The sequence below is a fragment of the Corynebacterium humireducens NBRC 106098 = DSM 45392 genome (assembly GCF_000819445.1).
Classification (GTDB): Bacteria; Actinomycetota; Actinomycetes; order Mycobacteriales; family Mycobacteriaceae; genus Corynebacterium; species Corynebacterium humireducens.
Map to the genome: position 1 here is coordinate 225,170 of NZ_CP005286.1, position 55,595 is coordinate 280,764.

General features: G+C 69.5%; 54 protein-coding genes and 1 tRNA gene (2 of these 55 running past the window's edge). 30 read left to right on the forward strand and 25 right to left on the reverse strand.

Annotation, left to right across the window (positions count from 1 at the left end):
• Window positions 1-6: the 3' portion of a hypothetical protein gene (locus tag B842_RS01100; protein WP_040084700.1), read on the forward strand. It extends 690 nt beyond the left edge of the window; the window shows 6 of its 696 coding nt (coding positions 691-696); the start codon falls outside the window, past its left edge; it ends in the stop codon at window positions 4-6.
• A gap of 19 nt (window positions 7-25) precedes the next feature.
• Here B842_RS01100 and B842_RS01105 read toward each other — a convergent pair whose 3' ends face one another.
• The gene (locus tag B842_RS01105; RefSeq protein WP_052437657.1) at window positions 26-859 is read right to left on the reverse strand and encodes an HAD family hydrolase; all 834 of its coding nucleotides are present in this window, start codon (window positions 857-859) and stop codon (window positions 26-28) included.
• Window positions 860-1,304: 445 nt separating this feature from the next.
• Between B842_RS01105 and ssd the strand changes: the two genes are divergently transcribed.
• The 7 genes from ssd to B842_RS01140 are packed head-to-tail and all read left to right on the forward strand — an operon-like array spanning window position 1,305 to window position 5,620.
• The gene (ssd, locus tag B842_RS01110; RefSeq protein WP_040087187.1) at window positions 1,305-2,369 is read left to right on the forward strand and encodes a septum site-determining protein Ssd; all 1,065 of its coding nucleotides are present in this window, start codon (window positions 1,305-1,307) and stop codon (window positions 2,367-2,369) included.
• Complete coding sequence (locus B842_RS01115) at window positions 2,366-3,499, forward strand: TadA family conjugal transfer-associated ATPase (protein ID WP_040084703.1); 1,134 nt, start codon at window positions 2,366-2,368, stop codon at window positions 3,497-3,499. The genes ssd and B842_RS01115 overlap by 4 nt, the downstream gene beginning before the upstream one ends.
• Window positions 3,496-4,254, forward strand: coding sequence for a type II secretion system F family protein (locus B842_RS01120; RefSeq protein WP_040084704.1), 759 nt, complete (start codon window positions 3,496-3,498; stop codon window positions 4,252-4,254). Before B842_RS01115 ends, B842_RS01120 begins: the two co-directional genes overlap by 4 nt.
• The gene (locus B842_RS01125) at window positions 4,251-4,817 is read left to right on the forward strand and encodes a type II secretion system F family protein (RefSeq protein ID WP_040084706.1); all 567 of its coding nucleotides are present in this window, start codon (window positions 4,251-4,253) and stop codon (window positions 4,815-4,817) included. Before B842_RS01120 ends, B842_RS01125 begins: the two co-directional genes overlap by 4 nt.
• Before the next feature lie 32 nt (window positions 4,818-4,849).
• Window positions 4,850-5,056 carry a DUF4244 domain-containing protein gene (locus B842_RS01130; RefSeq protein WP_040084707.1) on the forward strand — a complete coding sequence of 69 codons (207 nt, stop codon included), beginning with the start codon at window positions 4,850-4,852 and terminating at the stop codon, window positions 5,054-5,056.
• On the forward strand, window positions 5,053-5,325 hold the full coding sequence (locus tag B842_RS01135; protein ID WP_040084709.1) for a hypothetical protein: 273 nt from the start codon (window positions 5,053-5,055) through the stop codon (window positions 5,323-5,325). The genes B842_RS01130 and B842_RS01135 overlap by 4 nt, the downstream gene beginning before the upstream one ends.
• A gap of 1 nt (window position 5,326) precedes the next feature.
• On the forward strand, window positions 5,327-5,620 hold the full coding sequence (locus B842_RS01140) for an Rv3654c family TadE-like protein (RefSeq protein ID WP_040084710.1): 294 nt from the start codon (window positions 5,327-5,329) through the stop codon (window positions 5,618-5,620).
• Here the strand turns inward: B842_RS01140 and B842_RS01145 are convergent.
• Window positions 5,595-7,964, reverse strand: coding sequence for a DEAD/DEAH box helicase (locus B842_RS01145; protein WP_040087189.1), 2,370 nt, complete (start codon window positions 7,962-7,964; stop codon window positions 5,595-5,597). The two genes, B842_RS01140 and B842_RS01145, sit on opposite strands and share 26 nt — an antisense overlap.
• Before the next feature lie 281 nt (window positions 7,965-8,245).
• Here B842_RS01145 and B842_RS01150 point away from each other — a divergent pair, with 281 nt between their 5' ends.
• Window positions 8,246-8,449, forward strand: coding sequence for a cold-shock protein (locus tag B842_RS01150; protein ID WP_040084711.1), 204 nt, complete (start codon window positions 8,246-8,248; stop codon window positions 8,447-8,449).
• 27 nt (window positions 8,450-8,476) lie between these two features.
• Here the strand turns inward: B842_RS01150 and B842_RS01155 are convergent, their stop codons facing one another.
• Complete coding sequence (locus B842_RS01155; protein WP_082028328.1) at window positions 8,477-9,178, reverse strand: DedA family protein; 702 nt, start codon at window positions 9,176-9,178, stop codon at window positions 8,477-8,479.
• Between the two features lie 244 nt (window positions 9,179-9,422).
• Here B842_RS01155 and topA point away from each other — a divergent pair, with 244 nt between their 5' ends.
• From topA to B842_RS01170, 3 genes are read left to right on the forward strand one after another with little or no spacing between them, the layout of a single operon-like run.
• The gene (gene topA / locus B842_RS01160) at window positions 9,423-12,392 is read left to right on the forward strand and encodes a type I DNA topoisomerase (RefSeq protein WP_040084713.1); all 2,970 of its coding nucleotides are present in this window, start codon (window positions 9,423-9,425) and stop codon (window positions 12,390-12,392) included.
• A 6-nt stretch (window positions 12,393-12,398) separates the two neighbouring features.
• On the forward strand, window positions 12,399-13,004 hold the full coding sequence (locus tag B842_RS01165; protein ID WP_052437659.1) for a lysoplasmalogenase family protein: 606 nt from the start codon (window positions 12,399-12,401) through the stop codon (window positions 13,002-13,004).
• 13 nt (window positions 13,005-13,017) lie between these two features.
• Entirely contained in the window at window positions 13,018-13,743 is a 726-nt protein-coding gene (locus B842_RS01170; RefSeq protein WP_082028329.1) for a lysoplasmalogenase family protein, read from the forward strand.
• 2 nt (window positions 13,744-13,745) lie between these two features.
• Here the strand turns inward: B842_RS01170 and B842_RS01175 are convergent, their stop codons facing one another.
• The 3 genes from B842_RS01175 to B842_RS01185 form a co-directional block, all read right to left on the reverse strand.
• Complete coding sequence (locus B842_RS01175) at window positions 13,746-14,291, reverse strand: hypothetical protein (RefSeq protein ID WP_040084714.1); 546 nt, start codon at window positions 14,289-14,291, stop codon at window positions 13,746-13,748.
• Window positions 14,292-14,465: 174 nt separating this feature from the next.
• The gene (locus B842_RS01180) at window positions 14,466-15,128 is read right to left on the reverse strand and encodes a YczE/YyaS/YitT family protein (protein WP_040084716.1); all 663 of its coding nucleotides are present in this window, start codon (window positions 15,126-15,128) and stop codon (window positions 14,466-14,468) included.
• A gap of 1 nt (window position 15,129) precedes the next feature.
• A complete protein-coding gene (locus B842_RS01185; protein ID WP_040084718.1) occupies window positions 15,130-16,656 on the reverse strand; it encodes an adenylate/guanylate cyclase domain-containing protein in 1,527 nt (508 codons plus the stop codon).
• 71 nt (window positions 16,657-16,727) lie between these two features.
• Here B842_RS01185 and B842_RS01190 point away from each other — a divergent pair, with 71 nt between their 5' ends.
• From B842_RS01190 to B842_RS01200, 3 genes are all read left to right on the forward strand, one after another.
• Complete coding sequence (locus B842_RS01190) at window positions 16,728-17,936, forward strand: DNA polymerase III subunit delta' (RefSeq protein ID WP_052437661.1); 1,209 nt, start codon at window positions 16,728-16,730, stop codon at window positions 17,934-17,936.
• 67 nt (window positions 17,937-18,003) lie between these two features.
• Window positions 18,004-18,079 (forward strand) — tRNA-Thr (locus tag B842_RS01195).
• Window positions 18,080-18,191: 112 nt separating this feature from the next.
• Complete coding sequence (locus B842_RS01200; protein WP_052437662.1) at window positions 18,192-18,611, forward strand: rhodanese-like domain-containing protein; 420 nt, start codon at window positions 18,192-18,194, stop codon at window positions 18,609-18,611.
• A gap of 3 nt (window positions 18,612-18,614) precedes the next feature.
• Here B842_RS01200 and B842_RS01205 read toward each other — a convergent pair whose 3' ends face one another.
• Window positions 18,615-20,264 carry an AMP-binding protein gene (locus tag B842_RS01205; RefSeq protein WP_245631356.1) on the reverse strand — a complete coding sequence of 550 codons (1,650 nt, stop codon included), beginning with the start codon at window positions 20,262-20,264 and terminating at the stop codon, window positions 18,615-18,617.
• Between the two features lie 117 nt (window positions 20,265-20,381).
• On the opposite strand from B842_RS01205, the gene B842_RS01210 reads away from it, so the two are divergent.
• Window positions 20,382-21,293 (forward strand): GDSL-type esterase/lipase family protein, encoded by a 912-nt coding sequence (locus tag B842_RS01210; RefSeq protein ID WP_040084721.1) that lies wholly within the window; start codon window positions 20,382-20,384, stop codon window positions 21,291-21,293.
• Window positions 21,294-21,309: 16 nt separating this feature from the next.
• A complete protein-coding gene (locus B842_RS01215; protein WP_040084722.1) occupies window positions 21,310-22,254 on the forward strand; it encodes an NAD-dependent epimerase/dehydratase family protein in 945 nt (314 codons plus the stop codon).
• On the opposite strand, the gene B842_RS01220 is transcribed toward B842_RS01215, so the two are convergent.
• From B842_RS01220 to rfbB, 8 genes are all read right to left on the reverse strand, one after another.
• Window positions 22,199-23,029, reverse strand: a complete 831-nt coding sequence (locus tag B842_RS01220; RefSeq protein ID WP_040084723.1) for a cytochrome c biogenesis CcdA family protein — start codon at window positions 23,027-23,029, stop codon at window positions 22,199-22,201. The two genes, B842_RS01215 and B842_RS01220, sit on opposite strands and share 56 nt — an antisense overlap.
• Before the next feature lie 98 nt (window positions 23,030-23,127).
• Window positions 23,128-23,958, reverse strand: coding sequence for a DsbA family protein (locus tag B842_RS01225; protein ID WP_052437964.1), 831 nt, complete (start codon window positions 23,956-23,958; stop codon window positions 23,128-23,130).
• Window positions 23,959-24,036: 78 nt separating this feature from the next.
• The gene (locus B842_RS01230; protein ID WP_245631355.1) at window positions 24,037-24,408 is read right to left on the reverse strand and encodes a DUF2304 domain-containing protein; all 372 of its coding nucleotides are present in this window, start codon (window positions 24,406-24,408) and stop codon (window positions 24,037-24,039) included.
• Entirely contained in the window at window positions 24,409-25,122 is a 714-nt protein-coding gene (locus B842_RS01235; RefSeq protein WP_040084724.1) for a glycosyltransferase family 2 protein, read from the reverse strand.
• Window positions 25,123-25,152: 30 nt separating this feature from the next.
• Window positions 25,153-25,968, reverse strand: a complete 816-nt coding sequence (locus B842_RS01240) for a glycosyltransferase (RefSeq protein ID WP_040084725.1) — start codon at window positions 25,966-25,968, stop codon at window positions 25,153-25,155.
• 34 nt (window positions 25,969-26,002) lie between these two features.
• Window positions 26,003-26,869 (reverse strand): glucose-1-phosphate thymidylyltransferase RfbA, encoded by an 867-nt coding sequence (rfbA, locus tag B842_RS01245; RefSeq protein WP_040084727.1) that lies wholly within the window; start codon window positions 26,867-26,869, stop codon window positions 26,003-26,005.
• Window positions 26,866-28,182, reverse strand: coding sequence for a dTDP-4-dehydrorhamnose reductase (gene rfbD / locus B842_RS01250; RefSeq protein WP_040084729.1), 1,317 nt, complete (start codon window positions 28,180-28,182; stop codon window positions 26,866-26,868). The genes rfbA and rfbD overlap by 4 nt, the downstream gene beginning before the upstream one ends.
• Window positions 28,183-29,184 carry a dTDP-glucose 4,6-dehydratase gene (gene rfbB / locus B842_RS01255; RefSeq protein WP_040084731.1) on the reverse strand — a complete coding sequence of 334 codons (1,002 nt, stop codon included), beginning with the start codon at window positions 29,182-29,184 and terminating at the stop codon, window positions 28,183-28,185.
• 166 nt (window positions 29,185-29,350) lie between these two features.
• Between rfbB and B842_RS01260 the strand changes: the two genes are divergently transcribed.
• A complete protein-coding gene (locus B842_RS01260) occupies window positions 29,351-31,564 on the forward strand; it encodes a 3-hydroxyacyl-CoA dehydrogenase/enoyl-CoA hydratase family protein (protein ID WP_040084732.1) in 2,214 nt (737 codons plus the stop codon).
• 60 nt (window positions 31,565-31,624) lie between these two features.
• Here the strand turns inward: B842_RS01260 and B842_RS01265 are convergent, their stop codons facing one another.
• Window positions 31,625-32,851 (reverse strand): acyl-CoA dehydrogenase family protein, encoded by a 1,227-nt coding sequence (locus B842_RS01265; RefSeq protein WP_052437664.1) that lies wholly within the window; start codon window positions 32,849-32,851, stop codon window positions 31,625-31,627.
• Between the two features lie 173 nt (window positions 32,852-33,024).
• On the opposite strand from B842_RS01265, the gene B842_RS01270 reads away from it, so the two are divergent.
• Window positions 33,025-33,627, forward strand: coding sequence for a TetR/AcrR family transcriptional regulator (locus B842_RS01270; RefSeq protein ID WP_040084733.1), 603 nt, complete (start codon window positions 33,025-33,027; stop codon window positions 33,625-33,627).
• A gap of 7 nt (window positions 33,628-33,634) precedes the next feature.
• Here B842_RS01270 and B842_RS01275 read toward each other — a convergent pair whose 3' ends face one another.
• The 5 genes from B842_RS01275 to B842_RS01295 all read right to left on the reverse strand — a co-directional run bounded on the left by B842_RS01275 (window position 33,635) and on the right by B842_RS01295 (window position 40,462).
• On the reverse strand, window positions 33,635-34,846 hold the full coding sequence (locus B842_RS01275) for a polysaccharide biosynthesis protein (RefSeq protein ID WP_040084734.1): 1,212 nt from the start codon (window positions 34,844-34,846) through the stop codon (window positions 33,635-33,637).
• Window positions 34,847-34,853: 7 nt separating this feature from the next.
• Window positions 34,854-36,227 carry a M1 family metallopeptidase gene (locus B842_RS01280; RefSeq protein WP_040087199.1) on the reverse strand — a complete coding sequence of 458 codons (1,374 nt, stop codon included), beginning with the start codon at window positions 36,225-36,227 and terminating at the stop codon, window positions 34,854-34,856.
• Window positions 36,228-36,251: 24 nt separating this feature from the next.
• A complete protein-coding gene (locus B842_RS01285; protein WP_040084735.1) occupies window positions 36,252-38,246 on the reverse strand; it encodes a prolyl oligopeptidase family serine peptidase in 1,995 nt (664 codons plus the stop codon).
• 110 nt (window positions 38,247-38,356) lie between these two features.
• Window positions 38,357-39,244 (reverse strand): IS5 family transposase, encoded by an 888-nt coding sequence (locus B842_RS01290; protein ID WP_040084736.1) that lies wholly within the window; start codon window positions 39,242-39,244, stop codon window positions 38,357-38,359.
• 111 nt (window positions 39,245-39,355) lie between these two features.
• Window positions 39,356-40,462 (reverse strand): alpha/beta hydrolase, encoded by a 1,107-nt coding sequence (locus B842_RS01295; RefSeq protein WP_040084737.1) that lies wholly within the window; start codon window positions 40,460-40,462, stop codon window positions 39,356-39,358.
• Window positions 40,463-41,063: 601 nt separating this feature from the next.
• Between B842_RS01295 and lpdA the strand changes: the two genes are divergently transcribed.
• Window positions 41,064-42,473 carry a dihydrolipoyl dehydrogenase gene (gene lpdA / locus B842_RS01300; RefSeq protein ID WP_040084738.1) on the forward strand — a complete coding sequence of 470 codons (1,410 nt, stop codon included), beginning with the start codon at window positions 41,064-41,066 and terminating at the stop codon, window positions 42,471-42,473.
• A gap of 79 nt (window positions 42,474-42,552) precedes the next feature.
• On the opposite strand, the gene ramB is transcribed toward lpdA, so the two are convergent.
• Complete coding sequence (gene ramB, locus B842_RS01305; protein ID WP_040087201.1) at window positions 42,553-43,980, reverse strand: acetate metabolism transcriptional regulator RamB; 1,428 nt, start codon at window positions 43,978-43,980, stop codon at window positions 42,553-42,555.
• 410 nt (window positions 43,981-44,390) lie between these two features.
• On the opposite strand from ramB, the gene B842_RS01310 reads away from it, so the two are divergent.
• From B842_RS01310 to B842_RS13045, 8 genes are all read left to right on the forward strand, one after another.
• Window positions 44,391-45,146, forward strand: a complete 756-nt coding sequence (locus B842_RS01310; protein ID WP_040084739.1) for a succinate dehydrogenase cytochrome b subunit — start codon at window positions 44,391-44,393, stop codon at window positions 45,144-45,146.
• 26 nt (window positions 45,147-45,172) lie between these two features.
• Window positions 45,173-47,182, forward strand: coding sequence for a fumarate reductase/succinate dehydrogenase flavoprotein subunit (locus B842_RS01315; RefSeq protein WP_040084741.1), 2,010 nt, complete (start codon window positions 45,173-45,175; stop codon window positions 47,180-47,182).
• Entirely contained in the window at window positions 47,182-47,931 is a 750-nt protein-coding gene (locus B842_RS01320; protein ID WP_040084743.1) for a succinate dehydrogenase/fumarate reductase iron-sulfur subunit, read from the forward strand. Before B842_RS01315 ends, B842_RS01320 begins: the two co-directional genes overlap by 1 nt.
• Before the next feature lie 47 nt (window positions 47,932-47,978).
• Complete coding sequence (locus B842_RS01325) at window positions 47,979-48,356, forward strand: hypothetical protein (protein ID WP_040084744.1); 378 nt, start codon at window positions 47,979-47,981, stop codon at window positions 48,354-48,356.
• Window positions 48,357-48,547: 191 nt separating this feature from the next.
• A complete protein-coding gene (locus B842_RS01330; protein WP_040084746.1) occupies window positions 48,548-49,864 on the forward strand; it encodes a DUF445 domain-containing protein in 1,317 nt (438 codons plus the stop codon).
• A gap of 24 nt (window positions 49,865-49,888) precedes the next feature.
• Window positions 49,889-50,602, forward strand: a complete 714-nt coding sequence (locus tag B842_RS01335) for a CGLAU_01105 family protein (protein ID WP_052437665.1) — start codon at window positions 49,889-49,891, stop codon at window positions 50,600-50,602.
• A 9-nt stretch (window positions 50,603-50,611) separates the two neighbouring features.
• Complete coding sequence (locus tag B842_RS01340; RefSeq protein ID WP_040084747.1) at window positions 50,612-50,899, forward strand: DUF2516 family protein; 288 nt, start codon at window positions 50,612-50,614, stop codon at window positions 50,897-50,899.
• 17 nt (window positions 50,900-50,916) lie between these two features.
• Complete coding sequence (locus tag B842_RS13045) at window positions 50,917-51,474, forward strand: 2-deoxyribose-5-phosphate aldolase (RefSeq protein ID WP_156119395.1); 558 nt, start codon at window positions 50,917-50,919, stop codon at window positions 51,472-51,474.
• On the opposite strand, the gene B842_RS01350 is transcribed toward B842_RS13045, so the two are convergent.
• From B842_RS01350 to B842_RS01360, 3 genes are read right to left on the reverse strand one after another with little or no spacing between them, the layout of a single operon-like run.
• Window positions 51,437-52,210, reverse strand: a complete 774-nt coding sequence (locus B842_RS01350) for an LmeA family phospholipid-binding protein (RefSeq protein ID WP_052437667.1) — start codon at window positions 52,208-52,210, stop codon at window positions 51,437-51,439. The genes B842_RS13045 and B842_RS01350 overlap by 38 nt on opposite strands.
• Window positions 52,211-52,221: 11 nt before the next feature.
• A complete protein-coding gene (locus B842_RS01355) occupies window positions 52,222-53,058 on the reverse strand; it encodes a class I SAM-dependent methyltransferase (protein ID WP_040084748.1) in 837 nt (278 codons plus the stop codon).
• A 30-nt stretch (window positions 53,059-53,088) separates the two neighbouring features.
• Window positions 53,089-53,592 (reverse strand): DUF2505 domain-containing protein, encoded by a 504-nt coding sequence (locus B842_RS01360; RefSeq protein WP_040084750.1) that lies wholly within the window; start codon window positions 53,590-53,592, stop codon window positions 53,089-53,091.
• Window positions 53,593-53,616: 24 nt separating this feature from the next.
• Here B842_RS01360 and B842_RS01365 point away from each other — a divergent pair, with 24 nt between their 5' ends.
• Both B842_RS01365 and B842_RS01370 read left to right on the forward strand, forming a co-directional pair.
• Window positions 53,617-54,741, forward strand: coding sequence for a UDP-N-acetylmuramate dehydrogenase (locus B842_RS01365; RefSeq protein WP_040084751.1), 1,125 nt, complete (start codon window positions 53,617-53,619; stop codon window positions 54,739-54,741).
• A 115-nt stretch (window positions 54,742-54,856) separates the two neighbouring features.
• A protein-coding gene (locus tag B842_RS01370; protein WP_052437668.1) for an HNH endonuclease signature motif containing protein crosses the window boundary here: on the forward strand, window positions 54,857-55,595 show its 5' portion. The gene runs 395 nt beyond the window's last position; 739 of the gene's 1,134 nt are visible here — the first part of the coding sequence; the start codon lies at window positions 54,857-54,859; its stop codon lies beyond the right edge, outside the window.

Sequence of the window (55,595 nt, forward strand, 5' to 3'; positions counted from 1 at the left end):
TTGTAGCTGGCGGTTCTGACGGGAGCTAGGCGGAGCCGCGGCGGCCGCGCTGGGCCCACCAGATGCCGCCGGCCGCGGCGGCGGAGATGACCGCCACGATGGACGCGCCGATGCTGATCTCCCGCGGGGAGGGCATCTGGAACAGCGGCACCGGATCGCGGAACGTGCGGATCTCCCAGCCGTTCTCCAGGGCGGCCTTCTTCATGGCGCGGTCCGGGTTGACGGCGACGGGGTTGCCCACGGCCTCCAGCATCGGGATGTCCGTGGCGGAGTCCGAGTAGGCGTAGCTGGCGGCCAGGTCGTAGCTGTTCTTCTCGGCGAGGTCGGCGATGGCCTGCGCCTTCGCGTCGCCCTTGCAGTAGAAGAGGATCTCGCCGGTGAAACGGCCGTCCCTGACCTCGAGCTCCGTGGCGACGACCTGGTGGATGTCCAGCTCCTCCGCGATGAGGTCCACGAGGTGTGAGGCGGAGGCGGAGATGATGATGACGTCGTGCCCGGCGTTGCGGTGGAAGGCGATGAGTTCGCGGGCCTCGGCGTAGATGGCCGGGGTGACCACGTTGTGCATGGTCTCGGAGGCGATTTCCCGGACCTTCTCCACGGACCAGCCGGCGACGAGCGCGGCGAGCTGGTCGCGGGTGGTGTCCATCTGCTCGCTCGACTGGCCGGCGATCATGTACGTCGCCTTCGCCAGGGACATCTGCAGCGCCTCCGAGGTGGTGATGAGTCCGTTGTGCATGAACTCGCGACCGAAGGCGAAGGCGGAGGAGGTGGCGATGATGGTCTTGTCCAGGTCGAAGAAGGCCGCCACGCGTGATTTCTGCGTGGTGGCCTGCCTGTTTGCGGCTGCACCGGGACTCATGAGCACACAGTGTAGACCCCGAACCTGTGAAACGTAAGAGACGGAAGTGGAGGAAGAAACTTCTGTGCACACGGGTGGCACCTTTCCGGGTCTTTCCGGACGATTCTGTGACCTACGGAACCTCTAGAAGATATTTTCGAGAAAACTATTCTCCCGGTATTGTCTTGGCCCCGGGGATGTGTCATAATTCCACTTGCAAGGCCCCGATATACAGTGCGGCCTGCCCCGGTAATCCCCCCCGATACCGGGTTACAGACGGCCCGCGCACACCCCCCCCCGAGGCGCGGGCCGTCCCTTATTTTCTGGCACACCGGGCGCGTGCTCCGCCACTGCGGCGCGAGATCTGTCCACAGGTGGGCGTTGATGTGTCATCGTTTCCGGGGGTTGTCCACAGGCTGGCCGCGGGGCCGTTGTGACGGTGGCGTCGATGAGCGACGGTGTGGCCATGAGCAGCATATTCATCCTCGTCGCGGTCAGTGATCCGGTCATCCACCCGGAGGCGACGCACGTCGCGGCGGCCACCGGCCACGGTGTCATCGACACCATCGACCCCCGCGAGATCACCCGCCTCCTGCCCCGCGCACACTCCGTGCTTGTCGACGCCGACACCGCCCGTCACATCGCCACCCTCGACCGGCGGCCCGGCATCCACCTCCTCGCCGCGGACCCCGGCCCGGTGGACTGGCGGGCCGCCGTACTCGCACACGCGGAGAACGGCTACGTCCTCCCCGCGCAGGCCCCGGAGCTGCTCGAGGCGCTGGGGCACGCAGCCGTCCCCGACAGGGGAGAGACGGGGACGCGGGGCACCCTCCTCGCCGTCTGCGGCGCCGCCGGCGGGGCCGGGACGTCCGTGCTGGCTGCCGCGGTGGCGCGGGTGGCGGCCCGCTCCCACCCGGTGACGCTTGTCGACGCCGCCGAGTTCTCCGGCGGCCTCGACCTGCTCCTCGGCCTCGAGGAGGTGCCCGGGGTCCGCTGGCCGGAGCTGCAGCTCGGGGAGGGGGCCGTGTCCGCGGCGGACCTGCGGGCGGCGCTGCCGGTCACCGGCGACGGCGTCGCCTGCCTCTCCGCCGCCCGCACCACGATCGCCGACCCCTTCCGCCTCACCCCGGAGGTGCTGTCCCCGGTGCTGGAGTCACTGCGCGGGGCGTCGGGGGTGACGGTCGTCGACGTCCCGCTCGAGGGTGCCTGCACGGACGTCATCATGGACGCCTGCGACCACGCCGTCCTGCTCATCCCCGCGGAGCTGCGCCCGGCGGCCGCTGCGGCGCGACTGGTCGCCCGCCTCACGAGCTCCCGCACCACCGTCACCGGGGTGGTCCGCCACCGGAACTGGTCGGGGCTGAGCACCGCGGACATCGGGGACATCACCCGCTGCACCATCCTCACCGAGCTGGGGAACGTGCCTCGGCTGTCCCGCACGGTGGAGCTCGGTGGCCTGCCGGAACGCCTGCCCGGCCAGCTGGCCACGACCGCCCGCCTCATCCTGGAGAACGCGGGGGTACGGGGATGACCGCCCTCATCGACCGGGTGCAGCGCCGGCTCGCCGACACCCCGCAGGCGGCCACCGACGCCGCGGAACTCGCCCGCCTCATCCGGGAGGAGGCCGGCGTCATCTCCGACGGCGACGTCCTCGACCTGCTGCGCCGCCTGCGACACGACTCCACCGGTGTCGGCCTGCTCGAGGCGGTGCTGGCCACCGAGGGGGTCACGGACATCGTGGTCAACGGACCCGACCAGGTGTGGTTCGACCGGGGGCGCGGCCTGGAACGCTCCGAGGTGTGCTTCACCGACGACGCCGCGGTCCGGCAGCTGGCGGCCCGCCTGGCCACCGCCTGCGGTCGACGTCTCGATGACGCCCAGCCCTTCGCCGACGGGCGGCTCCTGCGGGACGACGGGACCGTCGTCCGCTTCCACGCCCTGCTCGCACCCCCGTCCGCCGGGCACACCTGCCTCAGCCTGCGGGTCCTGCGGCAGGCCACCACCACCCTCGATGAGCTGGTCGCCGGCGGGACGGTCACCGCCGGGATCGCGGAACTGCTGCGCGCCGTCGTGCGTCGCCGCCGGGCGTTCCTGGTGGTCGGCGGCACCGGCACCGGCAAGACGACACTGCTGGCGGCCCTGCTCGCCGAGGTCGACCACGGGGAAAGGATCCTGTGCATCGAGGACACCGCCGAACTCCAGCCCCGCCACCCGCACGTGCTCAACCTCGTCTCGCGGGGCCGGAACACCGAGGGCAGCGGCCGGATCACCATGTCCGACCTGCTCACCCAGGCGCTGCGCATGCGTCCGGACCGCATCATCGTCGGGGAGATCCGGGGTGCGGAGGTCGTCGACCTGCTCGCCGCCCTCAACACCGGCCACGAGGGAGGGGCCGGCACGATCCACGCCAACGCGCTCGACGAGGTGCCCGCCCGACTGGAGGCCCTCGCGGCCCTCGGCGGACTCGACCGCACCGCCCTCCACTCGCAGCTGGCGGCGGCGCTGGACGTGGTCATCGTCATGCGTAGGGGCCCTGACGGCCGCCGCGTCCTCCACCAGCTCGGCCTGCTCCGCGGCAACCCCGTGACCACGCAGGTCGTCTGGGACTCCCACGACGGGGAACGCGAGGGCTACGCCGCGTTCCGGGAGGCGCTGACGTGACCGCGCTTCTGCTCCTGGCGGCCCACCTCGCCCTGCCCGCCCCACGCCCGGTCCACCGTCTGCGGCCGGCCACCCCCGACACCCGGCTGCTCGTTCCGGTGGGTACCGGCCTCGGGGCGGTCCTGCTGCTCGGGAATCCCGGCGTCGCCCTGGCGGCGCTGCTCGTCCTCGGCACCACCGGGTGGGTCGTACGGGAGGTGCGCGCGGGGGCGGCACGGCGGCGTCGGGAAGCGCACGCCGCCACCTTCCTCGGGCATCTCGCCGGAGAACTGCAGGCCGGCAGCGGCATCGCGGCGGCCTTCGGGCACGCCGCCGGGCACCTGCCCGCCGGTGCCCCACAGGAACTGGCCGACCTGCTCCGGCAGGTCGGGGGACTCACCCGGCAGGGACGTTCCGCCGCCTCACTCCTCCGGGAGGGGCCGCCGGAACTGCGGACCCTCGGGACCCTGTGGGAGCTCTCCGAACGGCACGGCCTGCCGCTGGTGCCCCTCGTGGAGCAGGCACAGCTGCGTATCGACGCCCGCCTCCGCCACCACGCCATCACCCACGCCACGCTGCAGGGACCGCAGGCCACCGCCGTGATCCTCACCCTGCTGCCGCTGGCGGGCATCGCGATGGGCACGGCGATGGGGGCACACCCCCTCGGCCTGCTCTTCGGCGGTGGCATCGGGGACCTCCTGCTGGTCACCGGCGTCGCGCTCGCCGCCGGGGGCCTTGTCTGGTCGCGGCACATCATCGGGCGGGCGGCGGCATGACCTCCGTGACCCTCATCCTCCTCGCCGCGGCCCTGCTGCTGCCACCGCCCCGGCCCGGGGCCCGCGCGGGGCACCCCGGCCCCAAGACACCCCGCGACGGACCGCGGGGGCGCCCCGACCCGGACCGGCTGGCGCTCGCCGCCGACATCGACCTCTACGCCGCGTGCCTGCGCGCCGGGCTCAGCCCGGGCACAGCCGCCGCGGCCCTGGTCGACGCCGGTGCCGACCCCGCCACCCGCCCCACGTGGCGGACGGTCGCGGCCCTGCTCGCCATCGGGGTGCCGGCGGAACGTGCCTGGTCCGAGGCCGCCGGGACCCCCGGCCTGGCGGACCTGGCCGGACTGGCCACCCTGTCGGGCCGCTCCGGGGCCGCCGTGTCGGAGGCCTGCGGCCGCCTCGCCGCCGCACTGCGCGACGAGGCCGCCGCGCAGGCCACCGCCCGGGCCGAACGGGCCGGGGTGCTCATCGCCCTGCCCCTGACGCTCTGCTTCCTGCCCGCCTTCCTGGTGCTCGGCCTGGCCCCCGTGGTCATCAGCCTCGGCACCTCTCTACTCACACACTGATCATCCAGCCACCCAATCACAAGGAGAACATCATGAGGATCAAGTCCGCCTGCACCACCCTGACCAGCCGTTTCCGTGACAGGCTCACCGACGAATCGGGAATGAGCACCATCGAGTACGCCCTCGGCAGCGTCGCCGCCGCGGCCCTGGCGGCCGTGCTCTACGGCGTCATCAACGCCTCCGCCGTCGTCGACGCCATCGAGGGCATCATCACCGGCGCCCTCACGAACACGCCGTGACCAGCATCGAGACGGCCGTCGGGCTCGGCAGCCTCATCACGGTCTGCGGGCTCATCGTCGCGGGACTGGCGACCATGTCGGCGCACCTGGCCGCCGTGGACACCGCCGGGGCCGCCGCCCGTTCCCACGCCATCGGGCAGGAGTTCGTGCCCGCCAGAGGAGCGGTCCACGTGACCGAGGACGACGGGTGGGTGACCGCCACGGCCACCGTGCCGGCCCCGCTGGGGGAGCGCCGTCACGCGGCGGTCTTCCCGGTGGAGAGGCCCTGACGTGCCCACGCTCGTCACGGCCGGGACGGCGGCCGCACTGTTCAGCCTCGGGGCGCTCCTCCTCGGCGCGGCCGGCCAGGTCAGTGCCCAGCACGAGGCGCAGGTGGCGGCGGATCTCGCGGCGGTCGCCGGGGCGTCGGCCGTCTACCGCGGGGAGGACGGCTGCACCGTCGCGGCGGCGGTGGCGGGGGACAACGGGGCGTCGCTACGCGACTGTCGCGGAGCGGGGGCGGACCTGACCGTCACCGCGCGGATCCGCGGAAGGGAGGTCACGTCGACGGCGGGCCCGGTGTAGCGCCCGTCATGGTCACCAGCGCGCCGAGGAGCTTCAGGGCACCGGCCTTGTCCAGCGGATTGTTGCCGTTGCCGCACTTCGGGGACTGCACGCACGAGGGGCAGCCGGACTCGCAGCCGCACGACCGGACGGCCTCGAAGGTGGCCTCGATCCACTCGGGGAAACGGGCGAAACCCTCGTCGGCGAAACCCGCGCCACCCGGGTGGCCGTCGTAGACGAACACGGTCGGCAGCATCGTGTCCGGGTGCAGGGCCGTCGAGACGCCGCCGATGTCCCAGCGGTCGCACGTGGCGATGAGCGGCAGCAGCCCGATCGCCGCGTGCTCCGCCGCGTGGAGCGTGCCCGGGGTGTCCCCGGCGGTCACACCCATGGCGTCGAGGGCGAGGGGGTCGATCGTGTACGCCACCGCCCGGGTGGTCAGGCGCTGCTCCGGCATGTCCAGCGGCACGACGTCCGCGGTGCTGCCGTCGGCGAGTTTCACGATGTACCCCGTCACCCGGTCGGTGACCTCCACCGTGACGTTCGCCACCCACAGGCCGGGGGAGTAGTTGACCAGCTCGTGCTCCGCGGGACCGTCGACGATGCGGATGTCCGTCTCCGAACGGGCGATGGTCGAGTAGTCGGGCGCGTCCGGACGTGCCAGGGCGATGTGGTCGTCGAAGTCGAGTTCCTCGATGACGAAGGTCTCCCCCTGGTGCAGGTACACCGCGCCGGGATGCACCTGCGCAGCGGCGCGGGCCGCGTCCACCGTGCCGAGGAGTCGCCCGTCGGACACGTCGACGATGAGCACCTCCTCGCCGGAACCACCCCGCAGGTTCACCGCGGCGTGGGCGGTCTCGGGGGTGAGGGGGGCGTCGAGAAGCGGCGTGGGGAACCATCCGCGTGGGCGCCGCCGCAGGAGACCGTCGGCGGTGAGCTCCGCGACGACCTCCGTCGCGCCGAAGGCCGCGACGTCCTCCTCCGACAGAGGCTTCTCGACGGCCGCGCAGTACACGTGTCCCCGCAGCACAGAGGGGTTGCGGGGGTTGAACACCGCGCGCTCCACGGGTCGGCCCAGGAGGGCCTCCGGGTGGTGGACGAGGTAGGTGTCCATGGGTTCGTCGCGCGCGACGAACACCACGACCGAACCCTGCCCGCGTCGGCCCGCGCGGCCGGCCTGCTGCCAGAAGCTGGCCACCGTGCCCGGGAACCCGGCGGTGACGACGGCGTCGAGGCCGCCGACGTCGATGCCCAGTTCCAGGGCGTTGGTGGTGGCGACCCCGAGGAGGGTGCCGTCGTCGAGCTGCCGTTCCAGGCGGCGGCGGTCCTCCGCCAGGTAGCCCGCCCGGTAGGCGGCGATCCGGCGGGCGAAGTCCGGCCGCCCCATCAGGGCGAGGTCCTCGGCGGTGCGCAGGGCGACGAGCTCCGCGGAGCGGCGGGACCGGACGAACGTGAGCGTGCGGGCCCCCTCCGCGACGAGGGAGGCCATGATCCCCGCGGCCTCCGAGGTGGCGGCCCGGCGGACGGGGGCGCCGTTCTCCCCCTCGACGCCCTCCAGGAACCCGGGTTCCCACAGCAGGACGGAGCGGGCTCCGGTGGGGGCCCCGTCCCGGGTGACCGCCGTGACCGGACGGCCGATGAGGTTGGTGGCGTGCGCGGCCGGGTCGTTCGCGGTGGCCGAGGCGAGGATCACCGTGGGGGACGAGCCGTAGTGCGCCGCCAGCCGCAGGAGCCGGCGCATCACCAGGGCGACGTGCGCGCCGAAGACCCCGCGGTAGGTGTGGCACTCGTCGACGACGATGAACCGCAGCCGCCGCAGCACGCGGGCCCAACGGGTGTGGTGGGCGAGCAGTGACACGTGCAGCATGTCCGGGTTGGTGAACACGAACCGCGTGGTGTCCCGGATCCCGGAGCGGGCCTCGGTCGGGGTGTCACCGTCGTAGGGGGCCGGGTGGACCGACTCCAGGCCATCCACCGTGCGGGTGAGCGCCGAGACCGCCTGCAGCTGGTCGGAACCCAGGGCCTTCGTCGGGGTGAGGTACAGGGCGCAGGCGGTGGGGTCGGCGGCGAGCGCACTGAGGACGGGCAGGAGATAGCCGAGCGACTTGCCTGAGGAGGTGCCGGTGGCGACGACGACGTCCGTCCCGCCGTGCGCGAGGTCCGCGGTGGCCGCCTGGTGGCTGTAGAGCTCCGGGATCCCCTCCGCGACGAGGTGGGCGCGCAACGGGGGGTGGATCCACGAGGGCCAGGGGGCGAAATCCGCGGGGCGGGCCGGCTGCACCGTGGAGTAGGTGCAGGTGGAGGCGGGGAAACGGCGGGTGATCGCGGCGGCGAGCTCGTCTCCGAGGGCGTGTGGACCCGTCATGTTGATCACCCCTGTATGTGGGAGAGTCGCCGATCTTTTCGGGTCATTTTGACCCGGAATTCCCGTAAGACTATCGCGGTGGGCTAATCCGTGACACACTAGGTCCCGGTCGCTGTTTCTGTGCGTTACGTTTACGTGCTCGCAAGGGATTTATACGCGAGCACCCGAATCACCGCTCCAAATCTGGGGATGGTGGTCCCTCGGGGGTTCGATACGACCCGGTTGTCCGGCATGTGCCGGCACCGTACCACCTCCACATCATCAAGAAATAGGTTTTTAACATGGCACAGGGAACTGTGAAGTGGTTCAACGCTGAGAAGGGCTTCGGCTTCATCGCTCCGGCCGATGGCTCCGCTGACGTCTTCGTCCACTACTCCGAGATCCAGGGTTCGGGCTTCCGCACCCTCGAGGAGAACCAGCAGGTCGAGTTCGAGATCGGTGAGGGCGCCAAGGGCCCGCAGGCTCAGGCTGTCCGTCCGCTCTAAGCCGCATCAGCTCTTCAATGAGCAACTTCAAGGAAACTCTCGGCCATTAGGTTCGGCATAGTTTTCTCGCAGCGACCGTCCACCCGTCAGGGGAGGACGGTCTTTGTTGTTTCCGGGGTTGTCTCCGGGGCAGGCGCGGCGGGACCACCGGGCCTGCACCCGCTGGATGAGCAGCCCCGTACCGGCCCCCAGGGAGATGCCCACCACGACGCCGAGCAGCGGATAGTCGGAGAACACCCAGCCGCCGACGTAGCCCACCAGCGTGGCCTGCAGCGCCCAGATGAGCACGCCGATCGTGTCGTACAGGAGGAACCAGCGCCACGGGTAGCGCACGGACCCGAGCATGATCGTCATGAACCACCGGGCCCAGGGGATGAACCGGGCGATGATGATCGTCGTGCCCGCGTTGCGGCGGATGTTGCGGCGCACCCACAGCACCGCCCGGCCCCGGGGCGTGTCGTCGCGGGCCCGCTCGACGAAACCGATGAGCCGGGTCCCCAGCAGGAAGCAGATGTTGTCGCCGATCATGGCGCCGACGACGGCGATGACGAGCACCGTCGGCAGGTGGGGCACCCCGCGGGCCCCGGACCAGGAACCGGCGAGGGTGAGCACCGCCTCGCTGGGGATCAGCGGGAAGAGCGAGTCGACGACGACCAGCAGCCCGAGTACCGGGTAGAAGGCGGGCAGGGTGAGGAGCGTCTCCACCCAGGTCACGATCTGCTCCGTCATTCTGGACAGCGTAGAAGCCGGCCCACCTGTGGGTCGGGGGAGCGGCTGTGAAGTTCTTGTGAATGACGGCTGCCCTGGTGCGGGGGTGCCGGGGCCGTCACGGGCAGGCCGAGTGGACCGGCCACAGGAGGGCCATTAAATACTGTGTAACGTGTTGACCTGAACCGGGTCTGGGCTAAAGTCACCCGGAAGGACGGTGTGCCCGTCAAACAGTGATGTGCTAGATGAGAGGGAAGTTCTCCCAGTGGCAGAAGCGAAGGGACCGGGGAAGACCCTGGTCATTGTGGAGTCGTCGACCAAGGCGAAGAAGATCCAGCCCTACCTGGGCGACGGCTATATCGTCGAGGCCTCGGTCGGCCACATCCGTGACCTGCCACGCGGCGCCGCCGATGTGCCCGCGAAGTACAAGAAGGAACCGTGGGCCCGCCTCGGCGTCGACACGGAGAACGGTTTCGCCCCTCTCTACGTGGTCAGCCCCGACAAGAAGAAGAAGGTCGCGGACCTCCGGGCGAAGCTGAAGCTCTGCGACGAGCTCCTGCTGGCCACTGACCCCGACCGTGAGGGCGAGGCCATCGCCTGGCACCTGCTCGAGGTGCTCAAGCCGACGGTGCCGGTGCGCCGCATGGTGTTCAACGAGATCACCAAGCCCGCCATCCTGGCGGCCGCCGAGAACACCCGTGACCTGGACGAGAACCTCGTCGACGCGCAGGAGACCCGCCGCATCCTCGACCGTCTCTACGGTTACGAGGTCTCCCCGGTGCTGTGGAAGAAGGTCATGCCGCGTCTGTCGGCCGGCCGTGTCCAGTCGGTGGCCACCCGCGTCATCGTCGAGCGGGAGCGTGAGCGCATGGCGTTCATCTCCGCCGAGTACTGGGATCTCAGCGTCGACCTGGACACGGGTGCCACCCGGGCCGCGGCCGACCCGGACAACCCGACCTCCTTCCAGGCGAAGCTGGCGACCCTCGACGGCCGTCGCGTCGCCCAGGGCCGTGACTTCGACGACCGTGGCCGGCTCAAGGGTGAGGCGGTGGTCGTCGGCAGGCAGCAGGCGGAGGCGCTGGCGGAGGCGCTGCGGGGCGTCGACATGCAGGTGTCCGGCGTGGAGGAGAAGCCCTACACGCGCCGCCCCTACGCCCCGTTCATGACGTCGACCCTCCAGCAGGAGGCCGGTCGGAAGCTGCACTACACCTCGGACCGCACGATGCGTATCGCGCAGCGTCTGTACGAGAACGGCCACATCACCTACATGCGTACCGACTCGACCTCGCTCTCCGAGCAGGGTCTCACCGCAGCCCGCGAGCAGGCCCGTGAGCTCTACGGCGACGCCTTCGTGGCGGACTCCCCGCGCCGCTACGACCGCAAGTCCAAGAACTCGCAGGAGGCCCACGAGGCGATCCGCCCCGCGGGTGAGCGTTTCGCCACCCCGGGTGAGCTGCACGGACAGCTCGATGCCGAGGAGTTCAAGCTCTACGAGCTGATCTGGCAGCGCACCGTCGCCTCGCAGATGTCGGACGCGAAGGGCACCTCGCTGAAGGTGACCATCGCGGGCACCGCCCGCACCGGTGAGCAGACCGAGTTCTCCGCCACCGGCCGCACCATCACGTTCCCGGGTTTCCTCCGCGCCTACGTGGAGACCTCCCGTCTGGAGGACGGCCGCGACGTCGCCGACAACGCCGAGAAGCGTCTGCCGAACCTCTCCGAGGGTGATCCGCTGAAGGCCACCGACGTCTCCGCGGACGGCCACGCGACGAACCCGCCGGCCCGCTACACCGAGGCCAGCCTGGTCAAGAAGATGGAGGAGCTGGGTATCGGCCGTCCGTCGACCTACGCCTCGATCATCAAGACCATCCAGGACCGCGGCTACGTCGTGCCCCGCGGCAACGCGCTCGTGCCCAGTTGGGTGGCGTTCGCGGTGGTCGGGCTGCTGGAGGAGAACTTCACCCCGCTCGTCGACTACGACTTCACCTCCTCGATGGAGGACGAGCTCGACAACATCGCCGCCGGCGAGGAGGACCGCACCGAGTGGCTCACCGGCTTCTACTTCGGCGACGCCGAGGCGGACGACAACACCGCCGAGTCCATCGCCCGCCACGGTGGCCTGAAGGCGCTCGTCGGTGAGAACCTCGAGCACATCGACGCCCGCGCGGTGAACTCCCTGCACCTTTTCGACGACGAGGAGGGACGCCCCGTCTTCGTCCGTGTCGGCCGTTACGGTCCGTACATCGAGCGCCGGGTCGGCGAGACCGCCGAGGGGGAGCCGGAGTACCAGCGTGCGAACCTGCCGGAGTCGACGACCCCGGACGAGCTCAACCTCGAGCTGGCGGAGAAGCTCTTCGCCACCCCGCAGGGTGGCCGCGAGCTGGGTCTCAACCCGGCCAACGGCCGCATGGTCGTGGCGAAGGAGGGCCGTTACGGCCCGTACGTTACCGAGATCGTGCGTGACGACGAGCGCGCCACCGCCGAGGCCGCCGCCGAGGAGATCGTCGCGCAGGAGCGTGCCGAGGAGGACGCGCAGCGTGCCGCCGACGGCATGCGCCCCAAGAACTGGGGAACCAAGACCGCGGCCGCGCAGAAGGAGAAGCGCATCAACGCCCTGGTCGAGGAGAACCTCAAGCCGGGCACCGCCTCCCTCTTCGCCTCCATGGAGCCGGCGACCGTCACGCTCGAGGACGCCCTCAAGCTGCTCAGCCTGCCGCGTGAGGTGGGCGTCGACCCCGCCGACAACGAGATCATCACCGCGCAGAACGGCCGCTACGGCCCGTACCTGAAGAAGGGCACAGACTCGCGTTCCCTGTCCACCGAGGACCAGATCTTCACCATCACCCTGGACGAGGCGCGTCGCATCTACGCGGAGCCGAAGCGTCGCGGCCGCGCCGCCGCACAGCCGCCGCTGAAGATGCTCGGCGACAACGACGTCTCCGGCAAGCCGATGTCCGTCAAGGACGGCCGCTTCGGTCCCTACGTCACCGACGGTACGACCAACGCGTCGCTGCGCAAGGGTGACAGCCCGGAGACGATCACCGACGCCCGTGCCAACGAGCTGCTCTCTGAGCGGCGCGCGAAGGAGGCCGCCGACGGCGGTACCTCCGCACGCAAGGCCACGAAGAAGACGACCAAGAAGACCACCAAGAAGACGACCGCCAAGAAGACCACCCGCAAGGCCCCCTCCCCGGGGACCAAGCGCGTGATCAAGGCCGGCACCCGCAAGAAGTAGGCGCGGGTGTCCCGGCTGCGGCGTGCCTTCTGGCTGGCCGGCGGGGCGTACGCAGCCTCCCGGGTCCTCGGTTCGCGACGTCTGCAGTGGGCGTCGAAGCCGCTGGTCGTCCCCCTGCTTCTCGACGCCCCCCTCGCCGCCTCCCGCCCCGCCCGCGAGGTCGGGGTGGTCGGGCTGCTCGGGGGTTGGGTGGGTGACCTGCTGCTCATGCAGGAGGGGCGGCTGCACCAGGGGGCGGCGGCGTTCGCGGTGAATCAGGCCGCCTACCAGTGGCTGCTGTGGCGTGCGGGGGCCCGTGCCCGTCCCGTCCCGGTGGCGGTGCACGCGGTGCCCCTGGCGGCGGCAGCGTGGTTCGGTCGTGCGCACCTGGGGTTGGTGGGCACGTACGGTGGGATGGTCACCGCCACCTCGGTGCTGGCGGCGGACCCGGCCCTGCGGGGGAGGGGAGTGGCGGCGGGTGGGCATCTGTTCCTCCTGTCCGATTCGTTGATCCTGGTGCGGATGCTGGTTCCCGCGGAGCGCCGCGCCCTGGGGCGGGGTCTGGATGTGGCGGTGGCGGTGACCTACGTGGCTGCGCAGCGGCTGCTCGTGGACGGTCTGTTCCGGCGCTGACTACCCTGGTGGCATGACTTCCCCCACCACCTCTCCCGTGAATGAACTGGTCTCCCGCACCCGCGAGGGCGTCGATGCGTTGCAGGCCTCCCTCACCGCCTCCTTCCAGGAGCCGGAACGCGTCGCCTACCTGGTGGCGGGTGAGCTGAGCGCCTGGTCGCGGCTGTTCGGGTGGGGGAAGGCCAACGCCCTCTCCTCCACGGTGACCATGCCGCCGCTGGCCGGCACCGTCCTGCGCCATGACCCCTCGCCGGTGTTGCTCGCCGGTCTGGCGGGTGGGCTGGTAGGGGATGTCGCCAAGCTGCGTGCCCCGGACACCACCCCGGTCATGGGCATGTTCGGCATCGCCGCGCAGCACGCCGCGTACTCGGCGAAGCTCTACGACCGGGGAGCCCGCCCTTCGTCGGCGCGGGCCGGACTCCGGGCCGCCGCCTGGGTCGCCGGAGTCGGCCTGGCCGCCTGGAAGAAGTCGTCGCTGATCGCGCCGGCCGCCTTCGCCGGGCTCTTCGTCTGCGCGACGTCGACCCTGGCGGACGACCGCGGGATCCAGGACGGCCGGACCGTCCGCAAGGGACTCGGCCACGGGGGCAACCTGCTCCTCGCCGCCGAGGGGGTGGCCCTGCTGCGGGAGACCCTGATCACCGGGGACTCGCTCGGTCACCGTGCGCTGGACGCCGGGGCCCGGGCGGCGCAGGTGATCGGCAACATGCTCATCGTGGACGGCCTCACGCGCGACTGACCTCAGGCCGACCGCACCGGCTGCGGCGGGCCGAACGAGACCTTCGTGCAGACGATGTCGGGCCGGTACTCGTCGGGCGTGATCGAGTTCGGCAGCCCGTACGCGGCAGCGGCCCGGGCCACGGCGTGCGCCACCTCCTCCTGCGGGACCTCGGCGGGCCAGAAGGACCAGACGGTCCCTCCCCGTTCGTGGACGGAGGCCGCACCGTGGTGGCGGAGCTCGTCCTTCGTCTGGTCGATGAACTCGGCCCGGTGGTGGGAGCAGAACGTCGCGTCGGCCACCAGGATCCGGGCCAGGGTGCCCGGGCGGGGGTCCTCGATGCTCGCGAAGTAGCGGACGCCGTCGATCCCGCTCACGCAGCGCACCTCGTCGCCGGGGGCGAGTCCGAGGTCCAGGGCGCCGTCGATAAGCAGGAACGTGCCGTCGGCGGCGCGTGCCCGCAGGCGGCGGTAGCGGGGCGGCTCGGCGACGCCGGGCGGGGTCTGGGGGCGGACGGTGACGGTGGTGGTGGACAGCTTCTTCCGGTGGGTGGTCTTCTTCTTCGCCATGGCCTCACGATCGCACGCACCCACGGCGCCGGGAAGAGGGCGATCGTCGGCCTGTGGACAACCCCCGAATCGTATGACGTGTCACCGATAATCTGTGGACAACTCTCCGTCGAGGCGCGCCGGAGAACAGCATCGTCCCAGCTCAGAGGGTGGAAAAAGTGCGCAGTTGCGCACTCAGCGGAAGCGCGCCAACCGGGCCCCGAGGACCGGCTGCAGGCGTTTGACCACGACACCGATGAACAGGGCGGCGGCGACGGTGCCCTCGCCGACGCCGACGACCCGGCCGGCGAAGAGCAGGGCCAGCGCCAGGGCCGAGAGCACCAGCACGATGTCGAAGACCACCTTGACGTACCCGAACACGAAGATGCGCCGCTGCCCGAACACACGGGAGAGCTCACTCGCGATGGTCAGCACCACGGCCTCGCCGGAGAGCATGACCGACTGGGCGGCGATCTGGAAGACGATGCCGACGGACAGGACGACGATCGCGGAGAGCGTCAGCAGCCACTGATGCCAGTACGCGGAGTAGGTGATCCAGGAGGTGGCCCACAGGGCGGCGTCGTTGAGCAGGCCGAACACCATCACCACCGGGAGCTGCAGCAGCTGCACCAGCGGGAAACGCCGCCGCAGCAGCAGTATCTGCACGCCGAGGAAACCCGCGTTGAGCAGGATCGTCGCCGTCCCCAGCGTCACCGGGGTGATCAGGCTGGTGACGTAGGGGACCGAGGAGATGGTGGTCGTGCCGAGGTCGCTGCGCACCGACAGGGCGATGCCGAACGACATGATGACGAGTCCGACGAACAGCAGGAGGAGTCGCCGGGGAGCGAGGACGGCCATCTCAGGAACGGTCCGCCATCGTGGGGCGGATCGGACGTGCCAGCTGGGTCATCTCGCGGCGGCCGCGCAGCTCCACCGACTTCATGACGGTCCAGCGGGCCTGCTCCGCCTCGTTCGCGCTGCGCAGCGTGGCGGCGTTGGTGAGCACCCGGCCATCGGTGTCCTTGGCCAGCTCGGTGAGACGGGCGGCGGAGTTCACGGCGTCGCCGATGACGGTGTACTCGAAACGGTCGGAACCACCGATGTGGCCGGCGACGACGTGCCCGGCGGCCACGCCGATGCCCGCCTGCAGGGTCATGCCCTTGAGCTCCTGACGCAGCTCACGGGCCGCGGTGAGCGCATGGGAGGTGGAGTCCGCCAGGGAGATCGGCGCACCGAAGACGGCGAGCGCCGCGTCACCCTGGAACTTGTTGATGATCCCCTTGTTGCGGTGCACCACCGTGACCACGTGCTCGAAGAACTGGTTGAGCGCCTCGACGACCTCCTCCGGCGTGTGGTTGACCGCGAAGGTCGTCGAACCGATGACATCGACGAAGAGGACGGCGACCTTGCGGTCCTCGCCGCCCAGGGTGGGACGCTCCTCGAGGGCCCGCTTGGCCACCTCGGTGCCCACGTAGCGGCCGAAGATGTCGCGCACGCGCTGGCGCTCCTTGAGGCCGCGCATCATCTCGTTGAAACCGGCCTGCAGGACGCCCATCTCGGAGCCGTCGTAGATGTCGACCTGGACGTTGGTGTCGCCGCGGCGGACCTTGTTGATCGCCTCCTGCAGCTCCAGGACCGGATCGACGACGCTCATGATGGCGAAGGTCGTGCCGATGAAACCGGTCACCAGGGCCGTGAGTGAGAGCGCCACGATGCCCGGGATGAGCTCGCCTGCGTTGCCCATGAAGAAGTCGGCGCGCTGCCCCAGCGCGAGCAGCAGGATGCCGAGGACGGGCAGCGCGGTGGTCATGATCCACGTGAGGCGCAGACGCTGCGTGATCGGCGGCTCGAGGGTGGAGTCCTCGAAGCGACGCGCCAGCGCCTCCGCCGCCACCGGGCGCACGAGGCGCTCGGCCATGAGGTACGTGAGCAGCACGACCACCATGCCGGTGAGCGTCGTCGCGATGCCGATGACCAGCGCGAGTCTCGAGCTCGTCGTCGCCGCGACCACCACCGCGATCGCGATGCCGATCACCCACACCACCGCGCACACCACCGCCTGGTAGACAGGCAGCCGCATGACGAGGTTGCGCACCATGTTGGGGTCGTGGTCCTCGGGATGCCGTTGCCAGGCCAGGACAGGCCGGAACAGCATGAGCGTGGCGATCACGGCGACGATCACCGCGAAAGCGAGGTACGTCAGGCCGATGACCTGCAGATGCGGCACCTCACCCGTGAAGCTGCGGACCTCCGGCATCGGGATGAGGAAGCGGATGAAGGCCATGACGGCCAGCGCGCCGATGAGGTTCGCCGCGAGCACCGAGGCGGCGTACAGGGGCCACGAGGTGCCCCTCAGCCACTTCAAAGCCCGCAACAGTCGATTCATGGTTCCTTACTTTAACCTCCCGGCCCCTCCCGCGGGGGCACCGGACTGCCAGGGTGAATAGGGTGGATCAGGTGAACTCCGTTGCACAGCGCCTCGCCGACACTCCCTCCGTCCGGGACACCGTCCTCTCGGCGGCCCGTGCCGCCCGCGCTTTCGCACGCGGCGAGGCCGAACTCGGCAGCGCCATGGCGCACGCCTGGATCCTCACCGGCCCGCCAGGCTCCGGGCGCTCCGTCGCGGCCCTCGCCTTCGCCGCGGCCCTCGAGTGCTCCGACCCCACGGAGATCGGCTGCGGCCGCTGCCGCCACTGCCGCGACGTGCTTGCCGACGCCCACACCGACGTCCTCCACATCGTGCCCGGGGGCCTGTCCATCTCCATCGAGGAGATGCGTGACATGCGCAGGGAGGCCGCCAAACTGCCGACGGTGTCCGACTGGCGCATCGTCATCATCGAGGACGCCGACCGCCTCACCGGCCCCGCCGCCGACGCGATCCTCAAGGTGGTGGAGGAACCGCCGCCGCACACCGTCATCATCATGTGCGCCCCCTCCATCGACCCCGAGGACTTCTCTCCGACCCTGCGTTCCCGCTGCCGGCACCTCTACGTGCCGTACCCCTCCGTCGACCACATCGTGGACCTCCTCGTCGCCGAGACCGGTGCCTCCCCCGAGGACGCCCGCCTCGCCGCCGTGGCCTCCGGACGCCACATCGGCCGCGCCCGCCGCCTGGTCACCGACCCGGAGGCGCAGAAACGCCGGGCCACCGCCCTCAAGCTCGCCGAGATGGTGTTCCACCGCGACGAGGTGTTCAAGGCGGCGACCGGCTTCCTGAAGGGCGTCGACAAGCAGGTCAAGGAGATGAGCGACGAACAGGACGCCGAGGAACTCGCCCGCCTCGAGCGGGCCCTCGGCAAGGGTGGCCGCGGCAAGGGCACGCAGAAGGCGATGGACGGCTCCGCAGGCGCGCTCAGCGACCTGGAGAAGGCCCAGAAGACGCGCCGCAACCGCCGCCGACGGGACTTCATCGACCTCGCCCTCGTGGACCTCGCCGGCCTCTACCGCGACGCCCTCATGCTCTCCACGGGGGCCGAGGTGCCCCTCACACACCCCGACTTCGAGGGCCTCTCCCGCGAACTGGCGGCCAAGGTCAGCGAGCCCGGCCTCGTCGAATGCCTCGACGCGATCACGCTCGCCCGCGAACACATCAGCGTCAACGTCACCCCGACCATCGCCATCGACGGCATGCTCGGACGCATCCGCCTCGCCTGCGGGGCCTCCTGACCTGTGATTTCTCCGGGTGCCGCGCGTGCGCTAGAATGGCGCATCGGTACTGTTAGCGCAGCACCACGCCGCCTTAGCTCAGTCGGCAGAGCGTCTCACTCGTAATGAGAAGGTCGCGAGTTCGATTCTCGCAGGCGGCTCCACGGAAGCACCCCCTCCTACCCGGTAGGAGGGGGTGCTTCTTTTTCGGCCGCCCGAGCATCCGGCGGGCCGACCGCCTGCCGGCGCGGCCACTCCCGGCTACCCTGATGTGTCATGGAACACACCACCCGCCGTCCCGGCGAGCCCCTGCCCGTGTCCGCCAGCGAACTCGTCGCCCGGGCCAACTCCCGCGTGAGCACCTTGAGCCTCGACGAGGCCCGAGAGCTTGTCGACGACCCCGGCCACCTCTTCGTCGACATCCGTGATCCCCGCGAGTGGGAGGCCCACGGCACCATCCCTGGCGCTTTCCGGGCGCCGCGCGGCATGCTCGAGTTCTGGGTGGACCCGGAGAGCCCGTACTACAAGTCCGCGCTTGACGACGGCCGCACCCTCATCCTCTACTGCGGCTCCGCGTGGCGTTCGGCGCTGTCCACCGCCTCGTTGCACGAGATGGGACGCACAGATGTCGTCCACCTGGAGGGCGGTTTCAGTGCCTGGCAGAAGGCGGGCCTGCCGACGGAGGACTACTCCTAGGCTCTAGTTCCCCAGCCCCGGCAGCAGCCGCGGCACGACCTTGCCCGTGGGGTTGCGGGGCAGTTCGTCGATGAAGTGCACGTCGCGGGGGATGGAGTGGTCGGCGAGGTTGTCGCGGACGAAGTCGCGCACGTCCCCGGCGGTCAGTGCCTCGCCCGCGGGGGAGTCCTCGCGGACGATCCAGGTGGCGACGCGGCGGAAGGTGTCCGGGTCCTCCACGCCGTGGGAGTAGACCTCGCTGACGCCGGGCAGGGCGTCGAGTACCTCGTCGACGGAGGCGGGGTGGACGTTCTCGCCGCCGACGATGATCATGTCGTCGGTGCGGCCGAGGACGCGGAGGTGCCCGGCGGCGTCGATGAAGCCGAGGTCGCCGATGCGCACCAGTCCGCCGACCTCCTCGACGGGGATGTCGGGGTTGGTGTAGCCGGTGAGGGTGGTGGAGTTGCGCAGGTGGATCTGGCCGACCTCGCCGTCGGGGAGTTCGCGGCCCTCGTCGTCGAGAATCTTGAGGTGGGTGCCCAGTGCGACCGGCCCGGAGGTCGTCGGGTCGGCGGCGAGTTCCTCGGCGGAGGCCACGGAGGCGAGGGTGAGTTCGGTGGAGCCGTAGACGTTGCACAGGATCGGGCCGAAGCGTTCGATGGTCTGCTCGACCAGGTGCGGGGTGAGGGCGTGGCCGGAGGAGACGATGAACTCGAGCCGGGAGGTGTCGAAACGCTGCGGGTCGGGCACCTCGAGGATCTGCTTGAGGAAGATCGGGGAGGTGACCATCGCCTCGAGGCGGTGCTCGTCGATGTCGCGGAGCACCTGCTCGGGGTCGAAGATGCGGTGGCAGACGATGGTCGCGCGGGCGGCGAGCGCGATGTTCACGGCGCTCCAGCCCCACGTGTGGAACATGGAGGCGTGCGACTGGACGCGGATGTCCGCGCGCCACGGCACCTTCCGCAGCATGCCCGCCAGCACCAGCGGCAGTCGCGGCTCGGGGCGCATGACCCCCTTCGGGATGCCGGTCGTGCCGGAGGACATGAGCACGATGGGGCCGTGCTTCGGCAGGCGGGGCAGCGGCACGTCGGCGGTGAGCCACGGCTGTTCGACGATGCCCCGCAGCGTGGTCCGCCCGGGGTGGTCGCGGGACTCGTGCGCGACGATGACGTGCACCCCCTGCTTCTCGACGACAGCCGGGTCCAGCCTCTCCAGGAATTCGTCGTCGATGACCAGGACGTTGATGTCGTTCTCCACCAGGCAGCCGGTGAGCTGCTCCGCGGAGGAACCGACGTTGAGCAGGAAGATCCCGGCCCCGGCGTAGCCCTTGGCGGCCAGCGGGTAGATGATGCCGCGGCCGTTGCGGGCCATGACACCGAGGCGGATTTCCTCGAGACCCAGGTCGATGAGGTGGCGGGCGAGGGTGCGGGAGTTCTCGCGGAGCTGGCGGTAGGTGAGTTCGCCGTCGTCGTCGATGAGCGCGAGGCGGTGCGGGGTGGCGAGGTGGCCCTGCTCGACCTCCCGGGCGGTGGTGAACCAGTAGCGCCCCAGGGCGGCGGCCTGGCCGATGCCGCCCCGGTGGCTGAGGATGCCGGAGCGCACCACGGACGGCACGAAGGCCCCGAGGGCGCGTGCGGTGACGGCGGCCTGACGGACTCGGTTTTCCAGGGACACGCTCATTGCTCCTTATGGATCGGGTATCACCACCCTAGTTTCCGTACCCGAAACAACTCCATCCGCCCTTCCCCGGGCGCCGTGTCTTTTCCATCATCGGCGGCTAAAGTGTCACGCATGCCCCACCTCTCCCTCGCGCCCCTCGCGAACCAGCGTCTCCGTGTGATTCTGGTCTCGCTGATCATGCTCACCGGCTTTGTCACCGTCACCGTCGCCGCCGCCCCCGGTGCCGACGCCCAGCAGCGCAACCTCGTCGTCTTCGGTGACTCCATCATCGCCGACACCCCGACCCCGCAGTACCTGGTCAACCGCCTGGGTTCCCTCAGCTCGAACTCCTCGCTGAGCTCGGCGTCGTCGGAGAGTTCGGAAAACCCGGAGAGCTCCGGCAGCAGCTTCCAGCAGTGCCCGACCTCCGACAACAACTACGGCATCCGCGCCGGGCGCAAGCTCGGCCTGCCGGCCTGGGACTACTCCTGCGCGGGCACGACCTCGATCTCCCCGGGCCCGCAGTTCTCCACCCAGGTCGACCGGGCGCTGCAGGCCGGTGCGCTGACCCCGGCGACGGCGCGCGTCATCATCACCACCGGCTTCAACGACACCTACAACAACGGCAACCAGAGCGAGCAGCAGATCCGCGCCCGCTTCGTCGACGCCATGCGCCCGCAGGTCCAGCGCATCCGCAACGCCGCCCCCAACGCGCGCATCCAGATCGTCGGCTACGCCACCATCACCGACCACGACCACGTGTGCCTGGTCCACCTCGGCGCCAACATCCACGACCGCACCTACGCCCCGCAGGTCGGCTACTGGGAGCGTCTCTCGCAGGACATGCAGCGTGATCTCGCGAACGCGACCGGCGCGCAGTTCGTCGACATGAAGCCCTCCACCCGGGACCGCGGCATGTGCGCCCCGGACCACCTGCGCGGCTGGGCCGGGCTGTTCGACTTCCACGCCGGCCCGGGCAACATGCCGATCCACATGACCGACCGGGGTCACGAGCACGTCGCCAACGTGATCGCCGCCTCCTAGGCGTTAGAGTGGGCGCATGCACACTCTCGTCACCGGCGGCGCCGGTTTCATCGGCTCGCACCTGGTTGACCTGCTCCTCGCCGAGGGGCACGAGGTCGTCGTGGTGGACAACCTCTCCCACGGCCGCCTGGAGAACCTCGAGCAGGCGCAGCAGACCGGCCGTCTGACCTTCATCGAGGCGGACCTGCTGGAGGTGGACTTCGACGCGCTCGTCGAGAAGCACCGGCCGGAGGTCATCTTCCACCTGGCGGCGCAGATCGACGTGCGCCACTCCGTCGCCGACCCGTTGCACGACGCGGAGACGAACATCCTCGCCACGATCAGGCTTGCCGACGCCGCCCGCCGGCACGGCGTGCGCAAGATCATCCACACCTCCTCCGGCGGGTCCATCTACGGCACGCCCTCCGACTTCCCCGTCTCCGAGACGACCCCCGTCGACCCGCACTCGCCCTACGCGGCCAGCAAGTACGCGGGCGAGGTGTACCTCAACACCTTCCGCCACCTCTACGGCCTGGACTGCTCACACATCGCGCCCGCCAACGTGTACGGTCCGCGCCAGGACCCGCACGGGGAGGCCGGCGTCGTCGCCATCTTCGCCCAGCGTCTGCTGGCAGGTGAGCCGACCCGCGTGTTCGGCGACGGCGGCAACACCCGGGACTACGTCTTCGTCGGCGACGTCGTGCGCGCCTTCTACCTGGCCTCCGGGGACCGGGGCTCCGGGATGCGCTTCAACATCGGCACCTCGGTGGAGACCTCCGACCGGGAGCTGCACTCCTACGTCGCGGCGGCCGCCGGCGCCCCCGACAACCCGGAGTACGCGCCCGCCCGCCTGGGGGATGTGCCGCGTTCCGCGCTGGCCTTCGACCGTGCCCGCGAGGTCCTCGGCTGGGAGCCGCTGACCCCGATCAGGGACGGCGTGGCGCAGACCGTCGAGTACTTCCGTACAGCCGCCACCCGCTGAGCACGGTCCCGGCCAGGGCCACCCAGAACCAGAACCACACGTCGCTGACCGCGGCGGTGGTGCGCTGGGCCCACGCCTGCACCTCGAACTGCGCGTCGAGGCTGAGCAGCGTCGGCAGGTTCGCCGTGCCGTGGGAGGCGATGAACAGCCAGCCGATCACGATGAACAGCCCGCCGGACACGAGGGCCCACACGGTGGTGCGCACCGGGCCGAACCGCAGTTCGCGGGGACGCAGCCAGGCGCGGTTGCCCAGGTCGAGGCGGTCCCACAGCAGGGCCAGCAGGAACAGCGGCAGCGCCATGCCGAGGGCGTACATGCCCATGATGAGCCCGCCGTAGAACGCCGAGCCCGTCACCGCCGCGGTGGTGAGCACCGCGCCGAGCAGCGGACCGGCGCAGAACCCGGCGAAACCGTAGACCGCGCCGAGCAGGAACACCTGCGTCAGGCCGGTGCCGCGGGCGCCCCCGCTGAACCCGGGGATGCGGAAACCGCCGCCGAACGCGGTGAACACGCCCAGCGCGATGATGATCCAGCCGCCGACGAGGATGAGGGTCTCGCGGTGCTCCGTGAGCAGCGCCCCGAGCGTGCCGGCCCCGGCGCCCACCGGCACCAGCACCGCGGCGAGCCCGGCGAGGAACACCAGGGTCCGGCCCGCCAGGGCGCGCAGCGAGGAGAACGCGTACGCGAAGAACGCCGGCAGCAGCAGTGCCGAGCAGGGGCTGACGAGGGCGAGGACACCGGCGACCAGCGCGCCGAGGAGTCCGACGGTGGCCATCTAGATCGCCTGCCCGAGGAGGAAACCGCCGAGCCCGGCGGTGAGCGTCGCGAAGCCCATGAACACCCAGAAGATCAGCGGAGGCCAGTGGTCACCCGTCACGGAACTGCCGGCACCTCGACGTCGCCGCGTGCCACCTTGGCCAGCTCCTCGGTGATGACCTGCACGAACACCTCGGTCGGCTGGGCGCCGGAGACGTAGCTCTCACCGATGAAGAAGCTCGGGGTGCCGTTGACGCCGATGGAGGCGCCGTAGTTCTTCGCGGCGGTCACCGACTCGTCGAAGGTGCCGTCGGTGACGTCCGCACGGAACCGCTCGAGGTCCGGCACCCCGGCCTCCTCCGCGTAGCGGACGAAGTCCTCGATGGTGTGGTTCGGGTGGCCCTGGACGTCGCGGGTGGCGGTGTACAGGGCGTGCTTGTACTCCCGGAACTTGCCCTGCGCGGCGGCGGCCCGGCCGGCCTTCGCGGCGTCCTCGGCCATGGGGCCGTTGACGGGCAGGTCGTTCCACTCGAGGCGGACGAGCCCCTTCTCGACGTAGTCCTGCAGGATCACCGGTTCCGTGGTGTTGGCGAAGCGGGAGCAGAAGGGGCACTCGAAGTCGGAGAACTCGGAGATGACCACGGGGGCGTCGAGCGCGCCGACGGCGAAGGGGTCGGCCGCGTCGCGGCGGTGCACCTTGAGCACGTCGTCCGGGGAGGTGATCTCTTCGCCGGGGCCGTGGATGGTGGCGTCGAAACGGCCATCGGGGCCGGCGGTCGGACCCTCGTCGCGGGTGCCCGGGGTGACCTCCTGCGCCAGGCGGGCCAGTTCGGCGGTGTCCTGGGTGGGGGTGGCGGGGGCGACGGCAGCGCTGTCCGTGCTGTCCGGGGCGGCGCTCGGGGCCGGCGCTGTCTGGCGTCCCACGAGGAAGCCGATGATCAGCGCCATCACGACGATGACGGCGCCGAGCACCCACGCGAGCGCGGGGATCTTCGTCTGGGGGGCGTCAGTGGCGGTGGACAAGGATCATTTCTCCTGGGTGGGGGCGTCGATGAGGGAGTCGGGGAGCACGGGGGACTGCAGCGCGACGGCGCGCGCGAGGCGGGCGTAGCGCAGCTCCTGCTCGCGGAAGCGGATCCACGTGGACGTGGTGGTGAACAGGAAGGCGATCACCAGCACGTAGAGCAGGAGGTCGGTGCCGCGGTCGACGCCGATCCAGTTGGCGATGACGGTGAGGTCGTCGGGACGCAGCACCGCCCACACCGCCGCGATGATGAACACGAGGAAGCCGAGCTTCACGCCGGCCTTCGCGCGGGCCTTGCGGCGGTTGGTGATGAAGTAGAATGCCAGCACGAGGGTGGCGGCCAGCAGCAGGAACTGCACCATGGTCGCGATCATCTAGAGCCTCCTGGCCAGCAGTCCGTCGGCGAGGATGTTCACGCCGTTGATGAGCGACTGGCCCTTGCTCATCGAGTACTCGGTGTAGAGGATGTCCACGGGCTCCTCGGCGACGCGCCAGCCGCGGTCGGCGATCATGCTCACCAGCTCGGAGGCGTGCGACATGCCGTTCATGCGGATGTTCATCTCGTCCGCGACCTTCTTGTTGAACACGCGCAGACCGTTGTGCGCGTCCGAGAGCCCCAGCCGGCGGGTGGCCGGGGAGAGGAACACCACGGTCTTCAGGACGACGCGTTTGATCCAGGGGACCTGGTCGTCGGCGGCGCGGGGACGGCCGAAACGGGTGCCGACGATGATGTCCACCGGCTCCTCCCGCAGACGGCCGATCATCCGGACGACGTCCTTGACCTGGTGCTGGCCGTCGGCGTCGAAGGTGACGAAGTACCTCGCGCCGGGCTGGGCGCGGGCGTACTCCACACCGGTCTGGATGGCGGCGCCCTGTCCGAGGTTGACCGGGTGGTTGACCAGGTGGGCGCCACCGGCGTGGATGCGGGCGGCGGAGTCGTCGGAGGATCCGTCGTTGACGGCGACGATGTTGGGGAAGGTCTCGCGGGCGTTCTCGATGACCTCCTGGATCACGGGCCCCTCGTTGTAGCAGGGGATGATCAGCCAGGTGTCCCGGAAGTCGTGCTGGACGGGTCGGGGGGAATCCATAATGCCCATCATGCTAACCCGAACGGTCGTTCAACGGTGGAACAGCCGGGCGTAGGCGGCCGTGAGCAGGCCCGTCGGCAGCAGACGGTAGGCGGTGCGGACCACCAGGTTCACCCACGAGCGCGGCCGCGACACCAGCCCGTAGGACACGAGGTTGCGCTGCATCTGCCGTTCGGCGGTGAACATGCCCTTCCCGGTGCGGCGCTGGAACTGGGCGGGGGAGGTGCGGAAGTAGGTGAGTGGCTCCGGCAGGTTGTGGAAGCGCGCGCCGGTGCTCAGCAGCCGGGCGTAGAGGTCGTAGTCCTCCATGTGGTGCACCGCGCGGTAGCCGCCGGCGGTCTCCACGGCGGTGCGGCGCAGCATGACGGAGGGGTTGTTCACCGGCGAGTTGATCCGCGCGTAGCGGGCGATCTCCTCGTGCGTCTCCGGCAGCGCGCGCACGGCGATGACGTCGGCCGGGTCCTCGTGGAACTCCGACACCGCGGTGCCGAGGACGTCGGTGTCCGGGTGGGCCTCGAACCACTCCACCTGGCGGGCGAAGCGCTCCGGCGCGGCGATGTCGTCGGCGTCGAGGCGCGCGACCAGCTCGGCGTCGATCGTCGCCAGACCCGCCGCCGACGCCGGTCCGGCGCCCTGGTTGCGGGCCAGCACCACGGTACGGGCCTCCGCGTGCTTGCCGACGAACCCGTCGATCACCGCCCGCAGTTCCGGCCCGACAGGGCCGTCCTCGACGATGACGATCTCCTCGGCCCGGCGCGTCTGCGCGGCCAGGGATTCGAGGGCGGCGGACAGCTCCACCGGGTCGATGCGGTGGTAGACGGTCAGGAGCGCGGCAAGCGTGGGCATGACGTCAGATCCTAGCCGCAGACGACCCAGCCCTTCAGCCCTCCCGTGCCGCGGCCAGCAGGTACTCCCCGTACCCGGACTTGAGCAGCGGCTGCGCCAGGGCCTCCAGGGCGGCGGCGTTGATGAAGCCCTCCCGTAAGGCGGCGACCTCCGGCGAGCCGATGACGGTGCCGGTGCGCTTCTGGATCACCTCCACGTAGGAGCTGGCCTCGCTCATGGAGTCGAAGGTGCCGGTGTCGAGCCACACGTCGCCGCGCTGCAGGCGCTGGACCTGCAGTTCACCGGCCTGCAGGTAGGCGTCGTTGACGGCGGTGATCTCCAGTTCGCCGCGCTCGCTGGGGGTGATGCCCCGCGCGATGTCGACGACGCGGTTGTCGTAGAAGTACAGCCCCACCACGGCGTAGTTCGACTTCGGCACCGCGGGCTTCTCCTCGATGGACAGTGCCTGTCCGGCGGCGTCGAACTCGACGACGCCGTAGCGCTCCGGGTCGGAGACCTCGTAGGCGAAGACGGTGCCGCCCGCCGGGTTCCGGCAGTCCGCCAGGGTGGTGCTGAAGTGGTAGCCGTCGAAGATGTTGTCGCCGAGGGCGAGGGCGACGTCGTCGTCGCCGATGAACTCCTCGCCGATGAGGAAGGCCTGCGCCAGCCCGTCGGGGGAGGGCTGGTGGGCGTAGTCGATCATGAGCCCCCACTGGGAACCGTCGCCGAGGAGGCGTCGGAAAGCGGGGGAGTCCTCGGGTGTCGTGATGACGAGGATCTCCCGGATGCCCGCCTGGATCAGCGTCGACAGGGGGTAGTAGATCATCGGCTTGTCGTAGATCGGCATCAGCTGCTTGCTGATGCCCTTCGTGATCGGATACAGCCTGGTCCCTGATCCGCCGGCGAGGATGATGCCCTTCATAGGAGATACAGTGCCAGACCGACGCGCCAGTTCTGCGGCACGAAACCGGTCGCCTCGATCTTCGCGGTGTCGAGCGTGCCTGTCGACGGCCGCGTGGCCAGCTCCTTCCCCTCCGCGTACTGCGCGGTGCTCACCGGCTGCACCATGTCGGGGTCGCGGTGCAGGCCGGTGTAGACGGCCATGGCGAGCTCGTCGAAACCGACCTCATCGCCGCCGCCGGTGAGGTGGTAGATCCCGTACTCCGGCTCCACCTCCAGCAGGTGGGCGATGCCGCGGGCCAGTTCGGAGGCGAAGGTGGGCCGTCCCTTCTGGTCGTGGACCACCTGCGGGCGGATGTCGCGTTCCGCCAGGTCACGCATGGTGTCGACGAAGTTCCGGCCCTCGCCGACGACCCAACTGCTGCGCACGATGTAGTGGCGCGGGGCGGTGGACGCCGCCATCTCTCCGGCGGCCTTCGAGGCGCCGTAGACGTTGAGCGGGGCGATCGCGTCGTCCTCACGGTAGGGGCGGTCGGTGACGCCGTCGAAGACATAGTCGGTGGACAGCTGCACCAGGGTGAGGTTGTTCTCCGCGGCGATGCGGGCCAGTTGCGCGGGCCCCCGGGCGTTGACGTGCCAGGCGGTGGCGGCGTCCGTCTCGGCCTGATCGACGGCGGTGTAGGCGGCGCAGTTGATGATGGCACGGTACTGCCGCCACGGGCGCTCCGGTGGGGCGGTGACGTCGAAGTCGGCGTGAGGGAGGAACTCGGCGTCGGGAAGCACCTTCCGCAGGGCCCTGCCCACCTGGCCGTTCGCGCCGGTGACCAGGATCTTCCGGGGCGGCACCGGCTGCAGTTCAGTGCCCAGCGCCGCGTCCTTCTCCGAGAGGTTGACCGGTTCGAGCGGCCAGTCGATGAGCGTGTGGGAGACGTTGACGTACTGCGCGTCCGCCGACCAGTGGTCGTTGACCAGGTAGAGGTAGGTCGTGCCGTCTTCAAGCACCTGGTAGCCGTTGGCCACCCCGCGCGGGACGAACACGGCGGTGCCGGGGCCGATCTCCACGGTGTGGGTCTCACCGTAGGTGGGGGAGCCCTCCCGCAGGTCCACCCATCCGCCCTGTACCCTGCCGGTGCCCACGGTGACCAGCTTGTCCCAGGGCTCGGCGTGCAGTCCGCGGGTGGTGCCCGCCGTGGCGTTGTGGACGACATTCGACTGGACGGGGCGGAAGTCCGGCAGTCCCTCCCGCGTCATCCGGGTGCGCTGCCACGCCTCCTTGAACCAGCCGCGCGCGTCCTCGTGGACCGCCAGATCCAGAACCTGCAATCCCTCGATCATCTACTGACCCCTCTCCGCGTAGGCCGCCTCGACCTGCTCCTTCGCCGGCCGCCACCAGTCCTCGTTGTCCCGGTACCAGGCGATCGTCTGCTCCAGCCCGGCGCGCATGCCGGTGTCGGTGTCGGTGTACTCCGGGGCCCAGCCGAGTTCGGTGCGCAGCTTGGTGGAGTCCATGGCGTAGCGCTGGTCGTGGCCGGGGCGGTCGGCGACGTGCTCGTAGCCGGGGGCGTCCATGAGTTCGCAGATGAGCTCGATGACCGCCCTGTTGTTCACGTGGTCGTTGTCGGCGCCGATGTTGTAGGTCTCGCCGAGGCGGCCGCGCTCCAGGATGAGGTGCACGGCGGCGTTGTGGTCGTCGACGTGGATCCAGTCGCGCACCTGCTCGCCCGTGCCGTAGAGCTTCGGGGTCTGGCCGGCCAGGATGTTGGTGATCTGCCGGGGGATGAACTTCTCGATGTGCTGGTACGGTCCGTAGTTGTTCGAGCAGTTGGAGATCGTCGCCGCGATGCCGAAGCTGCGCACCCAGGCGCGCACCAGGTGGTCCGAACCGGCCTTCGTCGCCGAGTACGGCGAGCTGGGCTCATAGGGGGTGGTCTCGGTGAAGCGCGCCGGGTCGTCGAGGCCCAGGTCGCCGAACACCTCGTCGGTGGAGATGTGGTGCAGGCGGTTCCCGTGGCGGCGGACCGCCTCGAGGATCGTGTACGTGCCCACCAGATTCGTGTCGACGAACGGCCGCGGGTCCCGCAGCGAGTTGTCGTTGTGGCTCTCGGCGGCGAAGTGGACGGTGACGTCGGCGCGGGACACGGCGGCGTCGACAAGCTGTGCATCGCAGATGTCGCCCTCGATGAACTCGACGTCGGTGCCCGCCAGGTTGGCGCGGTTGCCGGCGTAGGTCAGCTTGTCCAGGACGATGATGTGGTCATCCGGGTACCTCTCGCGGGTCATGTGCACGAAATTCGAGCCGATGAACCCGGCTCCCCCGGTGATCAGCAGTGTCCTCATGTCTGAACACTATAGAGCGCCCCCGGCGCAGCCGAGTCGGACGAATGGCAGTTCACCAGCGTGGCCTGCCCTAACCGTTGACAGCTCCCCTGTATGTGACTAGTCTCACGAATTGCGGTTCGTTGAGCTGGCGGGCCCGACACAACACCAGGCCTCAGGAGGCAGCATGAGCAGGACACCGATCAGCAGGGCCGCCGTCATCGGCGCCGGATCCATGGGCTCCGGGATCGCCGCCCACCTCGCCAACGCAGGACTCGACGTCCTGCTTCTCGACGTTCCCGGGCCCCCAGGCGACCGCGACGCCCCCGCCCGCGCCGGCGTGGAGAGACAGCTGCAGCGCCGCGGCTTCATGCTCCCGGAGTTCGCCGGGCGCATCACGGTGGGCAACATCGAGGACGACATGGCTGCCATCGGCGACGCAGAGTGGATCATCGAGGTCGTCTTCGAGGACCGGGACGTCAAGGCGCAGACCTACCGGGCCATCGCCCGCCACCGGAACCCCGCGGCACTGGTGTCCTCGAACACCTCCACCATCCCGCTGGCGGAGCTGACCGCCGGCATGGACGAGGAGATGCTCCCCTTCTTCGCCGTCACCCACTTCTTCAACCCGCCCCGCATCATGCGCCTGCTCGAGCTGGTCGCCGGGCCGGAGACCTCGGCGGAGACGGAGGCGCGGCTGCGGCACATCTGCGAGGTGCAGCTGGGCAAGGTGGTCATCGACTGCCGGGACACCCCGGGGTTCATCGCCAACCGCATCGGCACCTTCTGGATGGCCGCCGGCGCGATGACCGCGCTGCGCACCGGGATCAACCCCGAACTGGCCGACGCCGTGTTCTCCCGCCCCTTCGGCGTCCCCCGCACCGGCGTCTTCGGGCTCTTCGACTACATCGGCCTGCAGCTGCTCGACCCGATCTGGGGCGGCCTCCTGCAGGACCTGCCCGACACCGACGCCCTGCACCGCTTCGACGTCACCGACGACCCCACGTTCCGGCAGCTTGTCGACGCCGGCTGCCACGCCGGCACCGGCTTCTACAACCGCGACGGGGAGGTCTTCAGCGACGGCGGATACCTTGCCCGGCGTCCCGTGGAAGACCCCGCCGCGCAGGCCCGCACCGCGCGGGAGGTCCTGGACACCGACTCCCCGGGCGGGCACTTCGGCCGCGCCGTCTTCCTGGAGACGCTGCGCTACTGCTGCGAGACCGCCCCGGAGATCGCCGACACCGTCGACCAGATCGACGCCGCCATGCGCCTGGGATACGGATGGAAGAAGGGTCCTTTCCAGGTGGCCGACGACATTGGCCCCGAGCACCTCATCTCCCTCTACGGGTCCGCCGGTGAGACCGCCCCCGCGCTGCTGGTGGCGGCCGCCCGCGCCGGGGGCTTCCACCCGTACCCCGGGGCCGTGCTCGACTCCCACGGCGAGGTGGTGGCGCCCCGGGCGCGGGAGGGCGTGCTCACGCCCGCGCAGATCGTCGCGGACGCCCGCCTGCTGCTGGACAACGGCGACGCCACCGTGCACCTCCGCGCCGACGGGGTCGCGGTGCTCACCCTGCACACCCCGGCCAGCTCCTGCTCATCCGGCGTGTTCGCCGCGGTGCGGGAGCTCGCCGGGCTCGGTTCGGCCCGGGCGGCCGTGATCGTCAGCCCGCTGGAGGGGATCTTCTCCGCCGGGGCCGACCTGTCCGCGCTGGCGAAGGCCTCCACCTCAGGGGATCTCGCGCGGGTGAGGGAGCTGCTGCAGGAGGGCGCGACCGCCTTCGCGCAGCTGCGGGAGGCCCCCTTCCCCGTCGTCGCCGCGGTCCGGGGTACGGCGTTGGGCGGCGGACTGGAGTTCGTGCAGCACTGCGACGCCGCCGTCCTCGAGGCCGAGGCCCGCCTGGGATTCCCGGAGCGTCACGTCGGCCTGTTCCCGGGCTTCGGCGGAACCGTGCGCACCCTGGAGCGGATGACGCGCAACGGCGTCGACAACCCCGTGCGCAGCGCCTTCGACCTCATCCTCTCCGCCCGTCCCACGGCGGGGGCGCACGAGGCCGCCGCCCGCGGACTGCTGCTGGATCAGGACCACATCATCATGTCCGCCGACCACGTCATCGCGGAGGCACTGGCCCTGGCCCACCGTCTGGCGGACGGGTACCGGCCGCCGCAGCCCCGGCCGCTGACGCTGCACCCGGCCGACGCCGAGCCCCTCGTCTGGGAGGGCGGCACGGAGACCGACCAGGCCATCGCGGGGGCGCTGGCCACGCTCTACACCGGTGGGACCGTCACCCCGGAGGAACTGGGGGAGCGGGAGGTGGAGCTGGCCGCACAGCTGCTCGTCCGCCCGGAGAACGCGGCACGAGTCGAGCACATGCGCCGCACCCGTCGCCCGCTGGGCAACTGACGCAAAGATGGGGGCCTCCCACCCGGGCGGGTGGGAGGCCCCCATCTTTCCTTTGTCGGATCAGCGGAAGGCGCTGACGCCGGTGACCGACTTGCCCACGATGAGGGACTGCATGCTGTCGGTCCCCTCGTAGGTGTGGATCGCCTCGAGGTCGAGCATGTGGCGGATGACGTGGTTCTCCAGGAGGATGCCGGAACCGCCGAGCATGTCGCGGGCGTCGGCGGCCACCGCGCGGGCGGCGCGGGTGTTGTGCACCTTCGCCAGGGAGGCCTGGTCGGGGCGCAGGGCACCCTGCTCCGACAGCTCCGCCAGGCGGCGGCAGTACAGGGACATGGACACGATCTTCATCAGCATGTCCGCCAGGCGCTGCTGGATGAGCTGGAAGCTGGCCAGCGGGCGCTGGAACTGGACACGGTTCTGCGCGTGCTCGAGGGCCGCCTCGTAGCAGGCGATGGCGTGGCCGAGGGCCATCCAGGCCACGCCCGAGCGGGTGCCGGTGAGGATCTCGGCGGCGGCCCGGAAGGAGGTCGCGCCGGGCAGGCGGCGGCTGTCGGGCACGCGGACGTCGGTGAGGGTGATCAGTGCCTGGGGGATGGCGCGCAGCACGGCCTTCCCCTCCATCGTCTCCGCGTGGTAGCCGGGGGAGAGCTGGTCGACGAGGAAGGCGCCGACCTCGCCGTCGTCCATGCGGGCCCAGATGACGGTGACGTCACCGCAGGCGCCCTGACCGATCCAGCGCTTCGCGCCGTTGAGCACCCAGGAGTCCCCGTCCCGGACGGCGGTGGTCTCCAGGGCGATGGAGTCGGAGCCGTGGTCCGGCTCGGTCAGGCCGAACGCCCCCAGGACCTGTCCGGAGCTGAGCAGGGGCAGCCAGTGCTGGCGCTGCTCCTCGGACCCCAGCTTGTCGATGGTGTTGATCACCAGTCCGCCCTGGACGGCGAGCGTGGTGGCCATGGAGCCGTCGGCGCGGGCGATCTCCATGGCGACCAAGCCGGCGGCGAGGGGGCTGAGGCGTTCCTCGCCGGGGATGTCGGCGCCGTCGGAGAGCAGGCCGTTCGCGGCCATGTCCTGCACGAGGTGGAGCGGGTACTCGCCGCGCTCCCAGTACCCGTTGATCTCCGCCCGGGCCCGGTCGCCGAAGGCGGCGGCGCGCTGCCAGGCGTCCAGGTCGGCGGCGGGGACGTCGGCGAAGATCTGGTAGAAGTCCGTCTCGTCGGTGAGGGGCAGGGTGGTGTGGGGCACGGCGGCGGGTCCTTTGCGGTGGGCGGGGTCGGTGGGGGAGAACATACGAATCACAATTCGTATGGAAAGTGTGAGGCAGGTTTCATTTCCTGTCAAGCGTCCGGCAGGGATTTCCCCGCGGCGGCAGCGTGCAGGGGGTGAGGGGGTGGTGCCGGGGTGGGATAGGCTTACCGGGAGAATCCGCCGGAGGGGCGGTCGCGGAGGAATGAGGACACACCATGGCGAACCAGCGCAGACGGGACCAGATCTCGGCCGCCGCGATCGAACTCTTCGCCCAGCGGGGCTACTTCGGCACGGGGATGGAGGACATCGCCACCGCCGTCGGCATGGGCACCTCGAGCCTGTACAACCACTTCCGCTCCAAGCAGGAGGTGCTTTCCGACGCCCTGCTGCGCACCATGGAGGACCAGCTGCGCACCCACGCCCGCGCCCTGGCGGGGGCGGTGGAACCGGTGGACAAGCTCCACCGGAGCATGATCGCGCACGTCCAGTTCCACACCGAGAACGTGGTGGCCACACGCGTGATCAACACCCAGGTCACCGCCCTGGCGGAGCCGCACCGCAGCATGGTCCACCAGCTGCGGCGCGACTACGTGTCCCGGTGGCAGGCGATCATCGACGAGGGTGTGGAGTCCGGGCAGTTCACCGTGGCCGACCGGCGCATCACCTGCTTCGCGCTGCTGGACATGGGTATCGGCATCCCGCTCTGGTACGACCGGGAGGGGCGCCTCACCCAGCAGGAGCTCATCGACTGCTACGCGGACATGGCGCTGCGTCTGGTGGGGGTGGACCCCGCGGCGGTGCGCGACACCGCCCGCTGACGAACCGCTATTCGCCTGCCCGGTCCGCCACCAGCGCTCCCCGCAGGGACGCCAGGTGCACCAGCCCGCCGAGCAGTGGTCCGGCGATGAGGGCCACGCACACGCCCGCCTCCAGGGACAGCGGGGCCAGCCACAGCACGCCGAACGCCGCCACCGAGGCGCTCGCCCAGCCCAGGACATAGGCCCGGTGCCTCTCGCAGGCCAGGGTCGCGGCGCCGGTGACCATGAGCGCCCCCGTGCAGGCCGAGGCGAAGGTGAGCACCGCCAGCAGCCCGCCGGGCACGAAGTAGTCGGGGCGGAAGAAGACCGTGAGGATCCACGGCCCTAGCAGCCAGGCCAGCCCCGCCCCGACCAGTCCCGCCCCGAGCACGGCCAGCAGCGGCACGGCGGCCGCCCGGTAGAGGCTCTCCCGCCGCTCCACGAAACGCACGATGAGCGCCGACTGGAAGCGCTGCAGCGGCACGAGGATGGGGGCGCGGGTCAGGATGACCGCGTTGATGATGCCGGCGACCGTCACCACGGTCCCGGCGTCCGGTTCCGAGGTCGACTGCACGAAGACCGGGAACCCGGTGATCAGTGCCGCGGAGGAGCCGGTGGCCAGCATGGCGGACCCGACGCGGCGGGTGAGGGCGGCACGGGAGACGTCGACAAGCACACCCCGGGGCACGCCCCGCAGCACGATGAGCCAGCTCAGGGCACCGATCACGGTGATGACCAGGAACGTCGTCATGCCCCAGCCCAGCTGCCAGGCCAGCAGCGCCAGCAGTAGGCGCACGCCGGAGTCGAGTGCCACCAGCCCGGCGTAGCGGTTCCACAGGCCGAGGCCGGAGAGGATGCCCGACAGCACCGCCTGGAAGGCGTAGGTGAGCAGGCCGAACGCGAGAAACACGGTGGCCAGGGGTACCGGAGCCTCACCCCGCAGCAGTGCGGGCAACCACACCGCGCCGACGAGCAGGGCCGTCACCAGCACCGCACCACCGATCCACGCGCCGAGACGCCACGGACGCCCCGTCCCGTGCCGTCCGGTGGACCGCGCCGCGGACACCCCGCGGGTGGTCTCCTGCATGATGCCGTCGAGGGCGCCAGTCGCGGCGAAGAACAGACCCCAGTAGGCCTGGAACGCCGCGAAACCCCCGGTGTCGAGGGTCCACGATGCCAGGTACATGACGACGAACCCGGCCAGGGCGGCGAAGACCGTCGCCAGGCTCAGCGCCCTCATGCGGGGCTCACCGCGGGAACTCCGGGAGCGTCTTCTCATGCAGCCAGGCGTGCCAGAGCCGCTTGACGTCCGTCTCCGGCACCCCGACCTCCGCTGCGGCGGCCAGGACCTCGCGCTTGAGGTCGACCGGCTCGACCACGGAGTGCGCACCGGCGGCGACGTAGCGGCGGAGCATGCGGAAGAAGGCGTCGTCGCCGAGCAGGACGCGCAGGGCGTGGACGGTCAGCGCACCACGCTTGTACACGCGGTCGTCGAACATGTCCCGCGGCCCCGGGTTCGACAGGAGCAGGTCCTGCGGCTTGCGGCGCAGCTCCTCGTAGTGCTCGCGGGCCGACACCGTGGCGTGCCGGTTCGCGGAGTGCTCGAACCACAGCCACTCGGCGTAGCAGGCGAAACCCTCGTTGAGCCAGATGTCGTTCCACTGGGCCAGGCCGAGGGAGTTGCCGAACCACTGGTGGGACAGCTCGTGGGCGATGAGACGCTCCCAGGCGTGGTCACCCTTGATGTGGTTGGACCCGAAGATGGACAGGCCCTGCGCCTCGAGGGGGATCTCCAGCTCGTCCTCGGTGACCACCACGGAGTAGGAGTTGAAAGGGTAGGGGCCGAACAGCTCGGTGAAGACGTCGATCATGCGCTGCTGGTCGGCGAACTCGGCACGGGCGGAGTCCCGCAGCGCCGGCGGCACCCAGGCGCGGACCGGCACGGTGGCGTCCGGCTCGGAGAGCATCAGCTGGATGTACTCGCCGATCTGGACGGTCGCCAGGTAGGAGGCCATCGGGTGACCGACGCGGTAGTGCCAGCGGGTGCGTGAGCCGGAGGACCGCTTCGACAGGAGCGTGCCGTTGACGGCGACGATGTACGGGTTGTCGGTGGTGACGACGATCTCGTAGCGCGCCTTCTCGTCGGGCGTGTCGTCGCAGGGGAACCAGCTCGGCGCGCCGACGGGCTGGGAGGCGACGAGCGCGCCGTTCTCCAGCTCCTCCCACCCGAGGTCCCCCCAGACGGAACGGATCGGCTTCGGGGTGCCCGCGTAGCGGATGACCAGGGAGAACTCGGTGTCCACCGGGACCGGCTGCGCGAAGCTGAGGCGCAGCTTGCCGCCGGACTGGCGGAAGCGGGCCACGCGGACCGGCACGCCGGCGCTGCCGGTGGCCGTGACGCGGGTGACGCGCAGCGCGGGCGACAGGTCGAGCGTCATCGAGGGCAGGTCCTGCCAGTTGTCCAGCTGCAGCGTGGCAATGCCCTCCAGGCGGTTGGGCCCCACCCGGTAGTTCAGGTCCAGATGGTAGGACCGGACATGGTAACCGAGGTTGAAGTCGATGCCGGTGTACGCGTCGCGGATGCCGGGGACGGGGGTGGTGCGCAGCCTGTTTCTGGTCATGATCCTGAAGATGTTACCGAGCACCTATCCGACCTGCTGATTGAGCCACTCGAAGATCAGCGCCTCGACGCGCGCCACCTGAGCGTTGTCGGCGGCGCCGGCGTGCCCGCCCTCGATGTTCTCGAAGTAGTCGACCGGCTGCCCGGCGGCCCGCAGCGCGTGCGCGAACAGCCGCGCGTGCGCGGGGTGCACGCGGTCATCGCGCGTCGAGGTGGTCACGAGCGCCGGGGGATACTGCTTCTCGACGCCCGCCTCCACCCTCTGCAACGGGGACCACGACTCGATCGCGGCGCGTTCCACCGGGTCGTCCGGGTCGCCGTACTCCGCCATCCAGGACGCGCCCGCCGACCACGTGTGGTAGCGGAGCATGTCGGTGAGAGGGACCTGGACGACGGCCGCCCCGAAGCGCTCCGGGTACATCGTCAGGGCACCGGAGGTGAGCAGCCCGCCGTTGGAGCCGCCCCGGATGGCGATCTGCTCCGGTGCGGCGTAGCCGCGTTCCACCAGGTCCGCGAGCACCGCCTCGTGGTCCTCCCACACCTTGTGCCGGTTGGTCTTGACCACCTGGTTGTGCCAGTCGGGGCCGAACTCGCCGCCGCCGCGCAGGTTGGGCTGCACGAAGTGGCGGCCCTTCTCGAGCCAGCCGATGCCACGGACCGCGGAGTAGCCGGGGGTGAGGGAGACCTCGAAGCCGCCGTAGCCGCCGACCAGGGTGGGGCGGGGGCCGCCGGAGAAGTCGCCGGTGATGAAGTAGGGCACCCGGGTGCCGTCGGCGGAGGTGACCCAGTGCTGGCGGGTCTCCAGTCCCGTGGCGTCGAAGAGCGTGGGGGAGCGGCGCACCACCGTGGGCACGAGCCCCTCCCCGAGGTCGAGGCGGTAGAGCGTCGTCGGCTCGGTGAACGAGGAGGTGGTCAGCCACACCTCGTTGCCGTCGAGGGGGCTCGTGGCCACCACAGACGCCGTGACCAGCGGCGGCAGTTCCAGGTCGTGGCCCGGCTGCGTGGGATCGGCCAGCGGGTGCACGTTGATACGGGTGGCGACGTCGTCCAGCAGCGTCAGCACCAGATGGTCGGCGGTGAAGGCCGTGGACTGCAGGGAGACATGCGGCGTCGGCAGGAACACCGGGCGGATGTCGCGCTCCCCGGCGAGGAAACGGTCCAGCTCGATGACGCCCAGGCCGCCGGCGGGGATCCCGGCGAAGGCCTCCCGCGGGGCGAGGAACAGCCACTGTCGGTGGATCACCGTGTCGCAGTCCTCGGGGATCTCCAGGACCTGCAGCGGGGCGTCCGGGTCCAGCGGGGCGACGCACTGCCGGGTGCGGTAGAAGTCCAGCGCCCGGGAGACGACGATGCGTTCGTGCCCGGGGGTGGTGTCGGCCCAGGCGCCGACGGCGACGTCGTCGAAGCGGCCGGAGGTGTAGACGGGGGCGTCGGCAAGCGCGGTGCCGCGGCGCCACACGCGCACCTGCGCGGGGTAGCCGGAAGCGGTCAGGGAGCCCTCGCCGGTGTCCGTGCCCACGAGCAGGGTGTCCAGGTCGAGCCAGCTGACGTCCGTCTTAGCCTCGGGGATCTCGAAGCCGTCGTCGAGGAAGTCGCCGGTGAGCAGGTCGAACTCGCGGACCACCGTGGCGTCGGCACCGCCCCGGGAGAGGCGGACCAGGGCGCGGTCGAAGTCCGGGGTGCGCACGTGCGCCCCCTTCCACACCCAGTTCTCCTGCTCGGTGGCGGCGAGCGCGTCGACGTCGACAAGCACCTCCCACTCGGGGTCGGCGCTGAGGTAGGAGTCGAGCGTGGTGCGGCGCCACACGCCGCGGATGTGCCGGGCGTCGCGCCAGAAGTTGTAGAGGTGTGCGCCGCGGCGGACGACGAACGGGATGCGGTCATCGATGTCGAGGGCCGCGCGGATCCGGTCCCGCAGAGCAGGATTCTGCAGATCACGTTCGGTCGCGTCCGACCACTCCTGCGCCCAGGCCAGGGCCTCGGGGGAATCGATGGACTCGAGGAAAGCGGTGTCGGTCATGCTGTCCAGGCTACGCCGGGCGGAAAAGGCGGCAGCGCCGCCCACCCGGAGGTGGACGGCGCTGCGTCGTTGCGTCGTTCAGACGGTCGCTCGGACCGGACTAGAGGGTGTTACGAAAGTCGTTTCAGCCAGTAGCGGATATTCGCCAACTGCACCGTGGCCTCGAAATGCACCGCTAACTTGTCGAAACGCGTGGCACACCCACGATGCTGCTTGATCCGGTTGATACCCCGCTCCACGGCATTACGCCGCTGGTAAGCCACGGCATCGAAGGCAGGGGGTCGGCCACCGGCCGACCCCCTGCGCCGACGGTTGGCGACCTGGTCCTTCGGCTGGGAGATCGTCGCCTTGATCCCCCGCGCCCGCAACCACGCCCGGTTCGCCCGTGAGGAATACGCCTTGTCCGCCAACACCCGCTCGGGTCGTTTCCGCGGCCGACCACGCGTGGCGGACGGCACCCGGATTTTCTCCAGTACCCGCACCATCTGTGGACCATCACCGGCTTGACCTGGGGTGATCGCAAAGGACAGCACCCCGCAGTCAGCGTCAATGGCCACATGGATCTTGGTCGACCACCCGCCCCGCGAGCGGCCGAACCCATGATGATCCGGCTCCCCCGGGTGGCGGAGGGGGCTGTCTTTCCGTGCACCCGCGGCGTGGATATGTCCACGGGTGGTTGTGGAATCCACGCTGACCTCCCAGGAGAGTTTTCCTTTCTCCTGGGCGTGGGTGAGCAGCCGGGTGTGCACGTTCTCCCATACTCCGTTGGCCCGCAGCCGGGCGAACAGATCGTGGACCCGCCACCAGGGGCCGTAGCGCTCATGGACATCGCGCCACGGGCAGCCGGTGCGGATGCGAAAGAAGATGCCGTTGACCAGGGACCGTAGGTCCCAGGTGCGGGGGCGTCCCCGCCGTGACGGGGCCGGTAGCAGTGGGACAAGCAGGTCCCATTCAGCGTCGGTGAGGTCATGGCGTGCTGAGGGCGGTACAGTAGGCAACGAGGGTTTCCTTGCAAGCGTTGATGATTCGACACCAACAGCGTGCGCGGGGAGACCCTCGTTGCTGTTTATGACACGCCGGTCTCACTCACCGGATTTTCGTAACACGCTCTAGACGTCCAGTGCGCGGGCGAAGGTCGGCCAGGAGTTGTTCAGGTCGTCGATCCAGTAGTTCCAGGAGTGGGTACCGGTCGGACGCAGGTTCCAGTCGGCCGGAATGCCCAGCTTGTCCAGCTTGGCCTTCAGATTGTGGGTGCAGATGTTGGTGGTGGCCTCGATGATGCCGCCCTCGACGATGAGGGTCGCGGCGCCGGAGGAGGCGACGGCCGGGTCGTAGCCCTGGGCGATGTAGTGGCCCGGCATGTCCCACGCGCCGGCGAGGCCGGTGGCGTTGGAGATGTAGAGCTCGGTGCCGCGCAGGCCCTCGGCGTGGATGAGGGCGTCGTTGGCGACGTTGTGCGGGGAGCCCATCGGGCCGAACATCTGGGCGGCGGTGGCGCCGGCGCGGTTGACGGTCAGTTCAGCGGAGTAGTAGCCCACCGGGGAGACGGTCTCGGCGCAGCCGGAGAAGGAGCCTGCGACGTCGAAGAACTTCGGGGCCTTCTCGGCCAGCAGCAGGGCGGAGGTGGCGGACATGGAGTAGCCGCCGATGCCGCGCTTGCCGTTGGCGTTCATGTACGGCTCGATGCCGGCCGGGAGCTCGCGGAGCAGGAAGGTCTCCCACTGCTGCTTGCCCTCGAGGTAGCCGTTGCCCGGGTTGTGGGAGTCGTCGGCCCAGTTGATGTAGTAGGAGAACGCGCCCTCCATCGGGATGACGACGTTGACGTTCTTGTCCTTGTAGAAGTCGACGATCGGGGCGGAGGCGATCCAGTCCATGTTCTGCTCCGCGCCGCCGGCGCCGTTGAGCATGTAGATGGTCGGGCGGGACTCGTCGAAGTTGCCGTTCGGGGTGATGATGGCGATCGGGATGTCACGGCCCATGGACTCGGACCAGGCCTTGACGTGCTTGACACGGTCGTCGTTCTTGGTCAGCTTGCGCCACTCGCGGGAGCCCTCGGTGATCGAGGCCTTCGGGAAGTCCTTGATCTCGGAGGCGCGGTGGTCACCCTGGACCTGGGCGACGGTGACTTCGGAGGCGCCAGCAACCGGGGTCGCGAGAGCGGAGGCACCGATGGCGAGGGCCGCGACCGGTGCGGCAATCTTGCGGAGGAACTTCATGGAGTGGCTTCCTAGGTTCGTTGTTGCGAAAGTGTTCTACTTCTCTACGACGCACAACAGCTGGGTGTTGCTGCGTTCACAGGGGTACATCGTAGCGACTGATCCGTATGTTAACGGCCCACCCCCGAAAGTGCTCATCCGGCGGGGGTGGAAAGTTCAGTCTCTACCTGCACTCAAGTTACTGAAGTTATGGATGGTGGGCAAGTGTTTTACGTGTCATAAGTCGATGACTACGTGTGGGGGAAGTCGCGTAACATTTCGCCGCAGAGCGCCGTTAGTACTCACTGACGCCTGACAGAACCAACTGACATCACAGAGAGAAGGCACACATGTCCATCTTCGAGCAGATCATCGTCGCCATCAACAACTTCGTCGGCCCGGGCATCCACGCCCTGTCCTCCGCTTCCTCCAACGCCGCACTGGCCATCGGCCTCTTCTAGGTCGACCCCGGAAGCATCTGCTTATCGACGCCCCGGCCCCCGGTCGGGGCGTTCGTCGTTGCGGCACCACAGTCCCGCCACCGTCCCACCGCCCCCACGGGGGCGGGATCCTTTTGTGGGGGGCGGTGACACGGGGGAAACGGTCACCTATCCTTGGTGGCGTGACTGAACATTATGACGTTGTTGTACTCGGTGCGGGCCCCGGTGGCTACGTCGCCGCCATCCGCGCAGCCCAGCTCGGCAAGAAGGTTGCTGTCGTCGAGAAGCAGTACTGGGGCGGAGTCTGCCTCAACGTGGGCTGCATCCCCTCGAAGGCGCTGATCAAGAACGCCGAGATCGCCCACATCTTCACGCACGAGAAGAAGACGTTCGGCATCAACGGCGACGTCTCCTTCAACTACGAGGACGCCCACAAGCGCTCCCGTCAGGTGTCGGAGAAGATCGTCGGCGGCGTCCACTACCTGATGAAGAAGAACAAGATCACCGAGATCGACGGCTTCGGAACCTTCAGGGACGCCAAGACCATCGAGGTCAGCGAGGGCAAGGACGCCGGCAAGGTCGTCACCTTCGACGACTGCATCATCGCCACCGGCTCCGTGGTCAACAGCCTCCGTGGCGTCGAGTTCTCCGAGAACGTCGTCTCCTACGAGGAGCAGATCCTCAACCCGGTCGCCCCGGAGAAGATGGTCATCGTCGGTGCCGGCGCCATCGGCATGGAGTTCGCCTACGTGCTCTCCAACTACGGCGTCGACGTCACCGTCATCGAGTACATGGACCGTGTCCTGCCGAACGAGGACGAGGACGTCTCCAAGGTCATCGCCAAGGCCTACAAGAAGATGGGCGTCACGCTCCTCCCGGGCCACGCCACCACCGCCGTGCGCGACAACGGCGACTCCGTCGAGGTCGACTACCAGAAGAAGGGCTCGGACAAGACCGAGACCATCGTCGCCGACCGCGTCCTCGTCTCCGTCGGCTTCCGCCCGCGTGTCGAGGGCTTCGGCCTGGAGAACACCGGCGTCGAGCTCACCGAGCGCGGTGCCATCGCCATCGACGACTTCATGCGCACCAACGTCGAGCACATCTACGCCATCGGTGACGTCACCGCCAAGCTGCAGCTGGCCCACGTCGCCGAGGCGCAGGGCATCGTCGCCGCCGAGACCATCGCCGGCGCCGAGACCCACGAGCTGGGCGACTACATGATGATGCCGCGCGCCACCTTCTGTAACCCGCAGGTCGCGTCCTTCGGCTACACCGAGGCGCAGGCCAAGGAGAAGTGGCCGGACCGCGAGATCAAGGTCGCGTCCTTCCCGTTCTCCGCGAACGGCAAGGCCGTCGGCCTGGCCGAGACCGAGGGCTTCGCCAAGATCGTCGCCGACGCCGAGTACGGCGAGCTGCTGGGCGGCCACCTGGTCGGCGCCAACGCGTCCGAGCTGCTCAACGAGCTGGTCCTCGCGCAGAACTACGATCTCACCACCGAGGAGATCAGCCGCGCGGTCCACATCCACCCGACCCTGTCGGAGGCCGTCAAGGAGGCCGCACACGGCATCGACGGCCACATGATCAACTTCTAGTCCCCCGGAAAAAGGGGCCTCCCGGCTGGGAGGCCCCTTTTCTCATGCTTTCCGACGCCCCCGGGGCGTCGCCAAGCGCCTAGTTGTAGGGCGCGACCGACGACCGGTGGGCGTCGATGGTGATCTCCTCGTGGATCGGCGGGAACGCGCGCTGCGCGCAGTTCTCCCGCGGGCACACGCGGCAGCCGGCGCCGATCGGGGTGGCGCTGGACAGGTCGGCGAGGTTGAGTCCCTGCGCGTAGACCGTGCGGTCGGCGTGGCGGGCCTCGCAGCCCAGGCCGATGGCGAAGAGCTTGCCGGTGTCCCCGAAACGGCCGCGGTGGTGGCGCACGGTGCGGGCGATCCACAGGTAGTTGCGGCCGTCGGGCATCTGCGCCAGCTGACGCAGGATGGTGCCGGGGTTGGTGAACGTCTCGTAGATGTTCCACAGGGGGCAGGTGCCGCCGGAGTTCGCCAGGTGGAAGCCGGTCGCCGACTGGCGCTTGGACATGTTGCCCGCCCGGTCGACGCGCACGAAGGTGAAGGGGATGCCCCGCAGTTTGGGGCGCTGCAGGGTGGACAGGCGGCTGGCGACCGTCTCGTAGCCCACGCCGAAGACGTGGCAGAGGAAGTCGACGTCGTAGCCCGAGCGCTCCGCCTCCGAGTGGATGCCCTTGTAGGGGAGGAGCACGGCGGCGGCGAAGTAGCTGGCGATGCCGCGGCGCGCCAGGTTGGCGGACGCGTCCGAGGTGAAGTTCTCCTCGGCGACCAGCGACTCGATGTCGTCGTTGGCCTCCAGGTAGGCCAGCTCCATGCCCATGCGGAAGGCCCGCTGACCGGTGTTGAGGCGGTTCGCGAGCTGCAGGTGCCCGGTGTTGCGGTCCAGGCGGTGCAGGGTGCCGTCGAGCTCGGCGGACGTGGTGATCTCGATGCCGTGGCGCTCCCGCAGGCGGCTGGCCAGGGCCTCCTCCGTGTTGCGGATGGAGAAGCGCTCGACGCCCAGCTCCCCGGAGATGCCCTCCGCGGCGGTGTCGAGGTTGTCCAGGTAGTTCTGGCGGGCGTAGAAGAAGTCGCGCACCTCGTCGTGGGGCATCGACAGTGCCTGCGGGCCGCCCCCGTTGACCGGGTCGGCGTGACGACGCGTGTCCGTGGCGATGGACAGCTTGTCGCGGACGTTGCGGTAGCGGCGGTGCATGTCGACCATCGTCCGGGCGATCGCGGGGTGGTTGTACACGAGCTCGGAGAGCTCCTGCAGCTCCACCGGGTTCGGGCACAGCTCCTTGTCCAGCACGACGTCCTGGATCTCGGCGAGCAGACGGGAGTCGTCGTCGCGGGAGAAGAAGGTGGCGTCGACGCCGAATGCCTCGGTGATGCGGAGCAGGACGGGCACGGTCAACGGCCGGACGTCATGCTCGATCTGGTTGACGTAACTGGCTGACAGGCCGAGTGTCGCCGCAAGTGAGGCCTGGCTGAGGTCTCGTTCGCGGCGCAGCTGGCGCAGGCGCGAACCCACGTAGGTCTTTCCCATGCCCGACATCGTAGCGTGACGCCCCTCACTCACAGGCATCCTTTGCGAACTTTGTGTAAGACCCCTCGGGGAATCAGCGAATATTGTGGTGGGAAACTTGTTGACGCCTGGCACTAGCCGAAAGTTTGATACCTAACGGGGTGGGCGGGGTTGGTTTCAGGATCGCGGGTGAGCAACCTCACAGTATCCTGACAAATGCCCCGGATCGGGAACAAAAAGGCCCCGTCGAACGTCATGTGTCGTGGCTGGGGCCGTTTTATGTCCATTTTATGCCGAAATGCTAAGGCAAGCCTCACCTCAGGCGATGGTTGTTGCGGGTGTGACAACGGGGGGAAGTGGGCGGCCAGGTTGTCTGAAAGTGGTCGCCACCGGGGCACTGATCGTAAAGTATGAGCGACACTGGAGGTGCCATGACTGTTAAAAACGCAGACCGTGACGCAATCGTCCACGGCAAAATTACCGAGAAGCCGCTGCGCGAGCGGCCGTCCTACCCGACCTGGGCCATCAAGCTGGTGATGGCCGTCACCGGCCTCATCTTCGGACTCTATGTCCTGGTTCACATGGTCGGAAACCTGAAGATCTACATGCCGGACCACAACGGCATCGCCGCCATCAATGAGTACGGAGAGTTCCTCCGCACCATGGGTGCTCCGGTCCTCCCGCGCGAGTCCTTCCTGTGGCTGTTCCGCATCGTGCTCCTGGCGGCCATCGTGCTGCACATCCACGGTGCCTTCGCCCTGCACGGCCGCTCCCGCGTCTCCCGCGGCAAGTTCGCCCGCACCAACCTGGTCGGTGGCCTGAACACCTTCTCCAGCCGCACGATGCTGATCACCGGCATCATCCTGCTGCTGTTCATCGTCTTCCACATCCTGGACCTGACCATGGGTGTCACCCCGGCCGCCCCGGAGGCCTTCGTCCACGGCGAGATCTACGCGAACCTCATCGCCAGCTTCTCCCGCTGGCCGGTCGCCATCTTCTACATCCTCGCCATGGTCGTGCTGTTCCTGCACCTGTCCCACGGCATCTGGCTCGCCGTGTCCGACCTGGGCATCACCGGCAAGCGCTGGCGCAAGGCCCTGCTCGTCGTCGCCTACCTCGTGCCGGCGATCGTCATGATCGGCAACATCTCGATGCCGCTGTCCATCGCACTGGGCTGGCTCAGCTAGGTCCTGAAGGGAAGTTCTGAATAAACATGAGCAACACCGAGACTGCTTCTCGTCCTGAGTTCCGTCACCCGGCCTCCGTCGTCGAAGGTGTCGTCCCCGGCACCGTCCTGGACAACGCCGAGCCGAAGGGTGTCCCGACCAAGGACATGTGGGAGTACCAGAAGGAGCACATGAACCTTGTGTCTCCGCTGAACCGCCGCAAGTTCAAGGTCCTCGTCGTCGGCACCGGCCTGTCCGGTGGCGCCGCCGCAGCCGCCCTCGGCGAGCTGGGCTACGACGTGAAGGTGTACACCTACCACGACGCCCCGCGCCGTGCGCACTCCATCGCCGCCCAGGGTGGCGTCAACTCCGCCCGCGGCAAGAAGGTCGACAACGACGGCGCCTACCGCCACGTCAAGGACACCGTCAAGGGCGGCGACTACCGCTGCCGTGAGTCCGACTGCTGGCGTCTCGCCATCGAGTCCGGCCGTGTCATCGACCACATGAACGCCATCGGCGCCCCGTTCGCCCGCGAGTACGGCGGCACCCTGGCCACCCGTTCCTTCGGTGGTGTCCAGGTGTCCCGCACCTACTACACCCGTGGTCAGACGGGTCAGCAGCTGCAGCTGTCCACCGCCTCTGCGCTCACCCGCCAGATCGGCCTGGGCAACGTCGAGATCTTCACCCACGCTGACGTGGTCGATCTCATCGTGACCAACAAGGACGGCAAGAAGCGCTGCGAGGGCATCGTCACCCGTAACCTGATCACCGGTGAGCTGACCGCTCACACCGGCCACGCAGTCCTGCTGGCCACCGGTGGTTACGGCAACGTGTACCACATGTCCACCCTGGCCAAGAACTCCAACGCAGGCGCCCTGATGCGTGCGTACGAGCTCGGCGCCTACTTCGCCTCCCCGGCGTTCATCCAGTTCCACCCGACGGGCCTGCCGGTCAACGCGACCTGGCAGTCGAAGACCATCCTGATGTCCGAGTCGCTGCGTAACGACGGCCGCATCTGGTCCCCGAAGGAGCCCAAGGACGACCGCGACCCGAACACCATCCCGGAGGACGAGCGCGACTACTTCCTGGAGCGCCGCTACCCGGCCTTCGGTAACCTGGTCCCGCGTGACGTCGCATCCCGTGCGATCTCCCAGCAGATCAACGCCGGCCTCGGCGTGGGCCCGCTGCACAACTCCGCGTACCTGGATTTCCGTGACGCCATCGAGCGCCTCGGCAAGGAGACCATCCGCGAGCGTTACTCCAACCTCTTCGAGATGTACCAGGACGCCATCGGTGAGGACCCGTACACCACCCCGATGCGTATCGCCCCCACCTGCCACTTCACCATGGGTGGCCTGTGGACCGACTTCAACGAGATGACCTCCATCGACGGCCTCTTCGCCGCCGGTGAGGCCTCCTGGACCTACCACGGTGCCAACCGTCTGGGCGCCAACTCGCTGCTGTCCGCATCCGTCGACGGCTGGTTCACCCTGCCGTTCACCATCCCGAACTACCTGGCCAACTACCTGGGCGAGGAAGTTCTGCCGGCTGACTCCCCGGAGGCGGCTGAGGCTGTCGAGCGTGCCCAGGCCCGCATCGACCGTCTGCTCAACATCAAGGGCCCGAACCCGCACGGCGCCGAGTACTACCACCGCCAGCTGGGCGAGCTGCTGTACTTCGCCTGCGGTGTCTCCCGTAACGTCAAGGACCTGCAGGACGCGATCGTCAAGATCCGCGCCATCCGCGAGGACTTCTGGACCAACGTCCAGATCCCGGGCGAGCAGAACTACATGAACCAGGCCCTCGAGTACGCGGCACGTGTCGCCGACTACATCGACCTGGGCGAGCTCATGTGCGTCGACGCCCTCGACCGTGACGAGTCCTGTGGTGCACACTTCCGCGACGACCACCTCTCCGAGGACGGCGAGGCAGAGCGCGACGATGAGAACTGGTGCTTCGTCTCCGCATGGGAGCCGGCCGGCGAGGGCAAGTTCATCCGCCACGCTGACCCGCTGTACTTCGAATCGATCCCGCTGCAGACAAGGAACTACAAGTAATGAAGCTGACACTTGAGATCTGGCGGCAGGCCGGACCGACCCACGAGGGCGCCTTCGAGACCGTCGAGGTCCCGGACGCGGTTCCGCAGATGTCGATCCTGGAGCTGCTGGACCACGTGAACAACCGTCTGGTCGAGGAGAACCGCGAGCCGTACATGTTCGCCTCCGACTGCCGCGAGGGCATCTGTGGCACCTGTGGCCTGATGGTCAACGGCCGTCCGCACGGCCCGGGTCAGAACACCCCGGCCTGCCAGCAGCGTCTGGTCGGCTACAACGACGGTGACGTCATCAAGCTGGAGCCGCTGCGTTCCGCTGCATTCCCGGTCATCAAGGACATGGTCGTCGACCGTTCCTCCCTGGACCGCGTCATGCAGAAGGGTGGCTACGTCTCCATCAACGCCGGCACCGCCCCGGACGCCGACACCCTGCACCTCAACCACGAGACCGCAGAGTTCGCTCTCGACCACGCGGCCTGCATCGGCTGTGGCGCCTGTGTCGCCGCCTGCCCGAACGGTGCCGCCCACCTGTTCACCGGTGCCAAGCTGGTCCACCTCTCCCTCATGCCGCTCGGCAAGGAGGAGCGCGGCAAGCGCGCCCGCCAGATGGTGGACGAGCTCGAGACCAACTTCGGTCACTGCACCCTCTTCGGTGAGTGCGCCGACGTCTGCCCGGCGGGTATCCCGCTGACCGCCGTCGCCGCCGTCACCAAGGAGCGCGCACGTGCCGCCTTCCGCGGCAAGGACGACTAAACTCGGCATATAACCGAGTTCACGAGAGACGAAAGCGAGTAATGGTTATGGCTTCCAACAACTTTGCGGTCGCCGATCAGGCATCCGAGAGCTTCCCGGATTACGCTCCGAAGCTCCACGATTCCTACATCGAGGGATACGAGCCGAACTCCCTGAGCGCCCCGCACTCCTCCCTGGAGCGCGCCTCCACCTGGATCGGCATGGGCCTCGTGCTCACCTCCCTGGCCGGCTTCGGCATCATGATCTGGATGGCGGCAACGCTTCTCTGGGGTCAGGGTGTCGCCACCGCCGAGTGGAACACCACGCTGTTCATGATCATCGGTGCTGTCACTGCGGTCGTGCTGCTGGTCCTCGGCTTCGGCCTCATCCACCGCGGTCGTCGTTTCTACCGCGAGTATGTCGCCGCCACCGGTCGCAAGAACTAGCCTGAACAGCTGACCTCTTTCGTCCGAGGAACCCGCCCCCGCTGCGCCGTGCAGCCGGGGGCGGGTTCTTTTTCGTAGGCTGGGGTGGTGCGTCGCAACCTCATCATGATCCTCGTCTCGTTGATCACCGTCATCACGGCGGTCAACATCCTCCTCTACGCCCTCGAACTGCTGTGACGATAATGGGTGACATGGGTAGACACAGTCAGATCGAGCTTCTCGACGCCCACTCCGTCCCCGGCCCCAGCCCGGAGGTCGAGGCGGAGCGACGCCGTGTGCTGCGGAATCACAAGATCTTCGTCACCGGGCTGCTCGTCGTCGCCGCGGTCATCTTCCTGGCCTGCAGCTGGTGGCAGTCGCAGCCGGGTGGCGCCCCGGTGTGGGTGGGGTACGTGCGGGCGGCGGCGGAGGCCGGCATGGTCGGTGGGCTCGCCGACTGGTTCGCGGTGACCGCCCTGTTCCGCCACCCGATGCGGATCCCCATCCCGCACACGGCGCTGATCCCGAGGAAGAAGGACCAGCTGGGCCAGGCCCTGTCGGAGTTCGTGGGGGAGAACTTCCTCAACGCGGAGCTCATCACCGAGAAGGTCCGGTCGGCGAACATCCCGGAGAAGCTGGGGGCCTGGCTGTCGCAGCAGGAGAACGCGGAGAAGGTCTCCCGGGAGGCCGGCCGTCTCACCGCCAACGCCCTGCGGGCCTTCGATCCGGCGGACGCGGAGATGCTCATCCAGTCCCAGCTGATCGACCGTTTCACCGATCCGCAGTGGGGACCGCCGGCAGGCCGCATGCTGGCCGACCTCATCGAGGACGGCCGCACCGAGCCGGTGGTGCAGGAGGTCGTGACCTGGGTGCACCGGAAGGTCCTGGGGATGGAGGAGACCGTCGTCAGTCTCATCGACGACCGCATGCCGCAGTGGGCGCCGCGCTTCGCCAAGGATCTTGTCGGGGCGAAGGTGTACAAGGAGCTGGTCGGGTTCACGGCGGCCGTCGCCGACGACCCCGACCATGAGGCCCGCCACGCCATCCGGCGTTTCCTCCGGGACCTGGCGGAGGACCTGCAGCACGACCCGGCGATGATCGAGCGTGTCGAGGGGATCAAGCAGGACCTCCTCGGTTCCACCCCGGTGCGTGGTGCGGCGGCGGCGATCTGGGCGACGGCCTCGGCCTCGCTCATCGACGCCGCCACCGACGGCACCTCCCTCCTGCGGACGAAGATCACGGAGCTCTGTCTCACCTGGGGCACGAACATCCAGACCGATCCGCAGCTGCGGGAGAGCCTCGACCGGCGCATCACCGCGGCCGCCGCCTTCCTCGCCGACAACTACGCGGGCGAGGTGACGGCGATCATCTCGGAGACCGTCGAACGGTGGGACGCGGCCGAGGCGAGCGACAAGATCGAGCTCATGGTGGGCAAGGATCTGCAGTTCATCCGGCTCAACGGAACAATTGTTGGTGCGCTCGCGGGATTAGCTATTTACACTGTGAATCACCTGCTCTTCGGAGCGTGACCGAACACAGAAGGGATCTGTCCCATGACCACCCCGAACGACAACACCACCCCCGAGAACTCGCTGCTGGACAACCTGCGTGAGCCCTTCCAGGCCTGGGTGTCCGCCGGTGCCCGTCTCGGCGACGTGGTCTCCGACTTCGCGGAGCGCTTCCGCGCCGACCGCGAGAGCACGGACACCCCGACCGACGTGCACAGCGTCTACTCCGGTGAGTCGGCCACCGCGGGCGAGGCGTCCGCGGCGGATCGCTTCCGCAGCGCCGCGCAGGAGGCCCGCGCGGGACTCTCCGGGGCGAAGTCCCCCGAGGACTACAAGAACGTCTCCCTCGCCTTCGCGGGCCGCGCGGAGGAGATCATCCGTGATCTCGCCGGTTCCGCCCGCCGCGCCGCCGGTCAGACCCGGGAGTCCTCCTCCGCCTCGGAGGCGAAGGCGGCCTTCACCTCCGCGGTGTCCTCCGTGCGTGCCACCTTCGACGAGACCGTCGAGCAGGCGCGTGCCCGCCGGGCCGCGGCCGGCACCGCCGACGCGGAGGGCGAGCAGTCCTTCATCGATGATCTGCGTCGTCGTCTCGATGACCTGATCCACCGGGCGGGTTCGGTCGTCGACAGGGACGGCGGGGAGCAGCGTTCCACCCCGACGACCCCCTCGACCACCGGCGAGGGTGAGGTGCCGCATATGATTGACGGCGAGGTCGTCAGCTCCGAGGACCTCCCGCCCACCACGACCAGGGAGAATTAGAACCACACCATGACTCTGCTTGCCGGTTACTTCCTCTTCGAACGGATCCTCTTCATCCTCATCGCGCTCAGCGGTGTGGCCGGGGCCGCCTTCGCGGCGACGACCCGCGATGACGCCTACCAGGCGGGTGACCGTCAGTCGAAGTGGATCTGGGTGGCCATCCTCGTCGGATCGGCCTTCGTCGTGGTCACCCGTGTGCCCTTCCTCTCGTGGGCGGGCATGGTGGCGATCGGCGTCTACTGGTTCGACGTGCGTCCGCACCTCAAGTCGATCGTCAGCGGCAACTACGGCTGGTAGCGACTGTGGTGACGGACATGGCGTGGCTCTCGGGCCACGCCTTTCTCATGCTTCTCGACGCCACCGTGTCCCCCTCCGACGTCCCCGCCGGCGTGGCGGCGGCCCGTGAGGCGGGCCTGGCGGGCGTCGTCCTCTACCCCTCCCACCTCGGGGTGGCGGGGGACACCGGGGAGCTGACCGTGGCGGCAGTGGTGGGCTACCCGTCCGGGAGGCACCACACTCTGGTCAAGGCCGCGGAGGCGCGCCTGGCGGTGGCGCAGGGGGCCACGGAGGTGTGGTTGACCCCGGACCCGACGATCGAGGACCCGAACACGCTGCTCGCCGAGTTCGTGGCCGTGCGGGAGGCGGTGCCGCCGCCGGTGACGCTCGCGGTGTACCTGGAGTCCGGGCAGCAGGAGGTGGCCGAGGCAGCCGCGTTGGCGGGGGTGGACAGGCTGATCACGGGGGCGTCGTCAAGCGGGCTACCGCGGACGGCGCCGGCGGACACGCTGGACGCCGTGATCACCGCCCTGGAGCAGGGCGCGGACCGCGTGGCGGTCAGCTCCGTGGCAGCTGTGTGTCCGCCACCCGGCTGAGCTCGACGTTCGTGCCGGTGAGTGTGAGGTTGGCGCCTCCCTCGACGACCTCGAAGTCCTCGATGCGGAAGTCGCCGGCCTGCTCCTGCACGCCCTGCTGCAGTCCCTGGGTGATCACGTCGGAGACCTGGCGGGGCAGGTTGAAGCCGAAGAGGGAGGCACCGACCGCCTCGAAGGTGAGGGCGCCGTCGACGGGGGAGGGCACGAGGTTGAGCACGGCGATGCCGTTGTTGAAGGTGACGTCGAGCGTGCCCTCAGCCGGGTTGGAGCGCAGGTCGGTGACCTGGATGAAGCCGTCCGCGTCGTTGTCGCGCATCGAGTGCTGGATCGTGGCCAGCATGTAGGAGTCGGGGACCTCGGCGGTGGTGACGAGGTGGGCGGCGACCGGGTTGTTCGGATCGGAGATGTCGAGGTCGGTGAGCGTGGCGACGGCCGCCGGCTGCCCGAGGACCGCCTGGTCGGTGACCTGCAGGGTCGAGGGGACCGAGATCTCGACGTGCGGGATCGTGCCCCGCACCACGGAGAGCACCAGGGGGTTCGCGCCGAAGGCGATGGTCGGGTCCTCCTCGAGGGTGACGTCGTCGTGGGCGGCCTGCTCCTGGAAGCCGGAGCGCAGCTCGTTGCCGATGTACCAGCGGAGGCCGAACTCCGCCACCAGCAGGATGACGAGGACGGCGACGAGGATGCCGACGATGAATTTCCAGATGGCCGAGGAGGCCGAACGCGCGGATGCCATGGCTCTCAGTGTTACGCGGTCCAGCCCTCCGGGGCAACCGCTGCCCAGGGGACCGTCAGGAGATTGTCACGGAGATTCCGGCGGACGGGGGTGACGGGCCAGCCCTCGTCGATGAGCATCTGCCGTGCGTGACGCCAGCGGACCCGCGGCCCGTACGGCTCCCAGCCGGCCGCGCGGTCCCACGCCTGGTCCGCCGCGCTGAGCAGCGCGTGGACCCGCTCCCCGGGGACGTTGCGGTGGATCAGGATCTTCGGCAGGCGTTCCGCCAGGTCGGAGGGCTTCTCGACGTCCCCCGGGTCCCACGCGAACGTCAACGACACCGGGCCGTCCCTGTCGAGGAGCAGCCACACGGCGCGGCGGCCGATCTCGTCGCACGTCCCCTCGATGAACAGGCCGCCGGGGGCCAGGCGGCTGAGGACGGACTCCCAGGCCCGCTCCACCTGGTCGACGTCGTACTGGCGCAGGACGTTGAAGGCCCGCACCAGGTGCGGGCGGTAGTCGGCGAGCTCGAAGCCGCCGAGTTCGAAGCGGACGCCGTCGCGGGGCGGGAGGACCCGCTCGGGGTCGATCTCCAGGCCGACGACCTCGATGTCGGGGCGGATGGTGCGCAGGCGGGAGGCCCACTCCACGGTGGTGGTGTGGGAGGCGCCGTAGCCGACGTCGACGGCGAGGGGGTGGGGGGCGTCGAGAAGCAGGCGTCGCACGCGGGGGTGGGCGACGGTCCAGCGGTCGGAGCGGCGCAGCCGGTTGTGGCCGGTGGTGCCGCGGGTGACGACGCCGAAAGGCCGACCACGTCCCTCCTCCGCGCGCACGTTGTGGGCGCGCAGATTACGGGTGTGGTCGGCCATCGGTGGAGCAGTGGGAAACGGGAGGAACGCCTAGGCGTTCTCACCGATCCAGCGGTTGGTCAGCTCGCCCTCGTTGGTGAACAGGTCGCCCAGGGCCTCCGCGACCTTCGGCTCGATGGCCGGGCCCATGAACGGGATGTTCACGGAGACCTCGTTGTTGTAGGCCAGGGTGGTGGTCGCGTCGTCGCCGGAGACGTTGATGTCGCCCTTGAAGTCGACCGGGGTGCCCTTGACGTCGGCGGTGTAGGTGACGGCGGCGGCGTTGTCGGCCAGCGGGCCGACGGTGACGACGCGCTTGACCTTCAGCGCCTGGGAGATCATCGCGCGGACGGCCTCCGGGAGGATGTCCAGCGGCAGCACCTCGAAGAGGGTGGCGACTGCGCCACCCTCGGTCTGCTCGAACTCTGCGACCTCGCCCGGCTCGGGGGAGAGGTTCTCGGCGATGAATGCCCAGTAGTCGCGGTTGGTCAGCGCGGCATGGACCTTCTCGACCGGCTGGTTGATGGTTACGGTGTTCTCACTGCGGGTTGCCATAGATAACAGACTACCGTTAAGCACGTGACCGACTCATCTCTGACCCCGGACATTCACGCGCGTCTCGCACAGACCGCGGACGTGACCCTCGACGAGGCCACGACCTTCGCCGACCTCACCACGCTCCACCTCGGGGGGCGCCCCCGACTCGTCGTGCGGTGCGCCACTGCCGCGGCCGTCTCCGAGGTGGTGCGGCTTCTCGACGCCGCCTCCGTCCCCCTCCTCGTCGTCGCCGGCGGCTCCAACCTGGTCGTCGCCGACGGTGACCTCGACCTCGTCGTGGTGCTCCTGGAGAACGACCAGGTGACGATGGACGCGGCGGGGCGCGTGGTGGCGGGGGCCGGCGCCGAGTGGGACGCCGTCGTCGCCGCCGCCGTGGACGCGGGTCTCGGTGGCATCGAGTGCCTGTCCGGCATCCCCGGTTCCGCCGGCGCGACCCCGGTGCAGAACGTCGGCGCCTACGGCGCGGAGATCGCCGACGTCCTCGTGCAGGTGCTGCTCCTCGACCGGACCACCGGTGAGGTGTCCTGGGTCCCCGCCGTCGACCTCGACCTCGCCTACCGCTACTCCAACCTCAAGTTCACCTCACGGGGCGTGGTGCTGGCCATCGAGCTGCAGCTCACGACGGACGGCCTCTCCGCCCCCCTGCGTTTCGGCGAGCTGGCCCGTCGACTGGGCGCCACCTCGGGTGAGGAACGCTGGCCGGTCGCCGACGTCCGCGCCGCCGTGCTCGAGCTGCGCCACGGCAAGGGCATGGTCGTCGTGGAGTCGGACCACGACACCTGGTCCGCCGGTTCCTTCTTCACCAACCCGGTGGTCGATCCCTCGGTGGCGGACGCGGTGCAGTTGCTTGTGCGCGAGTCGCGTGGCGACGAGGACGCCGACCGCATGCCCCGCTTCCCGGCCCCCGGCGGCGAGAAGCTCTCCGCCGCGTGGCTCATCGAGAGGGCCGGCTTCACCAGGGGATACCCCGGGGAGGGGGCTCCCGCCCGCCTGTCCACCAAGCACACCCTGGCGCTGACGAACCGGGGCTCCGCCACCACCGCCGACCTGGTAGCCCTGGCCCGCGAGGTCCGCGACGGGGTCCGCGAGGTCTTCGGTGTGACGCTGGTGCCCGAGCCGGTGTGGATCGGCGTGTCGATCGACTGACGCTGTCAAGTGGGGTTCGTTGTCGGTCGCGGTTTCTGTGGATAAGGGGGGTTTATCCACAGGTCCCGCGGTCTGCGTGTCGACGTGTGCCTGTCGGGCGTTTAGCGTGCGGGGCATGAACCTGATCGCGGCGTTTGAGGCCCTGCGTGCCATGCCGGTGCTGGAGGCACTGGCTACCGGCACCGTGGATGTCGCCGCGCTGTCAGGGCTGGGGTTCAGGGATGCGGGTGCGTGGCGGAAACTCGCCGGGGTGTACTTCGGGCCGACCCGTCACCGGAAGCTGCAGAAGGCGGCCCGGGAGGCGGCGGTGGGGTTGTCGTTGGATGCTCTGGGTGTGGTGGAGAAGCACGCCCGCAAGCTGCTCAAAGGCGCGGCGGTCACCCCGTGGGAGCTCCGTGTCGAGCTGTGCGCCCTGCGGGGCACGGTGAATGAGATTGATCAGGCGGCCGCCACCCGCGTGCGTGACTACAACCGGGACGTCGACGATGCCGAGAAGAAGGCCTTCGGGGGCCGCTCACTCAAGGGCGGGAAGAACACCGACGCCCGGGGCCTGCGCACCATCACCGTGACCCTGCCGGAACGGCAGATGGCCACCCTGATCGCCCACCTGCTGGTCACCGCCCGGGATGCCCGCCGCCAGGACCATCGGCTGAGCTGGGAGCAGGCCATGGCGGACGCGTTGTACTCCCACGTCCTGGGTGGCACCCCGAGCGGTGGCGTGCCCCCGGAGGTCCCGCACGTGGTCATCGGCCTGCCGGATTATGCGAAGTTGTTACGGCAGGAGGGGGATGAGACGATTTTCGCCCTCACCGACGGCACCACGATCACCGGGGCGGAGTTGGTGGCCCGGGAGA

Excerpts from the sequence above, each read along its gene's own strand:
- B842_RS01215 (WP_040084722.1), top strand. The coding sequence starts at position 21,310 with ATGCACACTCTCGTCACCGGCGGCGCCGGTTTCATCGGCTCGCACCTG.
- B842_RS01125 (WP_040084706.1), top strand. The coding sequence starts at position 4,251 with ATGACCTCCGTGACCCTCATCCTCCTCGCCGCGGCCCTGCTGCTGCCA.
- B842_RS01105 (WP_052437657.1), bottom strand. The coding sequence starts at position 859 with ATGAGTCCCGGTGCAGCCGCAAACAGGCAGGCCACCACGCAGAAATCA.
- B842_RS01150 (WP_040084711.1), top strand. The coding sequence starts at position 8,246 with ATGGCACAGGGAACTGTGAAGTGGTTCAACGCTGAGAAGGGCTTCGGC.
- B842_RS01315 (WP_040084741.1), top strand. The coding sequence starts at position 45,173 with ATGAGCAACACCGAGACTGCTTCTCGTCCTGAGTTCCGTCACCCGGCC.
- B842_RS01310 (WP_040084739.1), top strand. The coding sequence starts at position 44,391 with ATGACTGTTAAAAACGCAGACCGTGACGCAATCGTCCACGGCAAAATT.
- B842_RS01145 (WP_040087189.1), bottom strand. The coding sequence starts at position 7,964 with ATGACGGGTCCACACGCCCTCGGAGACGAGCTCGCCGCCGCGATCACC.
- B842_RS01280 (WP_040087199.1), bottom strand. The coding sequence starts at position 36,227 with ATGACCAGAAACAGGCTGCGCACCACCCCCGTCCCCGGCATCCGCGAC.
- B842_RS01330 (WP_040084746.1), top strand. The coding sequence starts at position 48,548 with ATGGGTAGACACAGTCAGATCGAGCTTCTCGACGCCCACTCCGTCCCC.
- B842_RS01235 (WP_040084724.1), bottom strand. The coding sequence starts at position 25,122 with ATGGATTCCCCCCGACCCGTCCAGCACGACTTCCGGGACACCTGGCTG.
- B842_RS01230 (WP_245631355.1), bottom strand. The coding sequence starts at position 24,408 with ATGATCGCGACCATGGTGCAGTTCCTGCTGCTGGCCGCCACCCTCGTG.
- B842_RS01180 (WP_040084716.1), bottom strand. The coding sequence starts at position 15,128 with ATGGCCGTCCTCGCTCCCCGGCGACTCCTCCTGCTGTTCGTCGGACTC.
- B842_RS01325 (WP_040084744.1), top strand. The coding sequence starts at position 47,979 with ATGGCTTCCAACAACTTTGCGGTCGCCGATCAGGCATCCGAGAGCTTC.
- B842_RS01275 (WP_040084734.1), bottom strand. The coding sequence starts at position 34,846 with ATGAGGGCGCTGAGCCTGGCGACGGTCTTCGCCGCCCTGGCCGGGTTC.
- B842_RS01360 (WP_040084750.1), bottom strand. The coding sequence starts at position 53,592 with ATGGCAACCCGCAGTGAGAACACCGTAACCATCAACCAGCCGGTCGAG.
- B842_RS01340 (WP_040084747.1), top strand. The coding sequence starts at position 50,612 with ATGACTCTGCTTGCCGGTTACTTCCTCTTCGAACGGATCCTCTTCATC.
- B842_RS01350 (WP_052437667.1), bottom strand. The coding sequence starts at position 52,210 with ATGGCATCCGCGCGTTCGGCCTCCTCGGCCATCTGGAAATTCATCGTC.
- rfbD (WP_040084729.1), bottom strand. The coding sequence starts at position 28,182 with ATGATCGAGGGATTGCAGGTTCTGGATCTGGCGGTCCACGAGGACGCG.
- B842_RS01320 (WP_040084743.1), top strand. The coding sequence starts at position 47,182 with ATGAAGCTGACACTTGAGATCTGGCGGCAGGCCGGACCGACCCACGAG.
- B842_RS01155 (WP_082028328.1), bottom strand. The coding sequence starts at position 9,178 with ATGACGGAGCAGATCGTGACCTGGGTGGAGACGCTCCTCACCCTGCCC.
- B842_RS01285 (WP_040084735.1), bottom strand. The coding sequence starts at position 38,246 with ATGACCGACACCGCTTTCCTCGAGTCCATCGATTCCCCCGAGGCCCTG.
- B842_RS01295 (WP_040084737.1), bottom strand. The coding sequence starts at position 40,462 with ATGAAGTTCCTCCGCAAGATTGCCGCACCGGTCGCGGCCCTCGCCATC.
- B842_RS01265 (WP_052437664.1), bottom strand. The coding sequence starts at position 32,851 with ATGTTCTCCCCCACCGACCCCGCCCACCGCAAAGGACCCGCCGCCGTG.
- B842_RS01115 (WP_040084703.1), top strand. The coding sequence starts at position 2,366 with ATGACCGCCCTCATCGACCGGGTGCAGCGCCGGCTCGCCGACACCCCG.
- B842_RS01270 (WP_040084733.1), top strand. The coding sequence starts at position 33,025 with ATGGCGAACCAGCGCAGACGGGACCAGATCTCGGCCGCCGCGATCGAA.
- B842_RS01355 (WP_040084748.1), bottom strand. The coding sequence starts at position 53,058 with ATGGCCGACCACACCCGTAATCTGCGCGCCCACAACGTGCGCGCGGAG.
- B842_RS01240 (WP_040084725.1), bottom strand. The coding sequence starts at position 25,968 with ATGCCCACGCTTGCCGCGCTCCTGACCGTCTACCACCGCATCGACCCG.
- B842_RS01220 (WP_040084723.1), bottom strand. The coding sequence starts at position 23,029 with ATGGCCACCGTCGGACTCCTCGGCGCGCTGGTCGCCGGTGTCCTCGCC.
- B842_RS01260 (WP_040084732.1), top strand. The coding sequence starts at position 29,351 with ATGAGCAGGACACCGATCAGCAGGGCCGCCGTCATCGGCGCCGGATCC.
- ramB (WP_040087201.1), bottom strand. The coding sequence starts at position 43,980 with ATGGGAAAGACCTACGTGGGTTCGCGCCTGCGCCAGCTGCGCCGCGAA.
- rfbA (WP_040084727.1), bottom strand. The coding sequence starts at position 26,869 with ATGAAGGGCATCATCCTCGCCGGCGGATCAGGGACCAGGCTGTATCCG.
- B842_RS13045 (WP_156119395.1), top strand. The coding sequence starts at position 50,917 with ATGGCGTGGCTCTCGGGCCACGCCTTTCTCATGCTTCTCGACGCCACC.
- B842_RS01185 (WP_040084718.1), bottom strand. The coding sequence starts at position 16,656 with ATGAATCGACTGTTGCGGGCTTTGAAGTGGCTGAGGGGCACCTCGTGG.
- B842_RS01130 (WP_040084707.1), top strand. The coding sequence starts at position 4,850 with ATGAGGATCAAGTCCGCCTGCACCACCCTGACCAGCCGTTTCCGTGAC.
- B842_RS01225 (WP_052437964.1), bottom strand. The coding sequence starts at position 23,958 with ATGGCGCTGATCATCGGCTTCCTCGTGGGACGCCAGACAGCGCCGGCC.
- rfbB (WP_040084731.1), bottom strand. The coding sequence starts at position 29,184 with ATGAGGACACTGCTGATCACCGGGGGAGCCGGGTTCATCGGCTCGAAT.
- ssd (WP_040087187.1), top strand. The coding sequence starts at position 1,305 with ATGAGCAGCATATTCATCCTCGTCGCGGTCAGTGATCCGGTCATCCAC.
- B842_RS01170 (WP_082028329.1), top strand. The coding sequence starts at position 13,018 with ATGACTTCCCCCACCACCTCTCCCGTGAATGAACTGGTCTCCCGCACC.
- B842_RS01210 (WP_040084721.1), top strand. The coding sequence starts at position 20,382 with ATGCCCCACCTCTCCCTCGCGCCCCTCGCGAACCAGCGTCTCCGTGTG.
- B842_RS01200 (WP_052437662.1), top strand. The coding sequence starts at position 18,192 with ATGGAACACACCACCCGCCGTCCCGGCGAGCCCCTGCCCGTGTCCGCC.
- B842_RS01335 (WP_052437665.1), top strand. The coding sequence starts at position 49,889 with ATGACCACCCCGAACGACAACACCACCCCCGAGAACTCGCTGCTGGAC.
- B842_RS01175 (WP_040084714.1), bottom strand. The coding sequence starts at position 14,291 with ATGGCGAAGAAGAAGACCACCCACCGGAAGAAGCTGTCCACCACCACC.